We start from the raw sequence: 41,473 nt of genomic DNA, 5'->3' as shown, positions 1-41,473 counted from the left end.
GGTCCCCGCACCCGTCCGCCTCGAAGAACGCACCGCCGGCTCCACCGTCGGCACCAAAGCCATCCTCCGCACCATCCGCGACACCCTCGGCATCTACACCCGCCACCACGGCAACCGCAGCTACAACGCCCGCGTGCAGGGCCTGCTCGGCGGCCGCATCCGTCACGGCGCCGTGACGGTGCGCACCTTCTGAGTCCGCTGCGCCGCATGGGAAAATCTCCGGATGACCAGGGGCGTTCTAGCTGACTTCCTGCGCAAACGGCGCGAGGCGCTGTCCCCCGCCGAGGCGGGCGTGCCGTACGGCACCCGGCGGCGGACCCCCGGGCTGCGCCGCGACGAGGTCGCCGTACTGGCCAACATGTCGACCGTCTACTACGAACGCCTCGAGCGCGGCCGCGCCCCCACCCCCTCCGCGGCGATGCTCGCCGGGATCGCCGGAGCGCTCCGCCTCAGTTCCGACGAGCGCGAGTACCTGTATCTGCTGGCCGGCCAGGCCGCTCCGGCCCGCGCCGCGACGGACACCGCGGATCCCGGCCTCCTCGCCGTGATGCGCGCGTGCGCGCCGACGACGCCGGCGTTCATCTGCGACGACCTCGGCACCGTGGTCGCCCAGAACTCCCTCAACGTCGCCCTCTTCGACCGGTTCACCGGCCTGCCCGGCTGGGAGGGGAACCTGGTCTGGCGCTGGTTCACCGACCGGCACTGGCGACACGTGCTCGAGCCGCCGGAGCAGCACACCGACGCCGGCCGCGCCTACGTGGCGGACCTGCGTGCCGTCGTGGCGCAGCGCGACGAGCCGGCGTCCAGGGCACTGCTGGCGGCGCTGCTGGCGGCGAGCGACGAGTTCGCGGCGATGTGGGACGAACACCGGGTCGCCGCGCTGCACTGCACCGGCAAGGTGGTGCACGACCAACGGGTCGGCCGCCTGGAGCTGGAATGCGCCGTCGTCGCGAGCCAGGACGGCCACCAGCGCCTGCTCATCCTGCACCCGGTCGCCGGCACCGGCACCACGGAACGGCTCGCCAGCCTCGTATCGATGGTACGTGGCTAGCGTCCGGCCGCTTCCATAGCTTTGCCGCGTGACTAACGTTGTGCTGGTACACGGCATTTGGCATGGTTCCTGGTGCTGGAGCCTGGTGACCGAGGAGCTGGCCGCGCGGGGCATCCACTCCGTCGCCGTCGACCTGGACGGACACGGCCTCAAGCTCCGCTCCCCGGCGGCCCTGTTCGGGCGGCCCTTCGACCCCGCTGCGTTCGCAACCGAACCGTCGCCGCTGCGCGACGTCACCGTCGCGGGCTCCGCCGAGACCCTCGTCGGGCAGCTGCGCCGCATCGGCCGGGGCCGCCCGTCGATCGTCGTCGCGCACAGCGGCGGGGGCGCGGTGGCGACCGCCGCGGCCGAACTCGCGCCGGAGCTCTTCGCCGACCTGGTGTACCTGGCGGCGTTCGCGCCGGTGAGCGGCGTCCCGGTGGGCGTCTACCTGGCCACCCCGGAGAACGCCGGCGAACGGGTGAACGGCCTGCTCGCCGCCGACCCGGCGGCCGTCGGCGCGTTCCGGATGGACCTCGGCACCGCGGCCGGACGGGCGGCCGCGCGGGAGACGTTCTACCACGATGTCGAGGAGCGGCTCGCCGAGGCGGCCCTGTCGTACGTGAGCCCGGAGGGGCCGGCGGCCATGGCGGTCGAGACGCTGACCGTGACGCCGGAACGGTACGGATCCGTGCCGCACAGCTACATCGTGTGCACCGAGGACCGGGTGGTGCCGGCGGCGTTGCAGCGCCTGTTCGTCCGGGAGATCGACGCCGTCTCGGCGAAGTCCACACGCGTCGTCGAACTCGTGTCGTCGCACTCGCCGTTCCTGTCCATGCCGGGGAAGCTGGTCGACGCGATCATCGGGTGAGGGTGTTGCGGCGGACCTCCGGCTCCGGCCGGTTGGCCCGCCGCGCCCACCACGCCGACAGTTCCCGCCGATGCTCCACCAGGCCACCGACGACCAGCAACAGGAACGACAACAGCGACGCGGCGAGCCCGTATCTCAACCACCGCCACGGCTTGTACTCCACGACGGCCTCGCCGGCGCCGAGATACACCGCGATCGTGCCCGCCGCGGTCGGCTTCCCCGGTCCCCCGCCGAACTGCCACCCAGGCGACCACTCCTCGGGAATCACCGCCCAGCCCGCGTCGCCCGGCTCGACGACCCACCGCGTCGAACTCACCCGGCGCAGCTTTCCCGACGTCCGTGACGGCACCGGGCCCTCCGCGATGCCGCCCGGAATCATCGCCTCGGTGCCCAGTTGGTCGGCCGCCGCCAACCCGACGGACTCGTCGTAACCGCCCACCCGGGACGAGACCACCCGGCCGGTGCCCACCGCGTCGACCCGGTACAGGTCGAGCTCGTCGGTGCGCAGCACCGGTTTCAGGTCGGCCTGCTGCTCCACCCAGCCGTACGGCGTGGGATCCCGGTCCCGCGCCAGGATCACGTACTCCACGCCGAGCGGGGCGAGCAACCGTCCGAAGTGGACACCCCCGCCGCCGGAGGCGATGAGCTTGTCCATGTAGGCCATGCGTTTCGAGGTGGAGTTGGTGCGCAGCGCGCCGATCTCGACCGCGTCGCTGGAGAGCACCGGGCGCCGGAAGAACGCCGCCGCCGGTGTCGCCACGGTGCGCCCGTCCGTGAACCCGAACGGCTGATACCCGTGCCACGGAAGGAAGAGCACCGCACCGGTCCCCTCCCCCATCTCCCGGTCGGCCTGGTACCACGCCTGCGGATACCGGCTGGCCGAGATGGTGCCGCCGAGCCCCCACAGCAGGGCGGGCGCCACCGCCGCGATGGCCAGCCACGCGGCGAGCACCCCGTACGTGGCGGCCAGTCGCGGCGCCCAGTGGTTGTGCCGGTGCGCGAGATACACCAGCCCCTCGACCGCGCCACCGACCGCGACCGCGTAGCCGATGACCGCCAGGGCCACCCACTTCTGCTGTTCGCGCATCACCTCGAAGAGCGGGACGTAGCGGAACGCAAGGCGGTACAACGCTCCGGCGGGGCCGTCGATCCCGGCGCCGAGCACGAGGCCGACCGGAATCAGCACGGCGATCGGCGCACCGAGGTTCGGGTCGCGGCGCGACAGCAGCACCGCGCCGACGATGACCGCCGCGACGACGGCCAGCAGCAGGCAGGCGCCGAGGGTCGGGTTCAGGTAGTCGCGGGGCAGCTCCGCGCCGCCGCGCCAGAAGCCGTGCAGCGACGCCACGGTCACGAGCAGGCCGCCGGGGCCCGATCTGGTCGCATACGCCGTCAGGTCGAGTTCCGTGACTTTCATCGTGGGAACGCGATTGAGCAGCACAGCCACCGCATACAGATACACGGCTCCGGCGGCGGCCACCGTCATGGCCGTTCGACGAAGATCGGACCAGCGGGGACGCGGCAGCAACATGACCGCGAGCAGTGCCGCCCCACCCAGAAACGCCCCGTGCGGACCGACCACCATCGCCAGCGCGTACCACCCGGCCGGCCGCGCCGCGAACGTCTTCTCCTTGCGCCGGGCGTGCACCGCCGACGAGATGAGCCACGTCAGGATCGCCACCGACAGCAGGAACGACACATGCCCGGCGCGGATCCGCTCCACCACGAACGGATTGCAGACCATCAGCCCGGCGGCGGTGTATCTGCGCCACCGGCCGCCGCCCGCGAGCGCGGAGGCACCGGCCGCCGCCACGGGGAAGTACACCAGAATCAACAGCCACGCCGTCACCTGTGAACCCACCAGGTCGCGCAGATACTGCGTGGCAAGGCGGTACGGCATGGCGTCCAGCGCCGTGGGGTCCAACCCGTACAGGCCGGGCGTGACCGCCTGGTCCGGGCCGCTGACCCAGTCGAGCAGGATGAGATAGCCGCCCCGGGTCCACGGCCACACGACGACGATGCCGGCCAGCAACCCGAACACCGCCGTCTCCGCCGTGAGTCGACTGGCCAGGCTGCCCCGGCGGGAGATGCCCCCGAGGACCGGCCTGGTCAGGACCGTCATGTTTCCCCGGCTTCGCGGATTCTGCGCCTGCTTGCGTGTGCGGCCTCGATGACGGCGTTGAGCAGCGGGGTGAGGGAGTCGACCGGATCGGTGTCGCCGCTGGTGTCCACGACGATCTCGGCGTAACGCGCGGGGTGCTCGGCGAGCAGGCGCCGGTAGCGGGTCTGCTGCGCCTCCTGTTCGGCGCGCGGGCGTTCGGGCTTGCGGGCGTGGATGACGTCGATCGGGGCGTCCGGCAGGACCAGCACATCCGGTGCGGGGACGAGGCGTTCGGCCACCCAGGACGCGAGCGAACCGGGCCACGGCGACTCGCGCAGGTCGTACACCCAGCGGTCGGCGATGACGACGCGGCGACGGGAGAGGTGCGGCGCCACGGTGCTGGCGTAGCGCCAGAGGTACTCGGCGGCGTAGAACCAGGCGCCGGCGCGGCGCAGGAACGGCTTCTCCAGCCGGCCGCGCGTGCTGACGGGGTGCTCGTGGCCGGCCGAGCGCGGGGTGCCGGACTGCGCGCGCTGTGCCGGGTCGCGGGTCGCTTGTCCGGCGACTCCGCGGGCGCCGGAGTCGCCTACGGTCGGCGCGTGCCTCCCGGCCGTGCCCGCGGCGGGCGTGTGGTTTCCGGCGTCGTTTCCGGTCGGCGCGTGGTTTCCGGCCCCGCCAGCGGCGGGCGTGTGGTTTCCGGTCCGGTCCGCGGCGGGCTCGGCGGGCTCGCCGGGGGCGGCTTGCGTGTCCGGGATGCCGAGCAGGCGGCGGGCCAGCGTCACGCCCGGGAGATTCCCGCGGGCCATGCCGAAATACGCCGTGGCGGTCGGCAGCCCGAAGCCGCGCAGCCGCGCGTCGAGGCGTTCGGCCACGGTGGACTTGCCCGCGCCGTCGGTGCCGACGAACGCGACCACCACCCCGCGCACCCGCAACCCGAGCGGCCCGGCGGCCGGCCCGGCGGGGACGACCGTGCGGCGCTGCTCCCACGTCGCCGGCAGGTTCGCCGGGGCGAGCGTGCGCGTCGCCAGCCGGATCCGGGCACGGCGGGGCAGGGTGGGATGCGGCGGTGCGCCGTCGAGCGCGGCGAAGAGGTCACCGGTGACGCGCGTGCCGAGCTGACCGGCGAGGCGGTGTCCGAAGAGGTTGCGTTCCGGCGCGTCGACCGTGGCCCACGCGGCGCGGGCCTCGGTGAGGCGTTCCGGGGCGGGGAGCCGACCGCGTAGGACCGGCCGCACGAACAGGTCCGCGACGGCCGCGACACCTTTGAGCCGGTGCGCCTCGGGGTCGACCTCGATCTCCGGGGCCGGTACCAGCAGCACCGGCCCGACCCGCAGGTCCCCGCAGGTCACGTCGACGACGGCGGGGCCGGTGGCGGTCTCGAACGCGAGGCTGATGTGCTGCAGTCTGCGCGGGTGCCGGGCGACGGCTACCCGCGCGCCGTTCAGTTCGCCGAGGAACCGGCCGTCGCGGACCAGGTCCGCGTCCACCCAGAGATCGAGGTCCTTCGGGCCGGTGTCGTGGATCCAGCGTTCCGGCGCGTCGGCCGCGCCCTGCCAGGCCCAGCGGCCGGCGCGTGACGCGGCATCGGCCGCTGCGGCCAGTACGACGGCGCGGTCGGGGCGGTGCTCGCGCGAGGGCGAGAGGTGGTGGCCATTCATTTCCTCCTAGCATGAACCGTTTTCGGGTGTCTTACTGGTGTTTCAGAGCTATTTGGTGACCGCTTCGGCGTCGGCCGAACGCTTCTGGCGGCGGCCGATCGCACCGGCCACCACCACGCCGGTGAGCACGATGCCGGCGTACCACGGCATCAGTTCGATCAGGCCGCGCGAACTCGCCTTGGGCGGCACCGCCGCGAAGAGTTTTCGTGAGGCGCCCGACGGCGCGCGGCCGTCAATGATCACACTGGCCCCGGGTTTCCCGGCCGCCGCGGTCGTCACGGGCGCCTCGATGCGCACCGTGCCGTTCTCGTCGGCGTGCAGCGAGATCCACGGCTCATCGCCGACCTTCACGCTCGCCGGACTTTTACCGCGGAACCCGATGCCGATGATTTCGAGGCGCGAGTTGTCGGCCGTCCACGCGATCCGCAGGTCACCGGAGCCCGTGGCGTGCTTCTGTGGTGTCGACGAGGTGGTCGGGATCGACAGCAGCGCGGCGCCCACGGCGAAGGCAACCGCGAGGTAGGTCACCCAGCGGCTGTTCCGGAGTGTGGTTGCCAGAACTCGCATGTCATGAGCATGCACCGTCGGCCCTTCCCTGCCGATGGATTGGAGGAACGCTTGCCACAGCCCTGAGCGCCGCTTGAACTACGGGCCCGCGACGCGTCCGACCACGAAGGGAACGTGAACGAGTGACGGAGAACCCGCCGACCGGCAACCGGCTGGTGCGCCTGGCCGTGGGTGCCGCACGCGGCGCGGCCGCCCCGCTGCTCGTCGCCGTCGCGGTGCAGAGCATCGGCAACCTGGTGTTCCACGCCGTCGTGGGGCGGACCCTGGACGCGGACTCCTACGGGGCGCTCGGCGCGGTGCTGGCGGCCATGACGATGCTGAGCGTGCCGGTGGGGGCGTTGCAGGCGGCCGCCTCCGCACTGGTCGCCGGGCGGCGTTCGGCGCTGTCGACCACGTACCGCGCGCTGCGTTCGGTGGCGCTGTGGACCGCCCCTGCGGCGGCCCTGGTGCTCGTGGGCGCGCCGGCGGTGCAGCAGTACTTCCACCTCGACGCGCTCATCGACGCCGTGCTGCTGGCGCCGTACCTCGTGACGACGGCGGTGCTGGCGGCCGCCCGGGGACTGCTGCTCGGCCATCGCAAGCTGGGCACGGTGGCGGGCACCTACCTCGTCGGGACGGCCGTGCGGCTCGCGCTGGGGTTGGCGCTGGCGGCGCCGTTCGGGGTCACGGGCGCGCTGGTGGGCACCGTCGCCGCCGAGGCCGCCTCGCTCGTTCTCGCCGTCATGGGGCTGCATCCCGGCGCCTCCCGCGACGCGCCGCCGCGCGTGCTGAAGCTGCAGACCGTCACGCTGGCCGCGGCGGCGGTCACCGGCCTGTTCCTGTTCTCCTCCGTCGATCTGCTGATGGCCCGGCACTATCTGCACGGCGACGCCTCCGGCCAGTACGTGGCCACCGCCACCGTCGCCAAGACCGTGCTGGCGTTGCCGGCCGCGCTCATGTCGGCCGTGTTCCCCCGGCTGGTCGCCGCGTGGCCGCGCGAGGGACGGATCCGCGCCCTCGCCAGCGGCGCGGCCATCGTCGTGGCACCGGCCCTCCTCGGCGGCGCCGTCGTCGCCCTCGCCCCCGCCCTACTCATGAAGATCCTTTATGGGAACGGCTTCCCGGGCTCGGGACCACTCGTGCAACTCCTGTCGGCGGTGGCCGCAGTGACCTCGATGGTCACGGTGCTGACCTACGCCGCGCTGGCCCGCCGGGCCGGCACCATCGCGATGGCGTGGGTCGGCTCCGTGATCGAGGTGGTGCTGATCCACGCCCGGCACGACACCCCGGCCGACATCGCCACCGCTTCGGTGCTGGCGCTCGGGCCGACCCTGGTGGCGCTGGCGGTCATGGAGGTACGCGCCTGGCGCCGCCCCCTCCCCCAAAAGGCTCAGGTTCCGCCCGCAACGGCCGATCTGCGCCGCTGAAGTGGCTACAGGGAGGCGGTCGGCGTGCGGATCCTGGTGCTGAACTGGCGCGACCTCGCCCACCCCGCGGCCGGCGGCGCCGAGGTGTACACCGAGCAGGTGCTGCGCCGGTGGGTCCGGGAGGGGCACGACGTGACCCTCTTCGCGGCCGCCGTCCCCGGCCGGCGCGCCGTCGAGAACGTCGACGGCTACACCGTCGTGCGCGGCGGCAACCGGTACGACGTGTACCGGGAGGCACGCGTGTGGTGGCGCCGGCACGGGCGCGGCCGCTTCGACGTGGTGATCGACGAGACGAACACCGTGCCGTTCCACGCGCTCGAATGGGTCGACGACGGCGCGCGCACGATCGCCCTGGTGCACCAGACGTGCGAGGAGATCTGGCACGTCAACGCCCCGTTCCCGGCCGACCTGCTGGGCCGCTACGTGCTCGAGCCGAACTGGCTGCGCCGGCTGGGCCACGGACCGATCCTCGCCGTGTCGGAGTCCACCCGGGACGCGCTCGCCCGCTTCGGCGCACACGACGTGCACGTGGTCCCCGAGGGCTACGAACCTCCGCCGCTGCCGGCCCACCCAGCCAAGGAGGAACGCCCCACCGCGGTCTTCTGCGGGCGCATGGTCGGCTACAAACGACCGCTCGACGTGATGCGTGCCGTGGTGCAGGCCCGGCGGGAGGTTCCGGACCTGCGGGTGTGGATGATCGGCGGCGGCCCCGACCTGGAACGCCTGCGCGCCATCGCACCGCCCGGTGTGGAGTTCCTCGGGCGGGTCAGCGAAGAGGTCAAGCACGATCGGATGGCGCGGGCCCACGTGCACCTCGCCACCAGTGTGCGGGAGGGCTGGGGACTGGTCGTCTCGGAGGCCGCCGCGCTCGGCACGCCGACGATCGCGTACGACGTTCCGGGGCTGCGTGATTCCACCCGGGCCGCCGGCGGAGTGGTCGTGCCGCCGCACCCCGACGCACTGGCCCGCTGGCTCGTCGAGCTGCTCCCCCGTTGGCAGGGCGGCATCCCGCCGGTGCCGTACGGCGGAGCGCACTCGTGGGACGAGGTCGCCAAGACGCTGTTCCACGCGGTCGACGAGCACGCCCGGATCCCGCATGGGCATTAGGGACTGGCTCGAACGTCGCCAAAAGCCCGATCCGGAGGTAGCGGAACAGTGGGCGCAGTATCGCGCGGCCATCCGCGAGAACCGCCTCCAGGATCTGCCCGGCGTGCAGCAGCCCGCCCCCGAACAGCAACACGCCATGCCGGTCAACCAGCCCGGCGCCTACGACCACCTGATCGCCGACGACGACTCACCCGTGGTCGAGCGGCCGGACGCCCTCGACGAGCCCCCGTTCGAGCAGCCCGCCTTCGGACAGCCGGGCGTCTTCAGGCGGCCCCCCTTCGATCAGAACGCCGTGGCGCGACCGTTCGAAGAGCCCCCCTTCGGACGGCCGGACGCCTTCGAGTGGCCACGGGACATCGAGACGGCGACGCCGCATGCGCCGGGCGCTGACCGGTCCACCGGCTTCGACGAGCGGGGAGAGCGGCCCCGGGCGGCCGAATCGGCTGCGCCGCCCCACCCGTCGACGGGTTCCCGGAGGCCGACGCTGCCGCGCCTACCGGCGTTGCCGCGACCGACGTTGCCCGCGTGGCTGCGCCGGCCCACGGCACCGGCCGAGCCGACACCCGAACCCACAGCAGCCGACCAGCCCACCGTCGTCAACCCGCCCGCCGCCATCGACCAGCCCGACACCGTCGAGTTCGCCGCGGCCATCGAGCCGCCGGCCGTTGTCGACCCGTCCGACACCGTCGACTCCCCCACGACCATCGACCCGCCCGCCGTTGTCGAACCGCCCACAGCCATCGGCCCGCTCGACGCTCTCCGTCCGCTCGCGGCAATCGACCAGCCCGCCGTCCTCGACCCGCCCACAGCCTTCGGCCCGCCCCACGTCGTCAAGCCGCCCGCCGCAGCCGAGCAGCCCGACGCCCTCACCGAGCCGGCACCCGCGCCCGGCCCGGTATCCGCGCACGGGCCGATGCCCCAGGACGATTCGGCTTCCCCAGGCGAGGCGGCCTTCCCGCAAGAGCCGGCATCGCCGAATGAATCGACGTCCCCGCACGGACCGGTGACCCCACACGGGCCGCTGCTGTCTCCCGAGCCGGAGCCCGGACCACAAGCACTTCACGAGCCCGTGAGCGTGCACGGCGACACACGACCGTCGCAGGGACCGGTGACGCCCGGACCATCGGCTTTCCCGCACCCGCCGCAACGGCCCGGCCCGCCGGTGGACCTCAGCAAGCCCAACGCTTTCAACCGACCCGCGACCCGGCAGCACCACACACCCGCGCCGGAGCCGTCGGCACCACAGGCCCCGCCGCCCGACCTTCCCTCGACTCACGAACCCGTGGACTTGCGCAAGCCCGTCAAGCTACGCAAGCTCGCACCGGCACCGAAGCCCGCACCGGCATCGGCACCCGAGTCGACGCCGCAACCCTCCACGCAAGCGACAGCCGAGCCGGCCGAGCACGCGCCGCAGTCGACCGCGCCCAAGAAAGCCACCCGCACCCGCAAGGCAGCACAGCCACGCAAACGCGCCCTGCCCCCCGAACCCGCACCGCCGACCGCACCAACGACACCGCCGCACACACCGGTACCACTGACCGAGGCAGCCACACCCGACGCGGCCCCGGCGGAAACGTCGGTGCGGCCCGCCAGGACCGCGGCGCCCGAGGCGACCCCGACCCTCGGACACACACCGCCGGCCACGACCGCGGCCCCCGACGCCGCCCCGCCGCACGGGCCCACACCGCCCGCCAAGACGACCCGGGCGCGCAAGGCCGCGCAGCCCCGCAAGCGCGCGGCATCGACCGCACCGGCCGTCCCGGATGAGGCGACACCGCCGACCGAGCCGATTACGTCACAGGACTCGACGACCGAGCCGGCACCACCGCCGCCCGCGAAAGCGACGCGCGCCCGCAATGCCGCCCAGCCGCGCAAGCGCACTACGACGACTGAGCCGTCCGACGGGACAACACCGGTAACGGATCCGGCAGCTCTCGCTCAGGCAACGCCGTCGGATTCGACGCCGCCCACCGAATCGACACCGCCGCCCGTCCCACCCGCGAAGACCACCCGTGCCCGGAAGGCGGCGCAGCCGCGCAAGCGCACCCAGCCGGCGGAGCCCACACCGACTCCGGAACCCGAACCGCCGCAGGACGCGACCCCCCAGGGCGCGACGCCGCCGGCCGACGCGATGTCGCCGACCGTCCCGTCGCCCCAGCCGGAACCGGCACCTCCCGCGAAGGCCACACGCGCCCGCAAGACCACAGCGCCACGCAAGCAGGCGACAGCACCGGCGGAGGCCGCCCTTTCACCGGCACAGGCGACGGTCGAGCCCACCCCGACTGCGGCGCTCCCGCAGGACGTGGCGTCCTCCGACGCACCGCTCTCGGCACCCGAGGCGGCGCTGTCCTCGGAGCCCGAGCCGCCGGCCAAGACCACCCGAGCCCGCAAGACCGCACAGCCCCGCAAGCGCGCGACCCCGGCCGCTGCGCCCACGACGGCATCCGGGCCCACCACGGAACAGCCTGCGATGCCACCGCGCGAGCCGATGGCGCAGGAGGCGACCCCGCCGCTCGAAACGCCAACGCCCAGCACGCCGACAGCAACACCGCCCATCGAGCAGACGCCGTCCCCGGGAGCGCCGTCGAGTGGGGAAACGCCAACCCCGGCAGCGCCATCAACCGAGCCCACGCTGTCGGCCGAGCCCGCACCCGCACCACCCCGCAAGGCGACCCGCGCCCGCAAGGCCGCACAACCCCGCAAGCGTGCGCTATCGGCCGACCCGACATCGCCACAGGCGCAAACGCAAACGCCGGACCCTGCCCACGGCGCCGAGGAAGCCCCGGCCGGCCAGCCGGAAAGCTCACGCAAGCCGGTAGACCTGGGCAAGCACAGCACCCTCCCGGCCCCCGTCGCGACGCCCGACGAGCCGTCGCCACTCGCGGCTCCCACACCGACGCCGCCGCCGCACGGAGCCGCTCCGCCCGCCGGACCGCCCGCGCCGGAAGCACCGGCACCCGAGGCACGGGCGTCGGAGGCGCCGACGCCGCAAGCGCCGGAATCCGAGGCGCTCCGGGACGAGCCCACACTCGAAGCCCCGGAACCCGAGGCCGAGGCAGTTCCAGTACGTGAGCCGGTGCTCCGGTACGAAGCGGCGGCCGCACCCGAACCGACGCTCCCGCACGAGCCCTCACCGGCGCTCGCGCCCGACCTGTCCCCGCCCCACGTGCCGACGCCACCGGCCCCTCCGGTACTGCTGCACAAACCTGAGCCGCAGTTCCGACGCGAACCGACGACACCGGCGACCCAGGATTCACCGCGAACCTCGTCAGAACAAGGGCCGTCGACGCGGACGCGCAGGCCGGCGCCGGGCGTCAATTCGCCCCGGCCACGCATGTGGACGCAGGCGCGCAGGCCGGCGTTCCCGCCCGAGGCCGCGCCGCCGACAATCGAGCCGGCGGTGGTGCGTGAGGTCGCGCAGCCTGCGAAGGTCACGCCCGGGCGTGATCGGGCCCAGCGGATAGAGCCGGCGCTGCTGCACGCGCCGGCGTTCCGGCATGCGGCGGCGCCGCCGTGGAGGCCCGCGCTGCGGGAAGCCGGCCCCGCGGTGGAGGCCTCTCGGGAACAGGCAGCACCGGCCGCTCAGGAACTGCCCGATGAGCCGACCGCACCGAAAGCGCTCGCCGAGCCCGGTCAGGCCGCCGCGCCGACCGACCGGGGCGGGCCGGTCCGTTCCCGCATACCGGCGCTGCAGCAGCTGCCGGCCTGGCTGCGCAAGCCCGTGCTGCCGCAGTTCGCCGCGCTGCTCCGCAGGCCGACCGCGCCGCCCGACCCGGGGCTGCACGGCAGAGCGGCCCGCACGCTGGACCCCACGCTGCCCAGGGAGCCCGCATCGGCCCCAAGGCCAGAAACCAGCCCGCAGACCCCCGGCCGCAAGACCGGAGCCGACCGGCCCGCGCCGATCCGCGATGCCGTCGCAGCCGCGCCCGCCACTGCAGAGCCGACGCCGAGCGCCCGGGCCGAAGCAGAGGCACCCGCGCACACGGTCGCTCCGGAAGCGGGCGTGCCCGCAGACACGGACCGCCGCGAGGTGGCCGCGCCGGCCGACGAGGCGCCGCAAACGGAAAGGCAGTCCGCCGGGGAGGCGCACGAGGCCGAGCAGCGCCCTGCTGAGGAGCAGGCGGAAGACGAGCCCGTCCGGGACGACGGGCCCGCGCCGAAGCGCAGGATCCCCATCCCGCCGTGGCTGGCGCGGCAGTTCCGGGTGCGGCTGGACTCGCTCGGCGAGATGAGCGTCAACCTGTGGCGCCCTCCCCTGGCGCTCGCCTCGGTGCTGTTCATCCTCTCCGGCCCTGCGCACGCGTTCGGCCGCATCGACGCCGTCTTCTACGCCTCGCTCGTCGGCGTCACGCTCGCCGCCGTCTCGGTGCCGCTCGGCCTCCTGGCCCTCCGCGTCCCCGAACCCGCTCCGCCCCCGGAAAAGCCGATCGAATCACCGGAAGGGGAACCCGCATGAGGGTGTCGTTCGTCGTTCCCACGCGGAACTCCGCCCGGACTCTCGACGCGTGCCTGGGCTCGTTGCGGGCCCAGACGCACGAGGATGTCGAAATAGTGGTGGTGGACAACGCCTCCAGCGACGGCACCGACCGCATCGCCCGACGGTACGCGGACAAATTCGCCGACCGGGGGCCGGAACGCAGTGCCCAACGCAACCACGGCATGCGCATCGGCTCCGGCGACGTGGTGGTGTTCATCGACTCCGACATGGTGCTGGAACCGCACCTCGCACACTCCATCGTGGACGCCTTCCGACGCGAACCCGACGTGGACGCGCTCGTCATCCCGGAACGCAGCTTCGGCGACGGGTTCCTGGTGCGCTGCCGCGTCATGGAGAAGGACCTGTACGTCGGCGACCCGGGAGTGGAGGCGCCCCGGGCGTTCCGGCGCGACGTCATCGAGGCGCTCGGCGGCTGGAACGAGGAGCTGACCGCCGCCGAGGACTGGGACCTGGCCGACCGCACCGCCGCATCGGGCGCGCGCGTCGGCCGGGTGAACGCCTGGATCTGGCACGACGAGGGGCACATCGCGCTGCGGACGACGTTCCGTAAGAAGCGCTACTACGGCCGTTGGATCGACCGCTACATGCGGATGCAGAAGGGCCGCGCGACGCGGAAGTTCACGCGGACGGCGCTGCTGCGGGATCCGTTGCGCCTCATCAGGCATCCGGTGTTGACGGCCGGGATGGTGACGTTGAAAGCCACCGAGGCGGCCGGCCTCGTGCTCGGCATCCGTGACGCGCGTAAGGCGGGGCAGCCATGAGTGAGGTCAGGCAGTCGGAGGTGCGTTCCCGCGACGGGGATCGCAAGGGGAACCTGCGCATCGCGCACGTCATCGCCGAGTTCTCCGCGAAGGAGGCGATGGGGCGCACCGTCGCCGAGACGGTCACCCGCGTCCCCGGCGAACATCACCTCGTGACGACCCGCGCGCACGACAGCGCCGACCTCTTCGCCGGAACGCACGAACTCGGCGGCGCGATGGCGACGTTCCCGATCGGGCGCACGAGCGCGTTGGAGTCCACATTGGACCGGATCCGGCCGGACGTGGTGCACCTGCATGCCGGCGCGCTCGGCCCGCTGCAGGCGGCGCTGACCGGACTGCGGCGGTTCCACACGATGCTGACGATGTACGCGTGGCCGACGGTGCCCGGGCCGCTGGCGTGGCGGCGGGCGGGTTGGTCGCAGATGCGCAGCTCGAACGTTCTGCAGCCGCGGGTGCTCCTGACGACAGTGCTGCCGACGTCGGTGGCCGCGACGGCGTTGCGCCGGGCGGGGGCCACGACGGTGCTCACGCCCGACCCGCGGGTGGCCCGGCGGCTGACCGGCCGGGCCGGGATCACGGTGCGGCGCCTGGCCTCCGGCGCACCGAGCGACGAACGCCGGGCCGTGTACGACCCAGAGAATCCGGTGGTGGTGTTCGCCGGGCGGGCCGAGACGGTGCGCGGACTCGACACGCTCCTCGCCGCGTGGCCGGAGGTGCGCAGGCACGTGCCGCGAGCGACCCTGCGGCTGCTGCTGATCCCCCGGCCGGAGCTGCCGGACATCCTGCGCCGGGCGGGCGGGACGGAGGCCATCGAGGTCGTCACCGAGCCGGTCCCGGATCTGCTGGCGGAACTGGCGAACGCGACGGTCGGCACCTGGCCGTTCAAGTTCGACTACACCACCTCTCCCCCGGCGATGGCGGTGGCGGAGGCGATGAGCGTCGGACTGCCGGTCGTGGCGACCGACGTCGCGTGCGTGCGCGCGGTCCTGGAGCCGAACGTCAACGGCATCGCGGTGCCGCCCGCGCAACCGGGCGCGCTGGCGCGCGGCATCGTGCGGCTGCTGACCCACGAGCCCACGTGGCGGCGTTACGCCGAGGCGGGGGTGGAGTCCGTCCGGCACCGGCTCGGTTGGGACCGCGCGGCCGAGGTCACCGCCGAGGCGTACGCCGGCGTGAGCGGCAGGGGCGCCAAGGAGAGGTGAGCAAGCCGAGTCGGCGACCGGCCGACCGACCCGGACGGGCCAACGCGAAGCGGGCGAAGCGCCATCGGCCGCTGCCCGCACCGCGCGGCGCGGAGCGGCAGCGCGCGCCCGAGCAGCAGCGCGGCCCGGCGACGGAGCACGGCACCGAGCAGACGCCCGGCGCCGCGCCGCAACACGCGCCGGAAACGAAGCGCGGCGCCAGGACGACACTGGCCGAGCGCGACCCGAAAGCGCCGACGGAGGCGGGCCCGGCAAAGAAGACACCGGCGAAGGAGGCGCCCGCAAAGAAGGCGCCGGCGAAGAACGGGACGAACGGCACGCACCAGAAGACCATCGCGAAGGGGCTGCTCGCAAAGACGTTGCTGGCGAAGGCCGCCCCCGCCGACGCCCCCCGCCGTCCGAAACCCCCACCCCCGCAGTGGCTCGTCGACCTCAGGGAACGACTGGCCTGGGCGTGGCCGCCGGAGCCCGGCGACGAGACCCCGGCGCAGAAGCGCCGCCGCCGCTGGCTCGCCGCGCGGCCGTACGTCGTCGTCTTCGCGATCTCGTCGTTCATCGTCAGCCAGTGGTTCCGCACGGGCACGTTCATCGCGACCGGGGACATGGGGGCGTTCATCCGGCGGGGGTGGGCTCCCGAGGTCAACTGGTCGTGGAACCACCAGATCACCGGCGCCGGCTCCGCCGGCTACACGATGGCGCGTGGGCCCGAGTTCATTCTCATCAACATCTGTCATTTTCTCGGATTGACCGAGTACACCGCCCAGTGGCTGTTCTACACGTGCATCTACGGGCTGGTGGGTTTCGGCGTGGCGTATCTCGCGGGCGCGTTCGTGCGCAGCGAGGTGGGCATCGTGGCGGCGGGCGCGTTCGGTGTCATGAACGGCTTCTTCCTCACCCGGCTGCCCAACCCGCTGAACATCATCTCCGTCGGCATCGTGGCGTTCATGACCGGCATCGCGATGCGGGTCGCGCTGGGCCGGCGGGTGCCGGCGCCGATCGCGGGCTTCGCGCTGATTCCCACGTCGTTCCTCGGGTTCAACCCGCCGATGCTCGTCGTGGCCTACGCGTGGGCGGTCGCGGGCACGCCGCTCGTCGCGGCGATGGTTCTGGGACGTCCCGCCGCCGTGCGCCTTCTCTGGTGGTTCCTCAAGGCCACGCCCTGGGTTTTGATATTGAACGTCTATTGGTTGGTGCCGCTGGCCCAGGGATACACCGGCGGCGGTGGCGCCACGGCGAACGCGACGTTCACCGACCCGACCAACTGGTCCTGGTCCCAGGTGAACAACCTGCCGCACAACATCCTCACGATGGTGGCCAACTGGGCCTGGTTCAAGCCGCAGTATCTGCCCTTCGCCGAGGAACTGGACCAGCCGTACTGGGTGTGGGTGCGCTACCTGCTGCCGGCGCTGGTGTTCCTGGCACCCGGCGTCGCCATCCGGGAGCGCCGCCGGGTGGCCCTGTCGCTGCTCGGCCTGGTCGTGGTCTTCGTGGTGCTGGCGAAGGGCCTGCGGCCGCCGTTCTCCGCGTTCAACATGTTCCTCTACACGTACGTGCCGGGCTTCTGGCTGTTCCGCGAGCCGATGAGCAAGCTCGGGCAGCTGCTCGTGTCGTTCTTCGGGGTGCTGCTGGCGGTGTACGTCGAGGGCATGCTGCACCGCATCCGGACGCGCCCGCTGACCCGCGACCCCGGCTGGTGGCAGCGGGGCGCCTACGGTGCGGTGTTCGCGCCGCTGATCCTGGCGCTGCTCGGCCCGTATCCCCTGATCACCGGCTCGGTCATCCCGGACGAACGCCCGACCCAGCCCTCCGCGCACGTCCGGGTGCCGCAGGAGTGGTGGGACGTCGCGGAACGCATCGACGCCGACCCGCGCCCGGGCAAGGTGCTGGTGCTGCCGCTCGACGACTACTACCAGATGCCGACGACGTGGGGTTTCTTCGGCGTGGACTCGATCGCGAACCTGCTCATCCAGCACCCGGTCGTGCAGCGCAAGCCGGACGGCTACTTCGGCGACGTGCCCGGGTTCAACTCGGACGTGCAGGGCATCGAGACCGCGCTGGTCTCCGGCGACCTGGAACCGGTGCCGCGCCTGCTCGCCGCGCTCGGCGTCTCCGAGGTGATCATCCGGCACGACCTGGTGCGCGGCCTGCCCAACCGCTACTTCGCCGACGACCGCGTGCTGTCGGCGGCCATGGCCCGCGTCCCGGGCCTTACGAAGGTCGGCGACGGCATGCTCGAACTGTGGCAGGTCGGCGACGGCAGCAGCCCCACGGTGCGCACCTACAACCGGGTCCTGAACGCGCCCGTTCGGCCCGACGCCGGCGCCGCGACCATCGCCACCGTCGACCCGTCGACCGCGATCGCCGCCCCGAAGGACACCTCCGCGCCGGCGCTGAGCCCGCGGGTGGACGACAGCGTGGCGTTCACGGACGACATCGTGCACTGGCCCGTCCCGGCCGTCGACAGCGGCGAGCCGACGAGTTCGTTCGAACTGACGGAGCCCGGCCGGTTCACCGTCGCGCAGCGCTCCCGGGCGCCGGCCGTGCTGACCCCGCGGGTCAACTACGCGGATCAGCAGCTGGTGCTGGAGGACCGCTCCGAGGTGCTGGTCGACGGGCAGGTTGTCTCCACGCGCCCGCCGCTCACGCTGCCGCTGCCCGAACGCCCGGTCGTCGCCGTGCGCGCCGGCACCCGTTCGGTGTCGCTGGACGGGTGGCGCGGTGCCGGGAAGACGGCCGACGCCGCCAACCGGCCCACCGTCGCCGTGGGCTCGGCGACCGAACTCACCATGTACACCACGTCGGCCCAGCCGGCCGAGGTGACGCCGTTCTCCGACGTCTACGACTGCAACAACTACGAGCCGCGACCTCGCCGCGAACTGGAACTGGACCGCCAGATCGAGGAGACCGACGAGGGGACGGTGGTGCGTCTGTCGGCGCTCGACCACGGCGCGTGCACGCAGGTGACGGTGAAGGACGCCAAGCCCGGGCGCACCTACCGGATCCGCCTGGAGTACCGCCAGGTCGAGGGCGAACGCCCGCAGATCTGCGTGTGGCAGATGGGCACGGACGGCTGCGAGCTCACCTCCCGCCCGGTGAACACGCAGGAGTGGACGCCGTACGAGCGGATCGTCTCCATCGCCGAGGGGGCCGAGGGCATGCAGATCATCCTGCACGCCGACGTCGGCGAACGGCTCAAGCCGCGCACCACCAGCGAGTACCGCGGGCTGCGCATCGACGCGCTCGACCCGGTGGAGACGACGACGGTGTGGCCGCCGGCTGTGGCGCCGGTGTCGGTCGACCTCGCCGCCGGTTCCCACGAGATCAAGGTGACCGGAGGGCTCGCGGGCAGCGTGCTGTCGCCGTTCGAGCCGCTGGCCGACTGCTTCCGCTACGACGACCAGACCCCGGACGAGGCGGGTCTCACCAGCCGGCAGGACGTGGGGCCGGACGGCGACGTGACCTACACGCTCGGGGCCGTGCGGCACCTGGCCTGCATCGCCGCCACCGCGCCCGAGTTCGGCGCCTCGTCGCTGTACGAACTGTCGATGGAGGCGCGCAGCGTCGCCGTGCGCAACCCGAAGTTCTGCGTGTACCTGCGCGGGCCGGACCGGTGCCGCACGATGCCGACGGTGGCCGTGTGGGACGGCTGGACGCCGTACGAGGCGCTGTTCCCGCCGGACCCGTCGGCCGTGGAGACCCGCGTGTACCTGTACGGGCTGCGCGACATCGCCGAGAAGCAGCAGTCGCAGGTGGAGTACAAGCAGGTGAAGCTGCGGCCGGTGTACACGACGAGCACGGTGGTGCTGGTCCGGGAGGCCGAGGGTGAGCTGCCGCCGCCCGCCGAGGTGCGCTGGCACAAGGAGAACCCGGCGAACTTCGCGGTCGAGGTGCCGGACCCGCGGGGTTCGTATCTGGCGCTGGCCGAGAACGCCGCACCGGGCTGGCAGGTGCAGGGCGAGAACGGCAACGCGACGCCGATCACCCTCCAGGGCTGGATGAACGGCTGGGCGATCGACGGCCCGGTCGACGCGACCCTGGTGTACACCCCGTCGCGGATCTCCCGGTTCTGCCTGTACCTGCTGCCGATCGGCGTGCTCGCGTCCCTGGCGTGGATGTGGCACGGCCGGCGGTGCCGCATCAACGGCGTCGAACGCCTCAGCCCCAGGGCGATCCGGCGCTGGAGCACCCGAGCGCTCACCCACGCGCTCGCACTGATCCGGAGGAGGGCGGCGTGACGGAGGAGGAGAAGGCACCCGCCGCGGCCGCGCAGCCGCCGCCGAAACGGAAGGACGTCGGGACCGAGCGGTGGTCGCCGCTGCCGTATCTCCTGCGCGCCTCGCGTTGGGTGCGCGGCTCCCGGCCGGTGCGCTGGTTCCGGAAGGACAAGCGCGCCCAGGCGGCGCTGGCGACGTTCCTCATCATCGTGATCGGGATCGTCTACCTCCTGCTGCGCGACACGGACGGGCCCACGACGATCCGCGCGGTCGCCGCCGGTGACATGGCGTGCGACCCCGACGATCCGCTCTTCCTGGCGAACTCCGACGCGGAGGGCGGCTACTGCCGGCACGCCGAGGTCTCCGAGATCGCCGCCGCGATGAACCCGGACGTGCTCCTCGGGCTCGGCGACTACCAGTACGAACTGCCCACCGCCGACGCCTACCGCGACGTGTACAACCCGTCCTGGGGCCGGCTGCGTAACCAGACCATCCCGGCGTTCGGCAACCAGGAGTACAAGGTCCACGAGGCGAACACGTTCACCGCCTACTTCGGCGAACGGGTCCGCGACCCCAAGGGCTACTGGTCGCAGGACGTCGGCAGATGGCACGTCGTCGTCCTGAACTCCAACTGCACCTCCGTCACCGGCGGGTGCCTGCGCGGTTCGCCGCAGCAGGAGTGGCTCGACGCGGACCTGTCGGCCAACCGGAAGAAGTGCGTCGTCGCGCTCTGGCACCATCCCCGCTTCTCCAGCGGCCTCGGCGGCTCCGACCTGCGCACCAAGGACCTGTACGCCACGCTGTACGAGCACAAGGCGGAGCTGGTGCTCTCCGGCCACGACGCCGACTACGAGCGCTTCGCCCGCCTCGACCCGGACGGCCGGCCGAACCCGCACGGCGTGACGCAGTTCGTCGTGGGGGTGGGCGGTCAGGCGCACTACCCGCGCGAGGACGGCTCGCCGGCGCCCGAACTCGTCGGCGAGCACGTCGACTACGACCACTCCGGCGTCCTGGAGCTGACCCTGATGCAGGACCGGTACCGGTGGGCGTTCCACGCATTGGGGGCCGCCGAGGACGGCGTCAGCGTCGCGATCACCGACCAGGGCGAGGCGATGTGTTTTTAGTCAGGTCCCCCGACGACGGGCCGATGGGGAGATGTCCTGCCGTCGGAGGGGTCGTCGCATGGGGTACTCGGCACGCACGCTGGTCACGACGGCGCCGGTGGCGGCCGCGCTGATCGACGCCGACGGGCGGGTGGTGGCGGCCAACCCCCGGTGGACCGGCGCGGCGGTCGGCGACGTTCACGCCGGTGAAGGAGCGGTGCTGCCGGGGGCCGGATACGCCGCGCTCTTCGCCGCGCTGCGCTCGCCGGGCACCGAGACGACGATCTGCCGGCACGATGAACCGGGCGACGACCGCACGCTGCGCGTGGTGCCGGTTCAGGACGAGGCCGGTGTGCCCGGCTATCTGCTGACCGTCGAGCACAACGCCCTGGAGAGCTGTCCGGCCTGCGGCAACCCGCTGCCGAAGGAGCCGCACGTCGAGCCGGTGGCGCACGAGGAGCACGTGCCGCTGGAGTCCGTCGACAGCGCGAAGTCGGAGTTCCTGGCGCTGCTCGGGCACGAGATCCGCACGCCGGTCAGCGCCGTCGTCGGGCTCGTGGACCTGATGCGCGCGCTCGCCCTGCCGCAGGACGTGCGGGAGGTCGTCGACGGGGTGCACCGTTCGACCCAGTCGCTGAAGGTGCTCATCGACGACCTGCTCGACCTGGCCCGCCTGGAGACCGACCGGCTGGAGCTGACGTCGCAGCCGCTGTCGCTGCGCGAGCTGCTGGAGTCGGTCGCCGAGCCGCTGCAGGAGGAGGCCCGCCGCAAGGGCATCCTGCTGCTCGCCGGGACCGCGCCGGCCCTGCCGCCGGTCGTGCTCGGCGACCCGGCCCGGCTGCGGCAGGTGCTCACCAATCTGGTGGGGAACGCCGTCAAGTTCACCGATGCGGGTGAAGTGGTGGTGAGCGCGGAACCGCTGCCGGACGGGCAGATCCGGCTGATGGTCACCGACACCGGGCGGGGGCTGGACACGGCCGACCGGGAGCGGCTGTTCGCGCCGTTCGTGCAGGCCGATTCCTCGGCGGCGCGCCGGCACGAGGGCGCGGGGCTCGGCCTCGCCGTGGCGGCCCGGCTCGTGTCGCGCATGGGCGGCTCCGTCGAGGTCGACTCGGAGGTCGGCGCCGGTACGCAGTTCCGCGTCACCGTGCCGCTCGTGGCGGCCCCCGCCGACGGTGTGCGGGCGGTGCCCGTTCCCCGGCTGGTGGTGAACCGGATCGGGCTGGTGGCGCCGACGGCCCGTTCGACCGAGGTGTTGTCCTGGCTCCTGAACGCCGCGGACGCCGAGGTGGTCCCGACGACGCTGGACGCGGTCATGGACGGCACGGCGGGTTTCGACGCGGTGCTCTGGTGCGACGACGCGCACGACCCGGAGGCGGTGCGCCGCGGCGACCGGGTGATGGCGGCGGTGGGGACGCACGGGCGCGCGGTGATGCTGAGCACGACCGACCCGCGCACCGGTGTGGTCCGCGGCCCGTCGCTGATCACCGCGCCGATCACGTTGCGCCGCCTGGTTTCCGCCGTCAACGCCGAACGCCGTGGCGTGCGCGGCGCGCCGATCCCGGTCGCTCCCCTGCCGGCCGGCCGGATCCTGCTCGCCGAGGACAACGAGGTGAACCGGGGCGTGTTCCGCCGCATGATCCAGCTGCTGGGGCTGGAGTGCGACGCGGTCGGCGACGGCGCGGCCGCGCTGACCGCGGTGCTGGAGGCGGCCGAGCCGTACGACGTCGTGCTGATGGACGTGCAGATGCCGGGCATGGACGGCCTGGAGGCGACCCGCAAGATCCGGGCGGCCGGGGCGACCCTGCCGATCCTCGCGCTGACCGCGACGGCGCTGCGCGGCGACCAGGAACGCTGCCTCGACGCCGGCATGAACTCCCACGTCAGCAAGCCGATCACGCTGCCCGAACTGCGGGCCGCGCTGGAGCCGTACCTCACCGGGGAGCCCCCCGCCCCGCCGGCGCCGGAGCAGCCGGAGGAGCCCGACGAGCCCGTCGACGAGGTCCCCGCGGTCGACCTCAGCCGGCTGCGCGACCTGGAGGAACAGCTCGCCGACCGGCCGCTCGTCGTCACCACGGTCTCGACGTTCCTGACCGAGCTCGGCGGCCGGCGCACCGCCCTGTCCGCGGCGCTCAAACGCCTGGACCGGGACAGCCTGCGCGCGGCCGCGCACACGCTCAAGTCCTCCAGTGCCCTGCTCGGCGCCGACCGGTTGGCGGCCGCGTGCGCGCTGGTCGAACAGCGCGCCGCCGCCGCGGTGGAGATCGAGCTGGCGACCCTGGTCGAGGCGGTCGACCGCGCCGCCACCGGCACCGCCGAGGCCCTGAACGGGTACCTGCACGAGGTCGGCCGGTCGAACTGATGGACCGCATGCCGCTCGACAACATCATCCACTGGGACAGCGACCTCACGCTCGACGTGGTGGACTCGCTGGACGTCGGCGTGGTCGCCTGCGACGCCGAGGGGCGGCTGACCGTCTGCAACCGCTTCGCGCGGCGGCTGTTCCGCGTCGGCCCGAAGGTCGGCGACCCGCTGGAGGGCTGGCTGTCGCCGACCACGATGCTGGACACCGACGGCGTCACCCCGCTCCCGCACGAACGCTGGCCGCTGGTGCGCGCGCTGGCCGGCGAGACGGTGCAGGACGTGGAGTTCATCGTCGCGTCGCCGGGCTCGATCCGGCGCTGGGTGGTGGCGCACGGCCGCCCGGTCGAGTCGCCCGACGGGACCCCGCGCGGGGCGGTCGTCGCCATCCACGACATCACCCGACTGCGCGAGAGCGAGCTGAACCTGCGCGCCGCCCACGCCGAGCTGGAGGCCGCCAACGTCGAGCTGACCCGCACCAACGGCGAACTGGAGAGCTTCGCCGGCGTGGTGAGCCACGACCTGAAGAGCCCGCTGGCGACCATCCAGGGCTACGTGCAACTGCTCCCGCACGCGCACCCGGACGAGTTCGACGAGTTCGTCGAGGAGATCGCGCGCGGCGTCGAGAACATGCGCCGCCTCATCGACGACCTGCTCGCCTACGCCAGTGCGCCGAGCGCGCCGTTGAAGCTGGCGCCGGTGGACCTGACCCGGCTCGTCGACACCGTCGTGGCCGACCGGACGGACGTGCTGCGGCGCACCGGCGGCCCGGTGCCGGAGATCGCGGTCGACCCGATGCCCTCGGTCGTCGGCGACGTGGTGCTGATCCGCCAGGTCATCGACAACCTGGTCGGCAACGCGCTCAAGTACACCCCGCCCGGCCAGCAGCCGAGGGTGCACGTGAGCGGCTTCGAGGAGGAGTCCGGCTGGGTGCGGATCGAGGTCGCCGACCGCGGCATCGGCATCCCGGAGGGGCAGCACGAGCACATCTTCGAGAGCTTCCACCGCGCCCATCGCGGCGCCGGCTACCCGGGAACGGGTCTGGGCCTCACCATCTGCCAGCGCATCGTGCACCGGCACGGCGGCACCATCGGCGCACTGCCGAACCCGGGCGGCGGGACGCGGTTCTGGCTGACGCTGCCGGCCGCGGCCACGGCCGTGCGCTCCCCTGAGACAATCCGCACCCTCAGCAGGCCGGCGGCGTGAAAGCGGCTATGTTCGCACTGTGAGTGCACCTTTGCGCGGGCTGCTCGTCGACTACGGCGGCGTGCTGACCAGCGATGTGTTCGCGTCGTTCGGGGCGTTCTGCGCGGCGCACGGGCTGCCCGAGCACACCGTGCGGGACCTGTTCCGCGGCGATCCGGACGCCCGGCGACTGCTCGCCGACCTGGAGACCGGGGCCCTCGCGACGGCGGCGTTCGAGAAGGAGTTCGCGGCGCTGCTGGGGGTCGACGCGGAGGCGCTCGTCGCTCGCCTCATGGCCGGCGCCGTCCCGGACACCGCGATGCTCGACGCCGTGCGGGCCGCGCGCGAAGCCGGGCTGCGGACCGGACTCATCTCCAACTCGTGGGGCGCCGAACGCTACGACCGGGCCCTCCTCGCGGAACTCTTCGACGGGGTGGTCATCTCCGGCGAAGTGGGGCTGCGCAAGCCCGCCGAGGAGATCTACCGGCTGGGTGCCGACGCCGTCGGACTGGCACCGGCCGCGTGCGCGTACGTCGACGACCTCGGCGGCAATCTCAAACCGGCCCGCGCGCTCGGCATGACGACGTTCCTGCACCGCTCGGCCGCGGAGACGGTCCCCGCACTCGAACGGGCCTTCGGCGTCACGCTCTCCCGTTGACATGAGCGGGCTGGTTGCCGCCAAGCTGCTCGCCGTCTTCGCCACCATCGCGGCGGGGTGGGTCGCCGGGCGCACGCCGCTGTTCCGTTCCGAGGAGTCCGCGCGGCTGCTGTCGAACCTGGCGTTCTACCTCTTCACGCCGGCGCTGCTGGTGAGCGCGACGGCCCGCATCGACCTGGCCGCCCTGCCGTGGACCACGGTCGCCGCGTACTTCGGGCCGGCCGCTCTTCTTCTGCTCACCTGGTACGGGTGGAAGCGCCGGCGCCGGCCGGGCCATCCCGCGGCGCCGTCGGTGCGGGCGCTGACGTTGACGTTCAGCAACACGGTGCAGCTCGGCATCCCGGTCGTCACCGCCATCTTCGGCGCGGACGGGCTGGGCATTCTGGTGACGCTGATCAGCGTGCACGGGCTGGTGCTGCTCACGCTCGCCACCGTGCTCGCCGAATCGGACCTCGCCCGCGTCACCGAGGAGGGGCAGTCCCGGCCGCCGTTGCGTTCCACCATCGCCACCACCGCGCGGCGCACGGTGATCCATCCCGTCACGCTCCCCGTCCTCATCGGACTCCTGTGGAACGTCACGAGCCTGCCGATACCCCGTCCGGTCGACGAGACGCTGAGCCTGCTTGGCCAGGGGGTCGTCCCGGTCAGCCTGGTGACGATCGGGCTCACGCTCGCGCACTACGGCATCGTCGGCAACCGGCGCCGGGCGCTCGCGCTCTCCGCCGGCAAGCTGCTGGTGATGCCGGCGATCGTCCTGCCCGTGGCGTTCGCGGTGGGGCTGCGCGGGACGCCGCTCGCCGTGGTGGTGCTCTGCGCCGCGCTGCCGATCGGGGCCAACGCGCTGCTGTTCGCGCAACGCTACGACACCGCACAGGCCGAGACGACGGCCGCGATCGTGACGTCCACGGTGGCGTTCGCGGCCACGGGTCCCTTGTGGCTGCTGGTCGCGGGTGCCCTCTAGTCCGTTTTCGTGGCGCCCCTTGAGCTTCGGTTGAACGGCTCTTGAGCCGCGTTCGGCCGTTCTGTTGACAACCGTGCGGCACCCGTCGCGACACCATTGGCGCACAGGCTTTTCGGGAGGGGTGGGATGCGACGACTACGCGGACTTTTCGGAGTGGCGGCCGGAGTGTTGGCCGGCGCGACCGCGTTGGCGCCTACGGCGACGGCTTCGCCCGGTGTGCCCTCGGCGCAGGTGATCGTCGGCTATGACGACGCCGCCGGTGCGCGCTCGGCGGTGGCGGCCGCCGGTGGGACCGTCGAACGCGAGCTGGGTCTGGTGGACTCGCTCCTGGTGTCCGTTCCCTCGGATGGTCTGAAAAAGCTCTTGACCGCTCCGGGGGTGCGGTCGGTGACGCCCGACGGCAAGGTCACCATGACCGGGCGGACGTGGCTCGCCGACGCCCAGAACACCTCGATCTCCGGCGTCACCAAGATGACCGGCGCGCAGGACGTCTGGAAGGGCCGGGACGCCAAGGGGCAGCCCCTCACCGGCAAGGGCGTCGGCGTCGCCGTCATCGACTCCGGCATCGCCCCGGCGACCGGGCTCAGCGGCACCGGCAAGGTCGTCAACGGCCCCGACCTGTCGCTGGAGTCGCAGGCGACGAACCTGCGCACCCTCGACACCTTCGGCCACGGCACGCACATGGCGGGCATCGTCGCCGGCCGCGACCCGGGCGTGGTCGCCGGTCAGGAGTCCGCGGACCCGACGAAGTTCGTCGGGATGGCGCCCGACGCCACGCTGCTGAACATGAAGGTCGCGGCCACCGACGGCGCGGTCGACGTGTCGCAGGTGATCGCCGCGATCGACTGGGTCGTGGTGCACCGCAACGACCCCGGCCTGAACATCCGCGTCATCAACCTCTCCTTCGGCACCGACTCGACCCAGGACCCGCGCCTCGACCCGCTGTCGCACGCCGTGGAAGCCGCCTGGCGCAAGGGAATCGTGGTCGTCGTCGCGGTCGGCAACGACGGCGCGGCCGCCACCCGGGTCTCGATGCCCGCCGCCAACCCGTACGTCATCGCCGTGGGCGCCGCCGACCACAAGGGCACCGAGTCCAAAGTGGACGACGTCGTCGCCGACTTCTCCACCAAGGGGAACGCCACCCGCCACGCGGATCTCGTCGCGCCCGGCCGTTCGATCATCTCGCTGCGCACGCCGAACTCGTTCCTCGACACGATGTACCCGACCGGCCGCCTCGCGACGACGGTCGACCCGAGCCAGCGCTACTTCAAGGGCAGCGGAACGTCCCAGGCGACCGCGGTCGTCTCCGGAGCCGCCGCTCTGCTGCTCCAGCAGCGGCCCACGCTGACGCCGGACCAGGTGAAGAAGCTCCTGATGCTGAGCGCCGACCCGATGCCGCAGGCCGACCCGGTCTCCCGCGGCGCCGGCCAGCTGAACATCCGCACCGCCGCCGCCCTGCCCACGCCGCTCGTGGCGACCGCGCAGCAGAAGTTCGCCGCGTCGACCGGCCTCGGCACGCTCGAAGGCGCCCGTGGCACGGCACACGTCGTCGACCCCGACACCGGCACCGAACTGACCGGCGAACGCGACATCATGGGCGAGGCCTGGAACGCCGCCGCGTGGTCCGCCTCCTGCACGGCCGGCACCGCCTGGACCACCACCGGCCAGTGGAACGGCCGCACCTGGAGCGGCTCCGGCTGGGCGACCGGCACCTGGACCGGCACCAACTGGACCAGCCGCACCTGGTCGAGCCGCACGTGGAGCGGTGCCACCTGGACCGGCACCACGTGGAGTTCGCGCACCTGGTCGAGCCGCACGTGGTCCGGCCGGACGTGGAGCGGCGGCTACTGGTCGGGCTCCCACTGGGGCTGAGCCGACCTGCTGAAGGGGGCGTCGTGGGGCGGGGCCATGATGGGGGGCCGTCGACGTTCCCCCTGAGGAGGCTCCGCACGATGTTGGCCCGGATGTGGCGTGGCTGGACCCGCGCCGCGGACGCCGGAAAGTACGAGCAGCACTACCGCGACGACGTGCTGGCGCACCTGACCGAGCTACCCGGCTTCCGGGGCGCGCGGCTGGTGCGCCGCACGGTCGGCGCCGAGACCGAGTTCCTGTCGTTGACGGTGTTCGAGTCGCTCGACGACGTGCGCGCCTTCGCCGGCGACGACTACGAACGCGCCGTCGTCGCCGAACCGGCCCGCCGGGTCCTGGTCCGCTACGACGACCGGGTAGCCCACTACACGATCACCGTCGAGAACTGGTCCTAGGGAGGATCAGACGAGGCGGACGCCCTCGAAGACGCCGAGCTCCTCGCGGTACAGCTCGACGCCGACGCCGTTCGGGTCGCGGATGTACAGGCTGTCCTCGACACCGCGATCCGGACCGAGATACTCGATGCCGCGCTCGTCGAAGAGCTGCTTGGCCCGCGCGAACGCCTCCGGGCTCACCGACAGCGCGATGTGCTGCACGCCGCCGATCGTCTCCTGCCAGTCGGGATGTTCGTGGCCGGGGAAGTCGAAGAAGCCCAGGAGGTTGCGGTTGCCGATGTCGAAGAAGAAGTGGCTGGAGCCCGGGTAGTCGCGGTTCTCCACGAGTTCTACCAGGGGAAAGCCGAGTGTGTCCTGGTAGAAGCGGATGGTCTCCTCGACGTCGCGGCAGATGAGTGCGGCGTGGTGCACGCCCTGCGCCCGGGTGGGCGGGCGCTGGTCGGCGGGCTTCAGGTAGCGCTCGCGCAGTTCGGCGCGGCGGTGGCGGACCTTTTCCAGTTCGGAGCCCTCGGGTGCTGGCATGCCCCGACTGTGCCACACAGTTAGTTGCGGAAACAGACAACCGCGGCCGTGGCGTTGTCGCTGCCGCCGGCCTGCCGGGCGTCGGCCACGATCGCGTCGACGATCGCCGCCGGGTCGGAACCGGCGCCCAGGCGGCGGCCGAGGAGTTCGTAGCTGAGCTGCTCGGCCACGCCGTCGGTGCAGACGCAGAACACGTCACCGGGGCGGGGCGCCACGTGCATGATGTCCGGCTCCGGGTGGCCCGGATGGCCGATGTACCGGGTGAGCCGGTAGCGCGCGGCGGCCGCCTGCGGGGAATCCGCCGGGTACCAGCCGTAGACGGCGCCGAGCCAGGCGGCGGTGTGGTCGACGGTGAGCAGTTCGAGGAGGCCGTCGCGCAGGCGGTACACCCGCGAGTCGCCGACCTGCACGATCCAGCCGCCGGTGTCGTCCAGCACCAGGGCGCTCAGCGTGCAGCCGGTCAGCTCGCCGAGCCGTCGGCCTTCGACGTTCACCCGGGACTGGATCGTGGCGACGGCGGCGCGCAGGCCCGCGGGACCGACCGCACCGGGGGCGGAGATCGCGTCGACGAACGCCGCCATGGTGATCCGCCCGGCGGCGGCGCTGCCCGGGCCGTCGCCCATGCCGTCGGCGACGACCGCGCACGGCGGCGCGACGCCCACGTGCCACACGTCGAAATTGTCGCGGTACCGGCGCCCGACGTCGCTCCCGACGGCCATCCGCACCCGCAGCCCGCCGCTCGACGCCTCCACATTTCCCATCGGGTTCGAATGATAGGCGTGAACCGAACGGCGGCCACGATCCGATGAGGAGGTGTGCCTTTGCCGACCCATCTCAGGAGGAGCGCGTGACCCCCGCACCCACGGTCCGGATCGAGGGCCTCGGCCTGCGCTACGGGCGGACGGCCGCCCTCGACGACGTCTCGCTGGCGTTCGGCGACGGCGTGACCGGGCTGCTCGGCCGCAACGGCGCCGGCAAGACCACCCTCCTGCGCATCGTCGCCACCGCCATGGCACCCGATCGGGGCACGCTGTCCGTGCTCGGGCACGATCCCGGCACCGCCGCCGGGCGGCTGGAGGTGCGCCGCCGGCTCGGCTACCTGCCGCAGGACCCGGGGTTCTACCGTCGCTTCACGGCGTTCGAGTTCGTCGAGTACGTGGCGATCCTGCAGGAGTTCGGGCACCGGCGGGAGCGCCGCGCGGAGGTGCTGCGGGTGCTCGCTGCCGTCGGGCTCGCCGACGCCGCCAAGAAGAAGATCAAGGCGCTCTCCGGTGGGATGCGCCAGCGGGTCGCGCTGGCGGCGGCCCTGGTCGGCGACCCGGCGCTGCTCGTCCTGGACGAGCCGACGGTCGGGCTGGACCCGGAGCAGCGGCTCCGCTTCCGGGAGCTGATCGCCGGTCTCGGTGAGGGCCGGACCGTCCTGCTCTCCACCCACCAGACCGAGGACGTGATGAGCCTCTGCCACCGGGTCGCGGTGTTGGACCAGGGCAAAGTGCGTTTCGAGGGAACGCCCACCGAGCTCGCGCGCCTCGCCGACGGCCGCGTCTGGTCCGCCCCGGCGAGGGCCGAGGGCGCGCTCGCCGCATGGCGCACCGGTGCCGGCACCTACCGCAACGTCGGCACCCCGCCCCCCGGAGCCGACCTGGTCGAACCGACCCTGGAGGACGGCTACCTGATGCTGGTCGACACCTCGGCCGAAGCGGTGAGCGCATGAGCCGGGTGGTGTTCGCCTTGGCGCGCGTCGAGGGGATGCGGCTGCTGCGGCACCCGCTGACGATCGCGGCCGTGCTGCTGATGGCCGGGCCGGTGCTGTACGGATGGCTCTTCGGCGACGGGTTGCCGCGCTTCGGCCTGCTGCACGAGCCGCCGCGCGGGTTGCAACTGGCGATGCAGCTCGTGCTCGGCGGCGCGGCCCTGATCGCCGCCAACTTCGCCGTGCTGCGCGCGCGCCGGTTCGGGACCGAGCAGCAGTTCGCGGTGCTGGTGCTGCCCGAGCGGCTGCGCGTCGCCGCGCTCCTGCTGGCCCTCGTGCCGGTGGCGCTGGTCGGCGCGCTGCTCGCGGTGATCTACGTGGGCGTGTTGGCGTTCGCGCCGGGGGCGGTCGGGCGGCTCGACCCGTACGAGGTGGCGACGGTGCCGGTGCTGGTGCTGCTGATGGGCGGCGTCGGCGTGCTGCTCGGGCGGCTGTGGCGTTCCGTCGTGGTGGCCCCGCTCCTCGTGGTGGTGAGCGGCGCGATCCTGCTGGTCTTCGCCAGCGTGCAGGCGGCCACCGACAGCTTCGTGCCGTACGCGATGACGGTCGACATCACCGACCCGATGTTCCTGCCGCCGCCGCAGGCCCTGCTGACCTGGCCGTCCGGCCTGCACCTGCTGTACCTGACCGGCCTCGCCGCCCTGATCGGGGTGGCGGCGCTGGCCGTGCGCGGTGGCCGTTCCACGCGGGTGCTGGTGGCCGGCGCGGTGTCGCTCGTCCTCACCGTCGCCGCCGTCGTCGTGCAGACGGCCTCCACGCGGGACGGCCTGCGTACCGCGGCCGCGCGGCAGCAGCCCGCGCTCCAGACGTGCCGCGTCGTCGAACGGGTCACGTACTGCGCGTTCGAGGAGTTCGTGCCGTGGATCGACGAGTGGTCCGCCGTGACGCAGGGCGTGCTGCGGGAGATGCCGCCCGAGTTGACGAACCGTCCGCTGGCGGTGCGTCAGCGGGCGATCGCGGGCACCCGGGGCGCACTCGGCGATCCGGCCGGCGTGCCGGTGGCGAAGTGGCGCGCGGACGATGCCGCCGCCGGCACGCCGGGCGCGGTGGGTATCGGCACCCGGTGGGGCGACGGGACGGAGACCGGGTTCGCCGCGCGCCTGGCCTACACCCTCATCACGGGCGACCCCGCGGCCCTCAGCACCCTGTGCGGCGGCCTCGGCGTGGTGGTGACCTGGATCGCCGGTCAGGCCACGCCGCTGACCCGCGCCGGACTGGAGCGGATCGACGCGATGTCCTTCGGCGGCGTCAGCTTCCCCGAGGGCGAGATCGGGGCCGGGATCCTGGTGCCGGACGCCGAGATCTCGCTGGCGACGGCGCTGCTGTCCCGGCCCACCGCGGAGGTGGGTGCGCGGGTCCGGGAGAACTGGACGGAGCTGACCGCCGAGGGGACCACGCTGCCGCGCGCCGCGGAGTTGCTCGGGCTGCCGGCGCCGAAGGTCGTCGACGACGGGTGGTCCTGCCGGTGACCCGGGCCGGACGCGCGGCGACCCTGCAAGCGCTGTTGCGGCCCACCGGGCGGGTCGTCGGGTGGCTGCCGTTCGGGGTCGGTGCGGGCGTGGGACTGGCGATGGCCGGCGCGGCGTCGCGGCTGTTCGACAAGCTCGGGCCGGCCGATGCGGCGACGCTGCTGCGGATGGCGGCCGTCTGCGGTGCGCTCGGGGCGGCGTTCCTGCTGGACGACCCGGCCGTGCGGACCACCCGGGTCGTCGCGGTGGGCCGGGGTGCGCGGCTCGGCGTCCGGCTCGCGCTCGTGGTCCCGGTGCTGGCGCTCTGGTGGGGTGCCGCGCTGGCGATCGTGGGCAGCGCGCTGACCGCGCCGGCGCGGCTGCCGGTCGGTGCGCTCACGGTGGAGGCCGCCGCGCTGGTGTGCGGCGCGCTGGCCGTGGCCGCCGGCACGGTGCGTGGTGCCGAGAGCGGGCGCGCCGGGCCGGTCGCGGCGCCGGTGGTGGTGTTCGGGGTGGTGGTGGCGTTCCAGCTGCCGTACGGGTGGGCGCTGATCGTGCCGCCGGGCGACGCCCGCTGGACGGACGCGCACCAGCGGTGGGGTGTGCTGGTCGGGGTCGGGCTCGCCGGGCTGTGGTGGGCGGGGCGCGAACCGGTCCGCGACCGGGCGGCTCGGCTGCTCCGCGCGGTGACCCGCTAGTCCGGAGCGCCGCCGGCGTCGACGCGGGCGGCGGGGTCAGCGTTGGCGGCGGGCGGATGTCGTCGGCCAGCGCTGCCCCAGCGTCGGGCGCGACCCCGTCGGTTCCGTCCCGGGGAGCGGCACGTACTCGGCCGCCTGCGGAGGCGTCCCGTCCAGGATCTCCGTCATGCGCTTCACCCGCGCGTCGCCCTCGTCGGCGACGTAGTCGCGCGGGTCGGTGCGGTCCACGCCGTCCGGTACCCCGAGCCCGCGCAGCACCGGCGTGAGGACGGCGGCGACGAGGATGTTCGCGGCGAGGGCCACGACGCCGACGTAGATGGTGGCCGTCGTGTCGAACCCGAGGTGCGAGAGCGGCCACGCCGACCCGCCGAAGTGCTCGCGCAGCACCGTCCTGCCGTCCGCGCCGCCGATCTGCGGAACCTGGTACAGCATCACGAGCCCGGTGAGCAGGCCGAGGATCCAGCCGCCGATCAGGGCCCAGCGGTGGAACCAGTTCGTGTACAGGCCGAGCGCCACCGCCGGCAGGGTCTGCATGACGAACACCCCACCGATGAGCTGCAGGTCGATGGCGAACTGCGTGTCGAGCACCAGGATCACCAGCACCGCCCCGAACTTCACGGTCAGCGACGCGAACTTGCTGACCTGCGTCTCCTGCCGGGGTGTGGCGTCGGGTCGGATGTACTCCTTGTAGATGTCGCGGGTGAAGAGGTTCGCGGCGGCGATGGACATGATGGCGGCCGGCACCATGGCGCCCACGCCGATCGCCGCGAACGCCAGCCCCGCCGCCCAGTCCGGGAACGCCTTGTCGAACCACAGCGGCACCACGGTGTTGCGGTCCCCGCCGATCGGGGTGACCCCGTCGAGAAGAGCGGCGAACCCGGCGAGCATGACCACGCCGAGCGTGAGCGTGTACAGCGGCATGACGGCGAGATTGCGCCGCAGCGTGGAACGGTTCCGGGCGGCCAGCGCCGCGGTCATGGTGTGCGGGTACAGGAACAGCGCCAGGGCCGACCCGAGCGCGAGCGTCACGTAGTTGAGTTGGCCGCTGCCCGGCAGCAGCAGCCCGTCGGACTGCGACGGCGTCTCGGCGAACCGCGCCCCGGCCGTCTTGATGACCGACGCCCAGCCCCCGTCGCGGGTGAACACGACCAGCAGGATCGCCAGCACGGTCCACAGCACCAGCGTGTCCTTGACGATCGAGATGAGCGCCGGCGCACGCAGCCCCGAGTTGAACGTGTACAGCGCCAGCACCACGAACGCGATCGTCAGCGGCCAGCCCGGCGGCAGCCCGAGCACCTTGAACACCGCTTCGAGCCCGACCAGTTGCAGCGCGATGTAGGGCATCGTGGCGAGGATGCCGGTGATCGCGACGGCCAGCGCGAGCGCCCGCGACCCGAAGCGCGCCCGGACGAACTCGGCCGGTGTCACGAACCCGTGCACGTGCGACACCGACCAGAACCGGCTCAGCACGACGAAGACGATCGGGTACACGATCACCAGGAACGACACCGGGAAGAACCCCGCCGCGCCCACGCCGTACACCAGGGTCGGCACGGCGACGAACGTGTACGCCGTGTAGACGTCGCCGCTGAGCAGGAAGAACGTCGCCCAGTTGCCGAACGCGCGGCCGCCCAGCCCCCACTCCTCCAGGGTGTGCACGTCCTGGGTGGGGCGCCACCGGCCGGCGGCGAAGCCCATCACGGTCACCAGCAGGAAGCAGAACCCGAAGATCGCCAGCTGAACCTCGTGGCCGTCGAGGTTCCCGAGGAGGTCACCCATCGCGGCGGGGCTTCGTGGCAACGTGGACGAACGCGATCGTCACGCAGGTGAAGAGCGCGAACGCCAGTTGTCCCCAGTAGTAGAAGGGCAGCCCCATGAGGGTCGGCTCGATCCGGTTGAACAGCGGCGGGAAGAGCGCCACGACCACGGGCACGAACAGCAGCCAGTGCCACTTGCTCCGGTCGAGCGCACGGGTCCGGTTGCGCCCCGGCCGGCCGCCGCCGTACGCGTCGCGACCGGACGGGCCGTCCCGATAGGAGCCGTCCCGGTAATGGGCCTCCCGGTACGCCGAGCCCGTCGGCTGAGCCACACCCGCCGAGTAGGAGCCCGACGGGTAGGCGTCCACGGGATAGGGAGCCGCGGGATAGGCGTCCTGCGGCCGTTGCGGGATCACCTCGCCGTACGCCGGCACCCGCCCGTCCCCGAACCCGGTCCGCGCCGGTCCGTACGCGGATTCCGCCGGGTCGGGCTGCCACCCACCCGCCCCGTCGTACGGGTCGTAGGGCTCGGGTGCGCCGTGTCGGGGGCGATGGGCGGGCTCCACTGGGCCCCTCCTTTTCTGGGAGGCAAACGCCCAGCGGTCCCTTTTCCGGTCCGTCACCCGCCGTGCGACTCGGTGATCTTAAAGCCGATACGGACGGTGTGAACAAGTCTCATTTTGGTCACGGCCACAGTACGAACGTCAATATGTCGCCCGTCCGGACCAGGAGTGTTGTCCGGACGGGTGCCCCTCGCTCTCCGATTCGCCGTCCAACAGGTCGGTCAATCGGCGCACCCGTTCGTCGCCCTCGTCGGCGTAATAGTCGCGCGCGTCGGTTTTGTCGGTGCCGTCTTTCACGCCCAGTGCCCGCAATAGCGGGGTACCGACGACGATCACGATCAGGTTGATCGCGAGCGCGATGAATCCGACGTAGACGCTCGCGTTCGTGTCGATCCCGAGATTCGACAACGGCCAGGCCGACCCGCCGAAATGTTCACGGACCACGGTCCGGCCGTCCGGTCCACCCAGCTGTGGAACGTCGTAGAGCAGCGCCAGGCAGGTGACCAGCCCCGCGACGAGCCCCGCGAACAGGGCATACCGGTGGAACCACGCGGTGTACAACCCGAACGCCACGGCCGGCAGCGTCTGCAGGATGAACCCGCCGCCGATGAGCTGCAGGTCGAAGGCGAACTGCGTGTCGATCAGCAGGATCACCAGGACGGCGCCGATCTTCGCGCCCAGCGAGACGATCCGGCTGACCCGGGTCTCCTGCCCGGGTGTCGCGTCCGGCTTGATGTACACGCGGTACACGTCGCGGGTGAAGAGGTTCGCGACGGCGATGGACATGATGGCCGCGGGCACCATGGCCCCGACCGCGATGGCCGAGTACGCCAGCGCCGCAGCCCAGTCCGGGAACGCCTTGTCGAACCACAGGGGCAGCACGGTGTTGCCGTCGCCGTCGAGCGGCCGGACCCCGTCCAGGATGGCCACGAGCCCGGCGAGGGCGAGGATGCCCAGGGTCAGCGAGTACAGCGGCATGACGGCCAGGTTGCGCCGCAGCGTGGAACGGTTCTTGGCGGCGAGCGCCGCGGTCAGCGTGTGCGGGTAGAGGAAGAGCGCGACCGCCGCGCCCATCGCCGAGGTGACGTACTGCAGGTAGTTGTCCGGCAGGAGGAAGAGCCCGTCGATCGGGTTCGGCGACGCGTTGAACCGCGTGTCGGCCGCCTTCGTCACGGTGGCCCAGCCGCCGTCCCGGGTGAAGACGATCAGCAGAACCGTCAGCACGGTCCACACCACGAGCGCGTCCTTGACGATGGAGATCAGTGCCGGCGCACGCAGCCCGGAGACGAACGTGAACAGCGCCAGCACCGCGAACGCGATCGTGAGCGGCAGGCCGCGCGGCAGCCCCATGACGGTGAAGACCGCCTCGATGGCGACGAGCTGCAGCGCGATGTACGGCATGGTGGCGACGATGCCGGTGATCGCGATGCCGGCGGCCAGCGAGCGGGAACCGAAACGCGCCCGGACGAACTCGGCCGGCGTCACGAACCCGTGCACGTGCGACACCGACCAGAAGCGGGCCAGCAGCACGAACACCATCGGGAAGGCGATCGCGAAGTAGGTCATCCCGAAGCCGATGCCGCCGAGCCCGAAGACCAGCGTGGGCAGCGCGACGAACGTGTAGGCGGTGAAGACGTCGCCGCTGAGCAGGAAGAACGTCACCCAGTTGCCGAACGCCCGACCGCCGAGGCCCCATTCCTCCAGGGTGTGCACGTTCTGGGCAGGGCGCCAGCGCGCGGCGAGCAGGCCGGTGACCGCGATCCCCACGAACGTCGCCATGAAGATCCAGAACTCGGTGGAGTGCTGTGCGGGTACCACCACGTCACCGTCCCTTCGTGGCGAGGTGCACGACGGCGGTGAGCACCGCGCAGAGCAGCGCGAACGCCAGCTGCCCCCAGTAGTAGAAGGGCAGCCCCATCAACGTCGGCTCGGCGCGATTGAAGATCGCCGGGAACAGTGCGATGATCACCGGGAGCCACAGCAGCCAGTGCCATCGGCTGCCCCGGCGCCTTCCCCCGGATCGATGCGAGCGGTAACGCTCCGGATCGGGGTCAGTGACCCTAGGTAACGGCGCGGTCTGCCAGCGGGCACGCCGGTCTTCCATCTCAGGCCCCTGTCGACGGTCCAGGGTGCCCTCCGGGGAGGCGGAGCGGCACGTGAGCGGTTAAGTCCGCGATGCTACAAAGCGTGCCGGCCCCGCCCCAAAATCAAATCCGATAGTGGGGCCATTATCACTACGCGCCAGTAACCGCGTCTCCGCGATCACTCAGAGCGACCAGCGCCGAGAGGTCCCCGCCCCCGCCGCCGAACCCGATCATCGACACCCCGGCCGCGAAGTACTCCGGCGCCGTCGCGGGCGTCAGGCCGCCCGTCGCCATGAAACGCACCCGGGGGAACGGCCCCCGCACGGTCTTGAACCACCCCGGTCCGAGGCTCCCGGCGGGGAAGCCCTTGAGCAGCGTGCACCCCAGCGACACGGCGCGCTGGATCTCCGTCGCCGTCGCGACGCCCGGCACGTGCGGCACGCCCGCCGACATGCTGGCCGACACCACGGCCTCGTCCAGCCCGGGCGCCACCGTGGCGGCGACCCCGAGCGAAGCCACCTCCAGGGCGACGGCCGGGCTCAACACCGTTCCGGCGAGAACGGGACGGCCCTCGGCGGCGGCGACGGTCGCGCGGACCGCCGCGACCGCCTCCTCGCCGTCCGCGGTCACCTCGACCAGCCCGATGCCCGCGTCCCATGCCTCTCGCGCGCGCCGCACGGTCTCCGCCACCCCCAGATCCCGCAGGATGAGGACGATCCGCCCGTGTGCCGCCAGGTTCTCAGTCATCGGAGACCACTCTATGGAACGCCTTGAGCGTGTCCGCGAGGATCTCCGCACCCGGCCTGGCCCACAGCTCGTCGTTGAAGATCTCCACCTCGATCGGTCCGGTGTATCCGGCCCGTTCCACCGCGACATGGAACGCGTCGAAGTCCACGCAGCCCTGCCCGGGCAGCCCGCGCCCGGTGAGCACCCCTGCCGGCAGCGGCGTGATCCAGTCCGCGAGCTGGTAGGTGGCGACGCGCGGGCCGGCGGCGACCAGTTCGGGCAGGACGGTGTCGTCCCACCAGAGGTGATAGGTGTCGACGCAGACGCCCACCGCGCCGACCGGATGCTGCGACGCGATCGCCATCGCCTGGGCGAACGTGCTGATCACGCACCGGTCGGAGCAGAACATCGGGTGCAGCGGCTCCACCGCGAGGGTCACGCCGGCGGCGACGGCGTGCGGGACCAGTTCGGCGACGGCGTCGGCCACGTGGCGGCGGGCGCCGGCGATGTCCCGCGAACCCTCGCGAAGCCCGCCGGAGACCAGCACCAGGACACCCGTCCCGAGGGCCGCGGCCTCGTCGATCGCGCGCCGGTTGTCGTCGAACCAGCCGTCCCGCTCGAAGAAGCCCGACCGGCACAGCGTGCTCACCGACAGCCCCGCGGCGCGCACCTCCTTCGCGGTGCGATCGAGGCCGTACTCGGCGACGTTCTCCCGCCAGAGCCCGACGTGACGCACACCGGAGGCGACGCATCCCGCGATGAGCTCGTCCATCGCCCAGTACTTGGCGGTCGCCTGGTTGAAAGCGAACCGGTCACTGAGTGTTTCCCGCTCGCTCATTGCTGAACCCCCGCCACTGTGAGGAACGCCCGCAGCCGCGCGGCGGCGAGGTCCGGATCCGGGATGAGCCCGGCGGCGTCGGCGAGCACGGCGGCGCGCACGAGGTGCGGCACCGACCGTCCACTGTGGAGCCCGCCGACCATCAGGAAGTGGTCCTGATGCCCGGCGAGCCAGGCCAGGAAGACGATGCCGGTCTTGTAGTAGAACGTCGGCGCCGCGAAGATGTGCCGCGACAGCGGGACGGTCGGCGCGAGGATCCGGTCGTACTCGGCCGCGTCGTCCCGGTCGAGCGCGGCGAGCGCGGCCGACGCGGCCGGCGCGATCGGGTCGAAGATGCCCAGCAGCGCGTCGGACCAGCCCTCGGCGTCGCCCCGGATCAGCTCCGGATAGTTGAAGTCGTCCCCGGTGTACAGGCGCACGCCGGCCGGCAGGCGACGCCGCAACGCCACCTCGTGCGCCGCGTCCAGCAGCGACACCTTGATGCCGTCCACCTTCGCGGAGTGCGCCTTGATGAGCGTCAGCACGGTCTCGGTCGCGGTGTCGACGTCGGACGTTCCCCAGTAGCCCGCGAGCGCCGGGTCGAACATCTCCCCCAGCCAGTGCAGCACCACCGGAACGTCGCTGGCGGCGATCAGTTCGCCGTAGACGCTCAGGTAGTCGTCGGCGTCCCGCGCGGCGGCGGCCAGCTGGCGGCTGCACATGAGCACCGGCACCGCACCGGACTCGCGCACGTCGGCGAGCTGTTCGGCGTAGGCGCGGCGGATGTCGGCCAGGCCGGCCGGGCCGGTGGGGAGCTGGTCGGTGCCCACCCCGGCCACGATGCGCCCACCGTCGGCGCGGGCCTCGGCGGCGCTGCGGCGGATCAGTTCGCGCGTCACGGGGTAGTCCAGGCCCATGCCGCGCTGCGCGGTGTCCATCGCCTCGGCGACCCCGAGCCCCAGCGCCCACAGGTGCCGCCGGAACGCCAGCGTCGCCCTCCAGTCCAGTTCGGCGGGTGCGCCGGGCACGGTCTCCCCGGTCGGGCGGGCCACCACGTGCGCGGCGGCGAAGGCGATCCGCTTCTTCGGCGCGGCGTGGCTCGACGCGAACGCCGTTCCGCCGCCGAACGTGTGCACCGACCCGTCCGGCAGTCGTACCCCGCTCATGACGCCGCCTCGCTTCGCTCCCCGGCGCCCTGAGACGCGCAGCGGACAGTGCCGATGATTCGCTCCCGCAAGCGTCCGCTCATGCGGGCACCTCGACGCGGCGGCCGGTGCGGGCGGACTCGAGGCCCAGTTCGGCGAGGCGCACGCCGCGCGCTCCCGAGTGGAAGTCCCAACGGAACGGCGCCCCCTCGACGACGTGCCGCAGGAACGCCTCCCACTGCACCTTGAACCCGTTGTCGAACTCCTCGTTGTCCGGCACCTCGGCCCACTGCTCCCGGAACTTCTCCGTCGCCGGCAGATCCGGGTTCCACACCGGCTTCGGCGTCACCGAACGGTGCTGGGCCCGGCAGCGGCGCAGCCCCGCCACGGCGCTCCCCTCGGTGCCGTCCACCTGGAACTCCACCAGTTCGTCGCGGAACACGCGCACGCACCACGACGAGTTGAGCTGGGCGACGATGCCACCCTCGAGCTCGAAGACCGCGTACGCGGCGTCGTCGGCGTCGGCCCGGTACGTCTCGCCCTGCTCGTCGACCCGCGCGTCGAGGTGCGTGGCGATGGTGGCCGACACGGCGCGCACCGGCGCGAACAGCTCCTCGAGCACGTAGTTCCAGTGCGGGAACATGTCCATCACGATGCCGCCGCCGTCGCCGGTGCGGTAGTTCCACGACGGGCGTTGGGCCGGCTGCCAGTCGCCCTCGAACACCCAGTAGCCGAACTCGCCGCGCACCGACAGGATGCGGCCGAAGAAGCCGCCGTCGATGAGGCGCTTCAGCTTGCGCAGCCCCGGCAGGAACAGCTTGTCCTGCACCACCCCGTGCCGGACCCCGGCCGCGTCGGCGGCGACGGCCAGCTCCTTCGCGGCGGTGGTGCCCTCGGCGAGCGGCTTCTCCGTGTAGATGTGCTTGCCGGCGTCGATCGCCTGCCGGATGGCCTTCTCCCGCAGCGAGGTGAGCTGCGCGTCGAAGTAGATCTCAACGTCGGGCCGGGCCAGCGCGGCCGCCAGGTCGGTGGTCCACTCGGTGAGGCCGTGGCGGTCGGCGATCTCCCCCAGCCGGGTGGCGTTGCGCCCGACGAGCACGGGCTCCGGCCAGATGACGTGCCCGTCCCGGGTCGGCAGGCCGCCCTGCTCGCGGATCGCCAGCAGGGACCGGACGAGGTGCTGCCGGTAGCCCATCCGGCCGGTGACGCCGTTGACGACGACGCCCACGGTCCTTCGCTGCATGAGTGGTTCCCTCTCGATCTGTGGTGCGAGGTAAGCGCTTTCCTAACGATAAACGCCGGTCCCCGATGGGCCTAGACCCACCGGGGACCGATAGTTTCGAACTTTGCCTTAGATTCGGATCTTTCCGGCGCCGGCCGATGCGGTCACCGCGGCGGGCACCTCGGTCGCCGGCAGGACCGGCCCCGCCCGCAGGACCGGCACCCACCCGGCGTCCCCGCCCAGGTCCGGGTCGTGGGTGGCGTTGTACGCCGCGCGCAGGCTGACGGCCGTGGGCCGCTGCGTGCCGATCGTGCTCCAGGTGCCGATCTCGGTGAACGCCGTTCCGCCCCAGTCGTACACGAACTCGTCCAGAGCGAGGTCGGCGCTGCGCAGCACGAAGTTGTTCTCGGCGTAGAGGGCCGAGTAGACCCCGATGCCCCAGGAGTACGAGTAGTCGTCCTCGTCGGTGGCGTAGAAGTAGTTGTTGTAGAGGTCGACCTGCCCGAAGCGGATCCGGGGCGCCCGCTGGCCCACGTTCGCGAACCGGTTGTGGTGCAGCGTGACGCGCAGCTTGCCGACGTCGGCCCCGACCGTGTTCGTGGAGCCGATGAGCATCGTCTTGTCGTGCTCCTGGAAGGTGTTGTACGAGATCGTGACCAGGTCCGACGCCCGGATCACGTCCAGCGCCCCGTCGTGCGCCTGGTACGGCCGGCCGAAGTGCAGCGGCTGGTTCGCGTCCCGGTTGTTCCCGTCGCTGAACGTGCTGTGATCGACCCACACGTGCGTGGCGC

General features: G+C 72.6%; 33 protein-coding genes (1 of these 33 only partly in view). 19 read left to right on the top strand and 14 right to left on the bottom strand.

Going from position 1 to position 41,473, the window contains the following annotated elements:
• The 3 genes from Val02_RS17245 to Val02_RS17235 all read left to right on the top strand — a co-directional run.
• On the top strand, nt 1-193 hold a 193-nt coding region (locus tag Val02_RS17245), incomplete at its 5' end, for a hypothetical protein (protein WP_203900073.1).
• Nucleotides 194-223: 30 nt separating this feature from the next.
• The gene (locus tag Val02_RS17240) at nt 224-1,051 is read left to right on the top strand and encodes a helix-turn-helix transcriptional regulator (RefSeq protein WP_203900072.1); all 828 of its coding nucleotides are present in this window, start codon (nt 224-226) and stop codon (nt 1,049-1,051) included.
• Between the two features lie 28 nt (nt 1,052-1,079).
• Nucleotides 1,080-1,901 (top strand): alpha/beta hydrolase, encoded by an 822-nt coding sequence (locus Val02_RS17235; RefSeq protein WP_203900071.1) that lies wholly within the window; start codon nt 1,080-1,082, stop codon nt 1,899-1,901.
• Here the strand turns inward: Val02_RS17235 and Val02_RS17230 are convergent.
• The 3 genes from Val02_RS17230 to Val02_RS17220 are packed head-to-tail and all read right to left on the bottom strand — an operon-like array spanning nt 1,891 to nt 6,227.
• Complete coding sequence (locus tag Val02_RS17230; protein WP_203900070.1) at nt 1,891-4,023, bottom strand: hypothetical protein; 2,133 nt, start codon at nt 4,021-4,023, stop codon at nt 1,891-1,893. The two genes, Val02_RS17235 and Val02_RS17230, sit on opposite strands and share 11 nt — an antisense overlap.
• Nucleotides 4,020-5,660, bottom strand: coding sequence for a thymidylate kinase (locus Val02_RS17225; protein ID WP_203900069.1), 1,641 nt, complete (start codon nt 5,658-5,660; stop codon nt 4,020-4,022). Before Val02_RS17225 ends, Val02_RS17230 begins: the two co-directional genes overlap by 4 nt.
• 48 nt (nt 5,661-5,708) lie before the next feature.
• Entirely contained in the window at nt 5,709-6,227 is a 519-nt protein-coding gene (locus Val02_RS17220; protein ID WP_203900068.1) for a hypothetical protein, read from the bottom strand.
• A 122-nt stretch (nt 6,228-6,349) separates the two neighbouring features.
• On the opposite strand from Val02_RS17220, the gene Val02_RS17215 reads away from it, so the two are divergent.
• The 13 genes from Val02_RS17215 to Val02_RS17155 all read left to right on the top strand — a co-directional run bounded on the left by Val02_RS17215 (nt 6,350) and on the right by Val02_RS17155 (nt 27,947).
• Complete coding sequence (locus Val02_RS17215; protein WP_239153059.1) at nt 6,350-7,633, top strand: MATE family efflux transporter; 1,284 nt, start codon at nt 6,350-6,352, stop codon at nt 7,631-7,633.
• A 24-nt stretch (nt 7,634-7,657) separates the two neighbouring features.
• Nucleotides 7,658-8,740 carry a glycosyltransferase family 4 protein gene (locus Val02_RS17210; protein WP_203900067.1) on the top strand — a complete coding sequence of 361 codons (1,083 nt, stop codon included), beginning with the start codon at nt 7,658-7,660 and terminating at the stop codon, nt 8,738-8,740.
• Nucleotides 8,730-13,196, top strand: a complete 4,467-nt coding sequence (locus tag Val02_RS17205; RefSeq protein ID WP_203900066.1) for a hypothetical protein — start codon at nt 8,730-8,732, stop codon at nt 13,194-13,196. The genes Val02_RS17210 and Val02_RS17205 overlap by 11 nt, the downstream gene beginning before the upstream one ends.
• On the top strand, nt 13,193-13,999 hold the full coding sequence (locus Val02_RS17200; protein ID WP_203900065.1) for a glycosyltransferase family 2 protein: 807 nt from the start codon (nt 13,193-13,195) through the stop codon (nt 13,997-13,999). The genes Val02_RS17205 and Val02_RS17200 overlap by 4 nt, the downstream gene beginning before the upstream one ends.
• Nucleotides 13,996-15,201 carry a glycosyltransferase family 4 protein gene (locus tag Val02_RS17195; RefSeq protein WP_239153058.1) on the top strand — a complete coding sequence of 402 codons (1,206 nt, stop codon included), beginning with the start codon at nt 13,996-13,998 and terminating at the stop codon, nt 15,199-15,201. The genes Val02_RS17200 and Val02_RS17195 overlap by 4 nt, the downstream gene beginning before the upstream one ends.
• Nucleotides 15,198-19,436, top strand: a complete 4,239-nt coding sequence (locus tag Val02_RS17190; protein WP_203900064.1) for a hypothetical protein — start codon at nt 15,198-15,200, stop codon at nt 19,434-19,436. Before Val02_RS17195 ends, Val02_RS17190 begins: the two co-directional genes overlap by 4 nt.
• A complete protein-coding gene (locus Val02_RS17185; protein WP_239153055.1) occupies nt 19,433-20,539 on the top strand; it encodes a metallophosphoesterase family protein in 1,107 nt (368 codons plus the stop codon). The genes Val02_RS17190 and Val02_RS17185 overlap by 4 nt, the downstream gene beginning before the upstream one ends.
• Nucleotides 20,540-20,597: 58 nt before the next feature.
• The gene (locus tag Val02_RS17180) at nt 20,598-22,880 is read left to right on the top strand and encodes an ATP-binding protein (protein ID WP_203900063.1); all 2,283 of its coding nucleotides are present in this window, start codon (nt 20,598-20,600) and stop codon (nt 22,878-22,880) included.
• Nucleotides 22,880-24,085, top strand: coding sequence for a sensor histidine kinase (locus Val02_RS17175; RefSeq protein ID WP_203900062.1), 1,206 nt, complete (start codon nt 22,880-22,882; stop codon nt 24,083-24,085). Before Val02_RS17180 ends, Val02_RS17175 begins: the two co-directional genes overlap by 1 nt.
• Nucleotides 24,086-24,104: 19 nt before the next feature.
• The gene (locus tag Val02_RS17170) at nt 24,105-24,722 is read left to right on the top strand and encodes an HAD family hydrolase (RefSeq protein ID WP_203900061.1); all 618 of its coding nucleotides are present in this window, start codon (nt 24,105-24,107) and stop codon (nt 24,720-24,722) included.
• Between the two features lies 1 nt (nt 24,723).
• On the top strand, nt 24,724-25,683 hold the full coding sequence (locus tag Val02_RS17165; RefSeq protein ID WP_203900060.1) for an AEC family transporter: 960 nt from the start codon (nt 24,724-24,726) through the stop codon (nt 25,681-25,683).
• Nucleotides 25,684-25,809: 126 nt separating this feature from the next.
• Complete coding sequence (locus tag Val02_RS17160) at nt 25,810-27,555, top strand: S8 family serine peptidase (RefSeq protein WP_203900059.1); 1,746 nt, start codon at nt 25,810-25,812, stop codon at nt 27,553-27,555.
• Nucleotides 27,556-27,635: 80 nt separating this feature from the next.
• Nucleotides 27,636-27,947 (top strand): antibiotic biosynthesis monooxygenase family protein, encoded by a 312-nt coding sequence (locus Val02_RS17155; protein ID WP_203900058.1) that lies wholly within the window; start codon nt 27,636-27,638, stop codon nt 27,945-27,947.
• 6 nt (nt 27,948-27,953) lie between these two features.
• Here the strand turns inward: Val02_RS17155 and Val02_RS17150 are convergent, their stop codons facing one another.
• Nucleotides 27,954-28,469 (bottom strand): VOC family protein, encoded by a 516-nt coding sequence (locus Val02_RS17150; protein WP_203900057.1) that lies wholly within the window; start codon nt 28,467-28,469, stop codon nt 27,954-27,956.
• A 20-nt stretch (nt 28,470-28,489) separates the two neighbouring features.
• On the bottom strand, nt 28,490-29,230 hold the full coding sequence (locus tag Val02_RS17145; protein ID WP_203900056.1) for a PP2C family protein-serine/threonine phosphatase: 741 nt from the start codon (nt 29,228-29,230) through the stop codon (nt 28,490-28,492).
• A gap of 86 nt (nt 29,231-29,316) precedes the next feature.
• On the opposite strand from Val02_RS17145, the gene Val02_RS17140 reads away from it, so the two are divergent.
• Genes Val02_RS17140 through Val02_RS17130 form a run of 3 tightly spaced genes read left to right on the top strand, consistent with a single transcriptional unit; the run spans nt 29,317 to nt 32,368 of the window.
• Entirely contained in the window at nt 29,317-30,183 is an 867-nt protein-coding gene (locus Val02_RS17140) for an ATP-binding cassette domain-containing protein (RefSeq protein ID WP_239153053.1), read from the top strand.
• Nucleotides 30,180-31,691 carry a hypothetical protein gene (locus Val02_RS17135; RefSeq protein WP_203900054.1) on the top strand — a complete coding sequence of 504 codons (1,512 nt, stop codon included), beginning with the start codon at nt 30,180-30,182 and terminating at the stop codon, nt 31,689-31,691. Before Val02_RS17140 ends, Val02_RS17135 begins: the two co-directional genes overlap by 4 nt.
• Entirely contained in the window at nt 31,676-32,368 is a 693-nt protein-coding gene (locus tag Val02_RS17130; protein WP_203900053.1) for a hypothetical protein, read from the top strand. Before Val02_RS17135 ends, Val02_RS17130 begins: the two co-directional genes overlap by 16 nt.
• Before the next feature lie 36 nt (nt 32,369-32,404).
• Here the strand turns inward: Val02_RS17130 and mctP are convergent, their stop codons facing one another.
• The 9 genes from mctP to Val02_RS17085 all read right to left on the bottom strand — a co-directional run.
• Nucleotides 32,405-34,147: a monocarboxylate uptake permease MctP gene (gene mctP, locus Val02_RS17125; RefSeq protein WP_203900052.1), complete on the bottom strand. Its 1,743-nt coding sequence runs from the start codon at nt 34,145-34,147 to the stop codon at nt 32,405-32,407.
• Nucleotides 34,140-34,691, bottom strand: a complete 552-nt coding sequence (locus tag Val02_RS48665; RefSeq protein ID WP_373317904.1) for a DUF3311 domain-containing protein — start codon at nt 34,689-34,691, stop codon at nt 34,140-34,142. The genes mctP and Val02_RS48665 overlap by 8 nt, the downstream gene beginning before the upstream one ends.
• 138 nt (nt 34,692-34,829) lie before the next feature.
• Complete coding sequence (locus Val02_RS17115) at nt 34,830-36,467, bottom strand: sodium:solute symporter family protein (protein WP_203900111.1); 1,638 nt, start codon at nt 36,465-36,467, stop codon at nt 34,830-34,832.
• A 43-nt stretch (nt 36,468-36,510) separates the two neighbouring features.
• Nucleotides 36,511-36,657 (bottom strand): DUF3311 domain-containing protein, encoded by a 147-nt coding sequence (locus Val02_RS48935; RefSeq protein ID WP_203900051.1) that lies wholly within the window; start codon nt 36,655-36,657, stop codon nt 36,511-36,513.
• Between the two features lie 265 nt (nt 36,658-36,922).
• Nucleotides 36,923-37,519, bottom strand: coding sequence for a bifunctional 4-hydroxy-2-oxoglutarate aldolase/2-dehydro-3-deoxy-phosphogluconate aldolase (locus Val02_RS17105; RefSeq protein WP_203900050.1), 597 nt, complete (start codon nt 37,517-37,519; stop codon nt 36,923-36,925).
• Nucleotides 37,512-38,336, bottom strand: a complete 825-nt coding sequence (locus tag Val02_RS17100; RefSeq protein ID WP_203900049.1) for a sugar phosphate isomerase/epimerase family protein — start codon at nt 38,334-38,336, stop codon at nt 37,512-37,514. Before Val02_RS17100 ends, Val02_RS17105 begins: the two co-directional genes overlap by 8 nt.
• Nucleotides 38,333-39,481 carry a dihydrodipicolinate synthase family protein gene (locus tag Val02_RS17095; protein ID WP_203900048.1) on the bottom strand — a complete coding sequence of 383 codons (1,149 nt, stop codon included), beginning with the start codon at nt 39,479-39,481 and terminating at the stop codon, nt 38,333-38,335. Before Val02_RS17095 ends, Val02_RS17100 begins: the two co-directional genes overlap by 4 nt.
• Nucleotides 39,482-39,560: 79 nt before the next feature.
• Nucleotides 39,561-40,703 (bottom strand): Gfo/Idh/MocA family protein, encoded by a 1,143-nt coding sequence (locus Val02_RS17090; RefSeq protein WP_203900047.1) that lies wholly within the window; start codon nt 40,701-40,703, stop codon nt 39,561-39,563.
• Nucleotides 40,704-40,811: 108 nt separating this feature from the next.
• Nucleotides 40,812-41,473, bottom strand: partial view of a pectate lyase family protein gene (locus Val02_RS17085; RefSeq protein ID WP_203900046.1) — the 3' end only. It continues 664 nt past the right edge of the window; 662 of the gene's 1,326 nt are visible here — the last part of the coding sequence; its start codon lies beyond the right edge, outside the window; its stop codon occupies nt 40,812-40,814.

The sequence above is a fragment of the Virgisporangium aliadipatigenens genome (assembly GCF_016863615.1).
In the GTDB taxonomy this organism is placed as follows: domain Bacteria; phylum Actinomycetota; class Actinomycetes; order Mycobacteriales; family Micromonosporaceae; genus Virgisporangium; species Virgisporangium aliadipatigenens.
This window is presented reverse-complemented; position numbering and strand designations above follow the sequence as displayed.

Coding starts and splice junctions, on each gene's coding strand:
- Val02_RS17240 (WP_203900072.1), top strand. CDS start 224: ATGACCAGGGGCGTTCTAGCTGACTTCCTGCGCAAACGGCGCGAGGCG.
- Val02_RS17230 (WP_203900070.1), bottom strand. CDS start 4,023: ATGACGGTCCTGACCAGGCCGGTCCTCGGGGGCATCTCCCGCCGGGGC.
- Val02_RS17225 (WP_203900069.1), bottom strand. CDS start 5,660: ATGAATGGCCACCACCTCTCGCCCTCGCGCGAGCACCGCCCCGACCGC.
- Val02_RS17220 (WP_203900068.1), bottom strand. CDS start 6,227: ATGCGAGTTCTGGCAACCACACTCCGGAACAGCCGCTGGGTGACCTAC.
- Val02_RS17205 (WP_203900066.1), top strand. CDS start 8,730: ATGGGCATTAGGGACTGGCTCGAACGTCGCCAAAAGCCCGATCCGGAG.
- Val02_RS17200 (WP_203900065.1), top strand. CDS start 13,193: ATGAGGGTGTCGTTCGTCGTTCCCACGCGGAACTCCGCCCGGACTCTC.
- Val02_RS17195 (WP_239153058.1), top strand. CDS start 13,996: ATGAGTGAGGTCAGGCAGTCGGAGGTGCGTTCCCGCGACGGGGATCGC.
- Val02_RS17180 (WP_203900063.1), top strand. CDS start 20,598: ATGGGGTACTCGGCACGCACGCTGGTCACGACGGCGCCGGTGGCGGCC.
- Val02_RS17175 (WP_203900062.1), top strand. CDS start 22,880: ATGGACCGCATGCCGCTCGACAACATCATCCACTGGGACAGCGACCTC.
- Val02_RS17165 (WP_203900060.1), top strand. CDS start 24,724: ATGAGCGGGCTGGTTGCCGCCAAGCTGCTCGCCGTCTTCGCCACCATC.
- Val02_RS17160 (WP_203900059.1), top strand. CDS start 25,810: ATGCGACGACTACGCGGACTTTTCGGAGTGGCGGCCGGAGTGTTGGCC.
- Val02_RS17155 (WP_203900058.1), top strand. CDS start 27,636: ATGTTGGCCCGGATGTGGCGTGGCTGGACCCGCGCCGCGGACGCCGGA.
- Val02_RS17150 (WP_203900057.1), bottom strand. CDS start 28,469: ATGCCAGCACCCGAGGGCTCCGAACTGGAAAAGGTCCGCCACCGCCGC.
- Val02_RS17145 (WP_203900056.1), bottom strand. CDS start 29,230: ATGGGAAATGTGGAGGCGTCGAGCGGCGGGCTGCGGGTGCGGATGGCC.
- Val02_RS17135 (WP_203900054.1), top strand. CDS start 30,180: ATGAGCCGGGTGGTGTTCGCCTTGGCGCGCGTCGAGGGGATGCGGCTG.
- mctP (WP_203900052.1), bottom strand. CDS start 34,147: ATGGGTGACCTCCTCGGGAACCTCGACGGCCACGAGGTTCAGCTGGCG.
- Val02_RS17115 (WP_203900111.1), bottom strand. CDS start 36,467: ATGGCGACGTTCGTGGGGATCGCGGTCACCGGCCTGCTCGCCGCGCGC.
- Val02_RS17105 (WP_203900050.1), bottom strand. CDS start 37,519: ATGACTGAGAACCTGGCGGCACACGGGCGGATCGTCCTCATCCTGCGG.
- Val02_RS17100 (WP_203900049.1), bottom strand. CDS start 38,336: ATGAGCGAGCGGGAAACACTCAGTGACCGGTTCGCTTTCAACCAGGCG.
- Val02_RS17095 (WP_203900048.1), bottom strand. CDS start 39,481: ATGAGCGGGGTACGACTGCCGGACGGGTCGGTGCACACGTTCGGCGGC.
- Val02_RS17090 (WP_203900047.1), bottom strand. CDS start 40,703: ATGCAGCGAAGGACCGTGGGCGTCGTCGTCAACGGCGTCACCGGCCGG.